The 42,731-nt window shown below is 71.8% G+C and carries 36 protein-coding genes, 2 pseudogenes and 1 riboswitch; of the genes and pseudogenes, 21 read left to right on the top strand and 17 right to left on the bottom strand.

Annotation, left to right across the window (positions count from 1 at the left end; all coding sequences use genetic code 11):
- Positions 1 to 192: 192 nt before the first annotated feature.
- From AB0L33_RS33490 to AB0L33_RS33445, 10 genes are all read left to right on the top strand, one after another.
- Positions 193 to 801 carry a CDP-alcohol phosphatidyltransferase family protein gene (locus AB0L33_RS33490; RefSeq protein WP_018105069.1) on the top strand — a complete coding sequence of 203 codons (609 nt, stop codon included), beginning with the start codon at positions 193 to 195 and terminating at the stop codon, positions 799 to 801.
- Between the two features lie 112 nt (positions 802 to 913).
- Complete coding sequence (locus tag AB0L33_RS33485; protein WP_365687356.1) at positions 914 to 3,409, top strand: mannose-1-phosphate guanyltransferase; 2,496 nt, start codon at positions 914 to 916, stop codon at positions 3,407 to 3,409.
- Positions 3,410 to 3,514: 105 nt separating this feature from the next.
- Entirely contained in the window at positions 3,515 to 4,417 is a 903-nt protein-coding gene (locus tag AB0L33_RS33480) for a DUF881 domain-containing protein (RefSeq protein WP_365687355.1), read from the top strand.
- Positions 4,414 to 4,746, top strand: a complete 333-nt coding sequence (locus AB0L33_RS33475) for a small basic family protein (RefSeq protein ID WP_003970459.1) — start codon at positions 4,414 to 4,416, stop codon at positions 4,744 to 4,746. The genes AB0L33_RS33480 and AB0L33_RS33475 overlap by 4 nt, the downstream gene beginning before the upstream one ends.
- Positions 4,747 to 4,751: 5 nt before the next feature.
- Positions 4,752 to 5,540 carry a DUF881 domain-containing protein gene (locus tag AB0L33_RS33470; RefSeq protein ID WP_365687354.1) on the top strand — a complete coding sequence of 263 codons (789 nt, stop codon included), beginning with the start codon at positions 4,752 to 4,754 and terminating at the stop codon, positions 5,538 to 5,540.
- Positions 5,541 to 5,622: 82 nt separating this feature from the next.
- Positions 5,623 to 6,486, top strand: a complete 864-nt coding sequence (locus AB0L33_RS33465) for an FHA domain-containing protein (protein ID WP_365687358.1) — start codon at positions 5,623 to 5,625, stop codon at positions 6,484 to 6,486.
- Positions 6,487 to 6,531: 45 nt separating this feature from the next.
- Complete coding sequence (locus AB0L33_RS33460; protein ID WP_365687353.1) at positions 6,532 to 7,272, top strand: MerR family transcriptional regulator; 741 nt, start codon at positions 6,532 to 6,534, stop codon at positions 7,270 to 7,272.
- Positions 7,273 to 7,325: 53 nt separating this feature from the next.
- Complete coding sequence (locus tag AB0L33_RS33455; protein WP_026171779.1) at positions 7,326 to 7,802, top strand: bifunctional nuclease family protein; 477 nt, start codon at positions 7,326 to 7,328, stop codon at positions 7,800 to 7,802.
- A 167-nt stretch (positions 7,803 to 7,969) separates the two neighbouring features.
- A complete protein-coding gene (locus tag AB0L33_RS33450) occupies positions 7,970 to 8,587 on the top strand; it encodes a MerR family transcriptional regulator (protein ID WP_365687352.1) in 618 nt (205 codons plus the stop codon).
- A gap of 93 nt (positions 8,588 to 8,680) precedes the next feature.
- Positions 8,681 to 10,144: a DNA polymerase IV gene (locus AB0L33_RS33445; RefSeq protein ID WP_365687351.1), complete on the top strand. Its 1,464-nt coding sequence runs from the start codon at positions 8,681 to 8,683 to the stop codon at positions 10,142 to 10,144.
- Here the strand turns inward: AB0L33_RS33445 and AB0L33_RS33440 are convergent.
- Positions 10,069 to 10,437, bottom strand: coding sequence for a PRC-barrel domain-containing protein (locus tag AB0L33_RS33440; protein ID WP_164401929.1), 369 nt, complete (start codon positions 10,435 to 10,437; stop codon positions 10,069 to 10,071). The two genes, AB0L33_RS33445 and AB0L33_RS33440, sit on opposite strands and share 76 nt — an antisense overlap.
- Positions 10,438 to 10,553: 116 nt before the next feature.
- Positions 10,554 to 10,651: riboswitch (glycine riboswitch) on the top strand.
- Positions 10,652 to 10,844: 193 nt separating this feature from the next.
- Here AB0L33_RS33440 and gcvP point away from each other — a divergent pair.
- Positions 10,845 to 13,730, top strand: a complete 2,886-nt coding sequence (gcvP, locus tag AB0L33_RS33435) for an aminomethyl-transferring glycine dehydrogenase (protein WP_365687350.1) — start codon at positions 10,845 to 10,847, stop codon at positions 13,728 to 13,730.
- 70 nt (positions 13,731 to 13,800) lie between these two features.
- On the opposite strand, the gene AB0L33_RS33430 is transcribed toward gcvP, so the two are convergent.
- Positions 13,801 to 14,007: a DUF5999 family protein gene (locus AB0L33_RS33430; protein ID WP_328899152.1), complete on the bottom strand. Its 207-nt coding sequence runs from the start codon at positions 14,005 to 14,007 to the stop codon at positions 13,801 to 13,803.
- A gap of 316 nt (positions 14,008 to 14,323) precedes the next feature.
- Complete coding sequence (locus AB0L33_RS33425; RefSeq protein ID WP_365687349.1) at positions 14,324 to 14,920, bottom strand: hypothetical protein; 597 nt, start codon at positions 14,918 to 14,920, stop codon at positions 14,324 to 14,326.
- 479 nt (positions 14,921 to 15,399) lie between these two features.
- Here AB0L33_RS33425 and AB0L33_RS33420 point away from each other — a divergent pair, with 479 nt between their 5' ends.
- Positions 15,400 to 16,905, top strand: coding sequence for a glutamate-cysteine ligase family protein (locus AB0L33_RS33420; protein WP_365687348.1), 1,506 nt, complete (start codon positions 15,400 to 15,402; stop codon positions 16,903 to 16,905).
- Positions 16,906 to 16,936: 31 nt separating this feature from the next.
- On the opposite strand, the gene AB0L33_RS33415 is transcribed toward AB0L33_RS33420, so the two are convergent.
- Complete coding sequence (locus AB0L33_RS33415) at positions 16,937 to 18,721, bottom strand: substrate-binding domain-containing protein (RefSeq protein ID WP_365687347.1); 1,785 nt, start codon at positions 18,719 to 18,721, stop codon at positions 16,937 to 16,939.
- A gap of 184 nt (positions 18,722 to 18,905) precedes the next feature.
- On the opposite strand from AB0L33_RS33415, the gene AB0L33_RS33410 reads away from it, so the two are divergent.
- Complete coding sequence (locus AB0L33_RS33410; RefSeq protein ID WP_365687346.1) at positions 18,906 to 19,685, top strand: type II CAAX endopeptidase family protein; 780 nt, start codon at positions 18,906 to 18,908, stop codon at positions 19,683 to 19,685.
- Positions 19,686 to 19,694: 9 nt separating this feature from the next.
- On the opposite strand, the gene AB0L33_RS33405 is transcribed toward AB0L33_RS33410, so the two are convergent.
- Positions 19,695 to 20,513, bottom strand: a complete 819-nt coding sequence (locus AB0L33_RS33405; RefSeq protein WP_365687345.1) for a PhzF family phenazine biosynthesis protein — start codon at positions 20,511 to 20,513, stop codon at positions 19,695 to 19,697.
- A gap of 142 nt (positions 20,514 to 20,655) precedes the next feature.
- On the opposite strand from AB0L33_RS33405, the gene AB0L33_RS33400 reads away from it, so the two are divergent.
- Positions 20,656 to 21,324, top strand: a complete 669-nt coding sequence (locus AB0L33_RS33400) for a HEAT repeat domain-containing protein (RefSeq protein ID WP_365687344.1) — start codon at positions 20,656 to 20,658, stop codon at positions 21,322 to 21,324.
- Between the two features lie 6 nt (positions 21,325 to 21,330).
- On the top strand, positions 21,331 to 22,332 hold the full coding sequence (locus AB0L33_RS33395; RefSeq protein WP_365687343.1) for a HEAT repeat domain-containing protein: 1,002 nt from the start codon (positions 21,331 to 21,333) through the stop codon (positions 22,330 to 22,332).
- A gap of 29 nt (positions 22,333 to 22,361) precedes the next feature.
- Here the strand turns inward: AB0L33_RS33395 and AB0L33_RS33390 are convergent, their stop codons facing one another.
- Positions 22,362 to 22,787, bottom strand: a complete 426-nt coding sequence (locus tag AB0L33_RS33390) for a nuclear transport factor 2 family protein (protein ID WP_365687342.1) — start codon at positions 22,785 to 22,787, stop codon at positions 22,362 to 22,364.
- A gap of 84 nt (positions 22,788 to 22,871) precedes the next feature.
- On the opposite strand from AB0L33_RS33390, the gene AB0L33_RS33385 reads away from it, so the two are divergent.
- Together AB0L33_RS33385 and AB0L33_RS33380 are read left to right on the top strand one after the other, a co-directional pair.
- A complete protein-coding gene (locus AB0L33_RS33385; RefSeq protein WP_365687341.1) occupies positions 22,872 to 23,441 on the top strand; it encodes a TetR family transcriptional regulator in 570 nt (189 codons plus the stop codon).
- Between the two features lie 153 nt (positions 23,442 to 23,594).
- On the top strand, positions 23,595 to 24,215 hold the full coding sequence (locus AB0L33_RS33380; protein ID WP_365687340.1) for a PadR family transcriptional regulator: 621 nt from the start codon (positions 23,595 to 23,597) through the stop codon (positions 24,213 to 24,215).
- Positions 24,216 to 24,274: 59 nt separating this feature from the next.
- Here the strand turns inward: AB0L33_RS33380 and AB0L33_RS33375 are convergent, their stop codons facing one another.
- On the bottom strand, positions 24,275 to 24,463 hold the full coding sequence (locus AB0L33_RS33375; protein ID WP_365687339.1) for a hypothetical protein: 189 nt from the start codon (positions 24,461 to 24,463) through the stop codon (positions 24,275 to 24,277).
- A gap of 146 nt (positions 24,464 to 24,609) precedes the next feature.
- Between AB0L33_RS33375 and AB0L33_RS33370 the strand changes: the two genes are divergently transcribed.
- On the top strand, positions 24,610 to 25,587 hold the full coding sequence (locus AB0L33_RS33370; RefSeq protein WP_365687338.1) for an EamA family transporter: 978 nt from the start codon (positions 24,610 to 24,612) through the stop codon (positions 25,585 to 25,587).
- Here AB0L33_RS33370 and AB0L33_RS33365 read toward each other — a convergent pair.
- Positions 25,584 to 26,273, bottom strand: coding sequence for a pyridoxamine 5'-phosphate oxidase family protein (locus AB0L33_RS33365; RefSeq protein WP_365687337.1), 690 nt, complete (start codon positions 26,271 to 26,273; stop codon positions 25,584 to 25,586). The genes AB0L33_RS33370 and AB0L33_RS33365 overlap by 4 nt on opposite strands.
- A 35-nt stretch (positions 26,274 to 26,308) precedes the next feature.
- On the opposite strand from AB0L33_RS33365, the gene AB0L33_RS33360 reads away from it, so the two are divergent.
- Positions 26,309 to 27,640, top strand: a complete 1,332-nt coding sequence (locus AB0L33_RS33360) for an aminotransferase class I/II-fold pyridoxal phosphate-dependent enzyme (protein WP_365687336.1) — start codon at positions 26,309 to 26,311, stop codon at positions 27,638 to 27,640.
- On the opposite strand, the gene AB0L33_RS33355 is transcribed toward AB0L33_RS33360, so the two are convergent.
- Entirely contained in the window at positions 27,631 to 28,650 is a 1,020-nt protein-coding gene (locus AB0L33_RS33355; RefSeq protein WP_365687335.1) for an EamA family transporter, read from the bottom strand. The two genes, AB0L33_RS33360 and AB0L33_RS33355, sit on opposite strands and share 10 nt — an antisense overlap.
- A gap of 38 nt (positions 28,651 to 28,688) precedes the next feature.
- On the opposite strand from AB0L33_RS33355, the gene AB0L33_RS33350 reads away from it, so the two are divergent.
- Positions 28,689 to 29,612 (top strand): LysR family transcriptional regulator, encoded by a 924-nt coding sequence (locus AB0L33_RS33350; RefSeq protein WP_365687334.1) that lies wholly within the window; start codon positions 28,689 to 28,691, stop codon positions 29,610 to 29,612.
- Between the two features lie 30 nt (positions 29,613 to 29,642).
- On the opposite strand, the gene AB0L33_RS33345 is transcribed toward AB0L33_RS33350, so the two are convergent.
- From AB0L33_RS33345 to chvE, 8 genes and pseudogenes are all read right to left on the bottom strand, one after another.
- A complete protein-coding gene (locus AB0L33_RS33345) occupies positions 29,643 to 31,781 on the bottom strand; it encodes a prolyl oligopeptidase family serine peptidase (protein ID WP_365687333.1) in 2,139 nt (712 codons plus the stop codon).
- Positions 31,782 to 31,850: 69 nt separating this feature from the next.
- A complete protein-coding gene (locus AB0L33_RS33340; protein ID WP_365687332.1) occupies positions 31,851 to 33,452 on the bottom strand; it encodes an MDR family MFS transporter in 1,602 nt (533 codons plus the stop codon).
- A gap of 77 nt (positions 33,453 to 33,529) precedes the next feature.
- A complete protein-coding gene (locus AB0L33_RS33335) occupies positions 33,530 to 34,132 on the bottom strand; it encodes a TetR family transcriptional regulator (protein WP_365687331.1) in 603 nt (200 codons plus the stop codon).
- Between the two features lie 112 nt (positions 34,133 to 34,244).
- The gene (locus AB0L33_RS33330; RefSeq protein WP_365687330.1) at positions 34,245 to 36,002 is read right to left on the bottom strand and encodes an ABC transporter ATP-binding protein; all 1,758 of its coding nucleotides are present in this window, start codon (positions 36,000 to 36,002) and stop codon (positions 34,245 to 34,247) included.
- Positions 35,999 to 37,750 (bottom strand): ABC transporter ATP-binding protein, encoded by a 1,752-nt coding sequence (locus AB0L33_RS33325; RefSeq protein WP_365687329.1) that lies wholly within the window; start codon positions 37,748 to 37,750, stop codon positions 35,999 to 36,001. Before AB0L33_RS33325 ends, AB0L33_RS33330 begins: the two co-directional genes overlap by 4 nt.
- 174 nt (positions 37,751 to 37,924) lie before the next feature.
- Entirely contained in the window at positions 37,925 to 39,172 is a 1,248-nt protein-coding gene (gene mmsB, locus AB0L33_RS33320) for a multiple monosaccharide ABC transporter permease (RefSeq protein ID WP_365687328.1), read from the bottom strand.
- A complete protein-coding gene (gene mmsA / locus AB0L33_RS33315) occupies positions 39,169 to 40,716 on the bottom strand; it encodes a multiple monosaccharide ABC transporter ATP-binding protein (protein ID WP_365687357.1) in 1,548 nt (515 codons plus the stop codon). Before mmsA ends, mmsB begins: the two co-directional genes overlap by 4 nt.
- 44 nt (positions 40,717 to 40,760) lie before the next feature.
- Positions 40,761 to 41,871, bottom strand: a pseudogene (chvE, locus tag AB0L33_RS33310) (multiple monosaccharide ABC transporter substrate-binding protein).
- A 317-nt stretch (positions 41,872 to 42,188) separates the two neighbouring features.
- Here chvE and AB0L33_RS33305 point away from each other — a divergent pair.
- Positions 42,189 to 42,731: pseudogene (locus tag AB0L33_RS33305) on the top strand (ribulokinase); the annotation flags it as partial.

The following is a 42,731-nucleotide window of genomic DNA, read 5'->3' as shown; positions in this document are numbered from 1 at the left end:
GGTACTGCAGGGGGGACCCTGTGGGAGAGTAGGACGCCGCCGAACTCCTTTTGGGAAGAGCCCCGTGCCCTTGTGGCACGGGGCTTTTTCGCGTTTCCGAGGCCGCTCGGCACCCCTCTGCAGCCGCCGGCCGGGGCTGAGGGTAGGGTCAGGGGGCATCATTGGCACGTTCTTGACACAGGAGGCCCCCGGGTGGAGGTCCAGGAGACCCGCGTTCAGACGGACCGGGTACTCACCATCCCCAACATCCTCAGCATGTTGCGCCTGGTCGGCGTACCTGTCTTTCTGTGGCTGATTCTCCGCCCCGAGTTCGGCGGGCCCCAGAGCGACGGCTGGGCATTGCTGGTCCTGATGTTCAGTGGTGTCAGCGACTACCTCGACGGCAAGCTCGCGCGCAGGTGGAACCAGATCAGCAGCCTCGGCCGTCTTCTCGACCCCGCCGCCGACCGGCTCTACATTCTTTCCACCCTCGTCGGACTCACCTGGCGCGAGATCCTGCCCCTCTGGCTCACCATCGCCCTGCTCGCCCGCGAGCTCATGCTCCTCGTCATGGTGGGAATCCTGCGCCGGCACGGCTATCCGCCGCCCCAGGTGAACTTCCTCGGCAAGGCGGCCACGTTCAACCTCATGTACGCATTCCCCTTGTTGCTGCTCAGCGACGGGCATGGTTGGCTGGCAGAGGTGGCCACCGTTTTCGGATGGGCGTTCGCAGGGTGGGGTACAACCCTCTATTGGTGGGCAGGAATCTTGTACGTGGTTCAGGTCCGCCGCCTGGTCAAGGCGGATGCAGTAGCCGATTGAGCTCGCTGATGTGGTGCCGTGCAGTGTCGCCGGCCCCCGGCGGATGACACAGAAGCTGCCCTGACGGGTGAAGTCGGCTCGACCGTCGTCTCTCAAGGAGGACGTTTCCGACATGAAGGCCGTCGTGATGGCTGGCGGCGAAGGCACTCGTCTTCGCCCCATGACCTCGAGCATGCCCAAACCGCTCCTGCCCGTCGCCAACAGGCCGATCATGGAGCATGTGCTCCGGCTGCTGAAACGGCACGGGCTCAACGAGACGGTCGTAACCGTCCAGTTCCTTGCCTCCCTGGTCAAGAATTACTTCGGGGACGGCGAAGAGCTCGGCATGGAGCTGAGCTATGCCAATGAGGAGAAGCCGCTCGGCACGGCGGGCAGCGTGAAGAACGCCGAAGAGGCGCTGAAGGACGACACCTTCCTCGTCATTTCCGGCGACGCGCTCACCGACTTCGACCTCACGGATCTCATCGCTTTCCACAAGGAGAAGGGTGGCCTGGTCACCGTCTGCCTCACCCGCGTTCCCAATCCCCTCGAATTCGGGATCACGATCGTGGACGAGCAGGGGCAGGTCGAACGCTTCCTGGAAAAGCCGACATGGGGCCAGGTCTTCTCGGACACCGTGAACACCGGCATTTACGTCATGGAGCCCGAGGTCTTCAACTACGTCGAGGCCGACGCCTCCGTGGACTGGTCCGGGGACGTCTTCCCGCAGCTCATGAAGGAAGGCAAGCCGATCTACGGCTACGTCGCCGAGGGCTACTGGGAGGACGTGGGCACCCACGAGAGCTACGTGAAGGCCCAGGCCGACGTGCTGGAGCGCAAGGTCGACGTCGAGATCGACGGCTTCGAGATCTCGCCCGGGGTCTGGGTGGCCGAAGGAGCCGACGTACACCCCGACGCCGTGCTGCGCGGCCCCCTCTACATCGGGGACTACGCCAAGGTCGAAGCCGGCGTCGAGATCCGCGAGCACACGGTCATCGGGTCGAACGTGGTCGTCAAGAGCGGCGCCTTCCTGCACAAGGCCGTGGTCCACGACAACGTGTACGTCGGCGACCACAGCAACCTGCGCGGCTGCGTGGTCGGCAAGAACACCGACATCATGCGGGCCTCCCGGATCGAGGACGGCGCGGTCATCGGCGACGAATGCCTCGTCGGTGAGGAATCGATCATCCAGGGGAACGTCCGCGTCTATCCCTTCAAGACCATCGAGGCCGGAGCCTTCGTCAACACCTCGGTGATCTGGGAGTCCCGCGGGCAGGCCCACCTCTTCGGGGCACGCGGCGTCTCCGGAATCCTGAACGTCGAGATCACCCCCGAGCTGGCCGTACGGCTGGCCGGGGCCTACGCCACGACGCTCAAGAAGGGCTCCACCGTCACCACCGCCCGGGACCACTCCCGAGGCGCCCGGGCGCTCAAGCGTGCCGTGATCTCGGCGCTCCAGGCCAGCGCCATCGACGTACGGGACCTGGAGAACGTACCGCTGCCCGTCGCGCGTCAGCAGACCGCGCGCGGCAGTGCGGGCGGGATCATGATCCGTACGTCGCAGGGCGTGCCCGACTCCGTCGACATCATGTTCTTCGACGAACGGGGAGCGGACCTCTCCCAGGCCCGGCAGCGGAAACTGGACCGCGTCTATGCCCGGCAGGAGTACCGGCGGGCCTTCCCCGGCGAGATCGGCGACATCTACTTCCCGTCCAGTGTGTTCGACTCGTACACAGGGTCCCTGCTGCGCAACGTGGACACCACCGGGATCGCCGACGCCCAGCTGAAGGTCGTGGTCGACGCGTCCAACGGCAGCGCGGGGCTCGTGCTGCCGAGCCTCCTCGGGCGACTGGGCGTGGACGCGCTCACCATCAACCCCGGTCTCGACGAATCCCGGCCGACCGAGACGGCCGAGGCCCGGCGCAAGGGTCTCGTGCGCCTGGGCGAGATCGTCTCCTCGGCGCGGGCGGCCTTCGGCGTCCGCTTCGACCCCGTGGGCGAGCGGCTGTCGCTGGTGGACGAACGCGGCCGGATCGTGGAGGACGACCGGGCACTGCTCGTCATGCTCGACCTCGTCGCCGCCGAGCGGCGCAGCGGGCGGGTGGCGCTCCCGGTCACCACGACCAGGGTCGCCGAACAGGTCGCCGCGTACCACGGCACGCAGGTCGAGTGGACGACCACGTCGCCGGACGACCTGACCCGGGTGGGGCGTGAGGAAGGCACCATCTTCGGAGGAGACGGGCGCGGCGGCTTCATCGTTCCCGAATTCGCCGGTGTCTTCGACGGCACGGCCGCATTCGTGCGGCTCATCGGGCTCGTCGCCAGGACCCAGCTCACGCTGAGCCAGATCGACGCCCGCATCCCGCGCGCCCACGTCCTGCGTCGCGACCTGGCGACACCGTGGGCCGTGAAGGGCCTCGTCATGCGCCGGGTCGTGGAGGCGGCCGGCGACCGGGACGTCGACACGACGGACGGCGTACGGGTCGTGGAGGCGGACGGGCGCTGGGTCATGGTGCTGCCGGACCCGGCGGAAGCCGTGACCCACCTCTGGGCGGAAGGCCCCGACGACGCCTCCGCCGAGGCACTGCTCGACGAGTGGGCGGCGGTCGTGGACAGCGCGGGCAACTGAAACGGGGCCGCCGGGACGGGGGAACGCACCGCCCCTCCCGGCGGCCGGCCGCACATCGGTGGGGCCATTCGGCGTAAGCCGCCGCGACATGCGACGATGTGCGGCATGTCGCAGCAGCCCCCCGGTCGGAGCACGGCCCCGCCGCCCAAACGCCCCGACGCGTCCATGCTGCTGCTGACCAATGTGATGGAGCACAGCCTGGACGACGGGTACGCCGAAGCGGCGGCGCGGCGTGCGGCCGAGGGGCGCGCGGGCATGCCCCGTACGCTCAAGGCGAAGCTCGGTCTCGCGGCCTGCCTGGTCCTCGCCGCCCTGGTCGTCACGCTCGGCGCGGCCCAGGCGCGGGTGACCGCGCCGGTCCTGGCCAAGGAGAAGCAGGAGCTGATCGACCGCATCGACGCCGAGACGGCGGCGGCCGACGCCCTGGAATCCCAGGTCGAGGAAGTCCGCGACGACGTCAGCAGCCGGCAGCGCAAGGCCCTCCAGGAACACGGGGGAGACCAGGCCGAGCTGGTGGCGCTGCTCTCCGGGGCGACGCCCGTGCACGGGCCGGGGCTCAAGGTCGTCGTGGACGACGCGGAGGACACCGACCAGGGCGGCGGCGGACCCCGCGAGAGCAGCGGCTTCTCCGACACCGGGCGGGTCAGGGACCGGGACATGCAGCGCGTCGTGAACGGGCTGTGGGAGTCCGGAGCCGAGGCCATCGCCATCAACGGACAGCGGCTGACGGCCCTGTCGGCGATCCGGGCCGCGGGCGACGCCATACTGGTCGACAACAAACCGCTCGTGCCCCCGTACTCGGTGCTCGCGGTGGGGAACGGCAAGAAGCTGTCTGCGGCCTTCCGGGACAGTGCCGACGGCCAGTACCTGCAGGCGCTGAAGGACACCTTCGACATCCGGACAAGCATCTCCGTCCAGGAGAAGCTGAGCCTTCCGGCCGCCCCGAGCCTGATCGTACGGACAGCAGAGCCATACAAGGCCGCAGACACAGGGAAGGGCACATCGTGATCGCCGTACTGGGCCTCGTCGTGGGAGTCGTGGTCGGACTGTTGGTCCGGCCCGAAGTTCCGGCGGTGGTCGAGCCCTATCTCCCCATCGCCGTCGTCGCCGCGCTCGACGCGGTGTTCGGCGGGCTGAGGGCCATGCTCGACGGCATCTTCGTCGACAAGGTCTTCGTGGTCTCGTTCCTCTCGAACGTGGTCGTGGCGGCCCTCATCGTCTTCCTGGGCGACAAGCTGGGCGTCGGCGCCCAGCTCTCCACCGGTGTGGTGGTCGTGCTGGGCATCCGGATCTTCTCCAACGCCGCGGCGATCCGCCGGCACGTCTTCCGGGCCTGATGCCGATGAGCACCGACGACTTCAACGACAACCCCGACAGCGGCGGGGAGCCCCGGGCCGACGCACCGCAGGAACTCACCGGACGCCGGCGGCTGGTCGCGGGTCTCTGGCCGCCCCGGGTCACCCGCGCCCAACTCATCGTCGCCGTCCTGCTGTTCGGCCTCGGGCTCGGCCTCGCCATTCAGGTGCGGTCCAACAGCGACAACAACGCCCTGCGGGGCGCGCGCCAGGAGGACCTGGTGCGCATCCTCGACGAGGTGGACGACCGCACGCAGCGGCTGGAGGACGAGAAGCAGCGCCTCGACGCCCAGCGCACGGAGCTGGAGAACAGCTCCGACCAGGCCGAGGAGGCCCGGAAGCAGACCGTCGAGAAGGAGCGGCAACTCGGCGTGCTCGCCGGGACCGTGGCGGCTCACGGCCCCGGGATCACCATGACGGTCAACGACCCCGGCGGCGCCGTGCGGCCCGACATGCTGCTCGACGCCCTGCAGGAGCTCAGGGCGGCCGGCGCCGAGGCCGTCGAGGTCAACGGGGTCCGTGTGGTGGCCAATACGTACTTCTCCGGTGACGCGGGCACGGTCAAGGTCGACGGGCGCAAGATCACGGCCCCGTACGTCTTCAAGGTCATCGGCAAGCCGCAGGACCTGGAACCGGCGCTGAACATCCCCGGAGGTGTGGTGCAGACGCTGGAGAAGGAGCAGGCCACCGTGCATGTGCTGCGGGCCGACGACATTGTCGTGGACGCCTTGCGACCGGCGGAGCGGCCTGACTACGCTCGGTCGTCGGGCCAGTGATCCCCGGGCGCCCGGGCGTCGGGGAACACGAGCGGACGGTTGCGGGGGGTCGCCGCATCGTAATCGTGGCGCGTGGTGGAAACTGTCGAGTGGATACGGACGTTGTGAAGATGTCCGGGTCGGCAGGTGTGTTCATTCAGGGTTCGTCCTGCCCCACGGGCGGGTCTGTTTCGGTCAAGGGGAATCGCCCGTGAAGTTGTTTGGGAAGTTGTTCGGCAAGAGCGCCCGCGATGAGAACGCACGTCATCGCGCGCCGCGCCATGGTCAGCCCGACGAGCAGGGCGCGGAGCGCCCGCTCTTCCGTGACCAGGTGACAGGCCAGGGGGGTGACTACCCGGGCGGTCCCGGCGCGTCGTCCGTTGACCCTGCCGGTCCCGGCCGCATAGGTTTCGGAGCCCCGAGCCAGGAGGCTTCGACCATGCCGGTGTGTACGAGGTGCGGCCACCGCAACGCCGAGGCCAGCCGTTTCTGCTCCAACTGCGGTGCGCCGCTGCGGGGCGGGGCCCCGGAGCGTGCCTCGGAGACGACGTCGACCATCTCGATCTCGGGCCTCGAGGCGTACGAGGCGGAGGCCACCGGCCAGACCGCCGTGCCGTCGCTCTCGCCCGAGGCGCAGGCCGCCGTCGACGCCCTGCCGCTCGGCTCGGCGCTCCTGGTGGTGCGCCGCGGCCCGAACAGTGGCAGCCGCTTCCTGCTGGACGGCGAGCTGACCACGGCCGGCCGTCACCCGCAGAGCGACATCTTCCTGGACGACGTGACGGTCTCCCGCCGTCATGTGGAGTTCCGCCGGGGCGCCGACGGCAGCTTCACGGTCGGGGACGTCGGCAGCCTCAACGGCACGTACGTGAATCGCGAGCGGATCGACTCCGTCGCTCTGTCCAACGGCGACGAAGTGCAGATCGGCAAGTACCGACTGGTCTTCTACGCGAGCCAGCGGGGCATCTGACCCGCCCCCGGACACCGTCCGGGGGGAAGAACCCCAGGAAGGTCCATGCTGAGAACACCGAGCGGCGGTGCCCGACACGGCACCGCCGCCGACGGCCGGCCGATGAGCATCGGCACGGTGCTCCTGCAGCTGCAGGAGGAGTTCCCCGAGGTCACCATCTCCAAGATCCGCTTCCTGGAGGCCGAAGGGCTTGTCGAACCGCAGCGGACCCCTTCCGGCTACCGGAAGTTCGTCGCCGCGGACGTCGAGCGGCTCGCCCAGGTGCTCCGGATGCAGCGGGACCACTACCTGCCGCTCAAGGTCATTCGCGAGCACCTGGACGCCGTCGCCCGCGGCGAGCAGGTCGCCCTGCCGTCCCCCGACGGGGAGCCCCGGCAGGCGGACGGCGAGACGCCCGGGGTGCCGGGCCGGGCCACGGCCGCCCGGATCGGCCGTGCCGAGCTCCTGGTGGCCGCCGAGGTCACCGAGAGCGACCTGGACGACTGGGAGTCGTACGGCCTGGTCGTCCCCGCGGCGGACGGCGGCTACGACGCCGACATGGTGACCGTCGCCAGGCTTGTGGCGGAACTGGGGCGATTCGGTCTGGAACCTCGTCACCTCAGGGCCGTACGGGCCGCCGCCGACCGCGAGGCCGGGCTCATCGAGCAGATGGTCGCCCCGCTGCGCCGGCATCGGAATCCGCAGACCAGGGCGCATGCGGAGGCGACCGCGAAGGAGCTGGCGGAGCTGTCCGTACGGCTGCACTCCGCGCTCGTGCAGACGGCTCTGCGAGTGCGGCTGCGCTGAAGGCGGACCAGCCCGACTACCCAAACCTGCCGAGCACGTCCTAGGGTTGCTGTGTGAACGAGCTCGACGTTGTGGGTGTCCGGGTGGAAATGCCCTCCAACCAGCCGATCGTGCTCCTGCGTGAAGTGGGAGGCGACCGGTACCTCCCCATTTGGATCGGTCCTGGCGAGGCGACCGCGATCGCCTTCGCCCAGCAGGGCATGGCTCCGGCCAGGCCGCTGACCCATGATCTCTTCAAGGATGTGCTCGAGGCCGTCGGCCAGGAGCTCACCGAGGTCCGGATCACGGACCTCCGCGAAGGGGTTTTCTACGCGGAGCTGGTCTTCGCCGGCGGTGTCGAGGTGAGCGCGCGGCCTTCCGACGCCATAGCCCTGGCCCTGCGCACCGGCACGCCGATCTACGGCAGTGACGGAGTGCTGGACGACGCGGGGATCGCGATCCCCGACGAGCAGGAGGACGAGGTGGAGAAGTTCCGCGAGTTCCTCGACCAGATCTCTCCGGAGGACTTCGGGACGAACAACAGCCAGTGACGTCTTTGGCGGTGGCCACCGGCGCATCCGGTGAGCCTTTCCCCGTCAACGGTCACGCGAAACCACCCTCAGGGTGATTATCACTCGGCGTGCCGAGTGTGGCGATCGTTGACGCACCCCGGGTGACTGCCTACCTTCGAGTGGGCAGGTCAAGGACGGAGGTCGGCGTGAGAAGCAGCGGCGACGGTACGGCAGCGGGTGCGCCGTATCCGCAGCAGGGGAGTACGGCCGGCCGGACCATCAGGCAGTCGGCGGCGCCGGCTGCCGTGGCGGGGGACGGCGTGGCATCGGCCGACGACATCGGATATCGCGGGCCCACGGCGTGCGCGGCGGCGGGGATCACCTACCGGCAACTGGACTACTGGGCGCGCACCGGCCTCGTGGAGCCGAGCGTCCGTCCGGCGTACGGTTCGGGCACTCAGCGGCTCTACAGCTTCCGGGACGTCGTCCTGCTGAAGATCGTGAAGCGGTTCCTCGACACCGGCGTGGCGCTCCAGAACATCCGGACCACCGTCCAGCACCTGCGGGCCCGCGGCTTCCAGGACCTGGAGCGGATGACGCTGATGAGCGACGGGGCCACGGTCTACGAGTGCTCCTCGCCCGCCGAGGTGGTCGACCTGCTCCAGGGCGGCCAGGGCGTCTTCGGGATCGCCGTCGGAGTCGTCTGGCGGGACGTGGACGCGGCGCTCTCGCAGCTGCACGGGGAGCGTGTGGACACCGGCGAGACGCTGATCGGGCACAACCCGGCCGACGAGCTCGCGCGGCGCCGCAACCGGGCCGTCTGAGCCGCTGAGACCGCCCCGGCCGCGACGGGATTCCTGGCCGCACGGGCCGTGACGACGCGGCGTTTGTCAGTGCCGTAGGGCAGCATCGGCGGTGTGAGAGCCGCGCCCACCATCCTGCATCTGGACATGGATGCCTTCTACGCCTCCGCGGAGCAGGCGGCGAAGCCCAGCCTGCGCGGCAAACCGGTCGTGGTGGGCGGACTCGGTTGGCGTGGGGTCGTCGCGACCGCCTCGTACGAGGCCCGGCGCTTCGGGGTGCACTCGGCGATGCCGATCGCCCAGGCCAGGCGCCTCGCGCCGAACGCCGCCTATCTGGTTCCGCGGTTCGCGCTGTACCGCTCGGTGAGCGACCAGGTCATGGAACTGCTGGGCCGGCTCTCGCCCCTGGTGGAACCGCTCAGCCTGGACGAGGCGTTCGTGGACCTCGAAGCGGGCGGCACCGCCGACGACGCCGCCTCGGCCCTGGAGATCGGCCGGGAACTGCGCGTGGCCATCCAGGCGGTCACCGGACTGAGCGGATCCGTCGGACTGGCCGGCTCCAAGATGCTCGCCAAGATCGCCTCCGAGGAGGCCAAGCCCGACGGGATGCGCCTGATCGAGCCCGGCACCGAGCGGGCCCATCTCGCGCCCATGCCGGTGCGCACCCTGCCCGGTGTCGGCCCCGCCACGGCGGACCATCTGCGCCGCGCGGGCATGACCACGGTCAACGACCTCGCCGAGGCGGGCGAGGCGGAGCTGGTACGGCTGCTGGGCAAGGCGCACGGCGCCGCGCTGCACCGGATGGCCTTCGGCTTCGACGACCGGCCCGTGGTCGCGGAGCGCGACGCGAAGTCCGTCTCCGTCGAGGACACCTTCGAGGTGGACCTGCACGACCGCGTCCGGGTCCGCACCGAGGTGGAGCGGCTGGCCGACCGGTGCGTCCAGCGGCTGCGGGGTGCGGGGCGCTCCGGGCGCACGGTGGTGCTCAAGGTGCGCCGGTACGACTTCTCCACGCTGACCCGCTCCGAGACGCTGCGCGGCCCCACGGACGACCCGGCGGTGGTCCGGGAGGCCGCCGCCCGGCTCCTGGAGGCCGTGGACACCACGGGCGGGGTGCGGCTGCTGGGCGTCGGCGTCACGGGGCTCGCCGACTACACCCAGGAGGACCTGTTCGCCCAGGCCGCCGGTGAGCGGGCGGCGGCCCTCCCGGACGACGGCGGGGCGCAGGCGAGGGAGGCCGCCGCCCGCGACGGGGAGGCGGACGACGGGCCCGGGCCGGAGGAGGCCGCCGAACAGCTCGCGGCGCGCCGCTGGCCCGCCGGACACGACGTGCACCACGAGGTCCACGGACACGGGTGGGTGCAGGGGAGCGGGGTCGGGCGGGTGACCGTGCGGTTCGAGGAGCCGGGGGCGACGGAGCCGGGCCGGGTGCGTACGTTCCGCGTGGACGACCCCGCGCTGCGGGCCGCCGACCCCTTGCCGCTCGTGCCGGACCCGCCGGACTACTCCTCCTGGCCCGCCAGCCGCCCGAAGTCCCGGTCCGGGGCCGGGGCGCCGGGGGCGGCGTCCAGGCCGTAGTGCCGGTAGAGCTGGAGCTCCTGCTCGGGGGAGAGGTGGCGGCCCACGCCGAAGTCGGGCGCGTCCTTGATCAGCGCGCGGTCGAAGGGGACGCGCAGGGTGTCGTCCACGAACTCGCTGGGCTCCAGGGGGACGAAGGCGTCCCGGCTGAAGAGCCCGGTGCGCACGGCCGCCCATTCCGGGACCCCGGTCGCGTCATCGAGGTACACCTCGTCGACGGTGCCGATCTTGGTGCCCTTGCGGTCGAAGGCCTTGCGGCCGATCAGGCTGCGCGGGTCGATGTCGGTCTGCACGGTCCCTCCCACACTGGTCGCGGCTGGTCCTCAGGGACTACAGAAATGCAGTTCCGTGGTCTTGGCCACTCGAGAATTCTCGTCGTGTACCCCGCTGGTAGGCTGGTCATGGCTGCTGACCCCGTGCGGGAGAGTCGTCCGGAGCCCATCCGGAGGACGCCGAAGGAGCAAATCCTCCCCGGAATCTCTCAGGCCCCCGTACCGCACGGACGAGGTCACTCTGGAAAGCAGGGCGGGTTGCGCGCGGCCGATGGGCCGTACGGAGCCTCTCCCTCACCGACGGTGAAAGCCGGCACCCGCGAGGGGCCGGTGAAGCTCTCAGGTTGAGATGACAGAGGGGGAGGCCGTCAGGGCACCCGGCGCCGCGGTGCCCTTCGCAGGTCGTGACAGACCAGGAGGCCTCCACCATGACCCCCCGTCGCACCCCGCTCACGCAGCTGGAACAGGGCATTCCGTTCGAGCAGCGCCACATCGGCCCCGACGCCGAGGCGCAGGCGAAGATGCTCGCCCAGGTCGGTTACGGCTCGCTGGACGAGCTGACCGCCGCCGCCGTGCCCGACGTGATCAAGAGCGCCGAGGCGCTGGCCCTGCCGGGGGCCCGGACCGAGGCGGAGGTGCTGGCCGAGCTCCGCCGGCTCGCCGACCGCAACCAGGTCCTCGCCCCGATGATCGGGCTCGGCTACTACGGCACGTTCACGCCGCCGGTGATCCTGCGCAACGTCATGGAGAACCCCGCCTGGTACACGGCGTACACGCCGTACCAGCCCGAGATCTCGCAGGGCCGCCTCGAAGCCCTCCTGAACTTCCAGACGATGGTCGCCGAGCTCACCGGCCTGCCCACCTCCGGCGCCTCGCTGCTGGACGAGGGCACGGCCGCGGCCGAGGCCATGGCGCTCGCCCGGCGCGTCGGCAAGGTCAAGAACGGCGTCTTCCTGGTCGACGCCGACACCCTGCCGCAGACCGTCGCCGTCATCGAGACCCGCGCCGAGCCGACCGGCGTCGAGGTCGTCGTCGCCGACCTCACCGACGGCATCCCGGCCGAGGTGGCCGAGCGCGGCGTCTTCGGCGTGCTCCTCCAGTACCCGGGTGCCTCCGGGGCCGTGCGGGACCTCAAGCCCGTGATCGACCGGGCGCACGAGCTGGGCGCGATCGTCACCGTCGCCGCCGACCTGCTGGCCCTCACGCTGCTCACCTCGCCCGGTGAGCTGGGCGCCGACATCGCCGTCGGCACCACGCAGCGCTTCGGCGTCCCGATGGGCTTCGGCGGCCCGCACGCCGGCTACATGGCGGTCCGCGACAAGTTCGCCCGCAGCCTGCCCGGCCGCCTGGTCGGTGTCTCCGTGGACGCCGACGGCAACAAGGCGTACCGCCTGGCCCTCCAGACCCGCGAGCAGCACATCCGCCGCGAGAAGGCCACCAGCAACATCTGCACCGCGCAGGTGCTGCTCGCCGTCATGGCCGGCATGTACGCCGTCTACCACGGCCCCGAGGGGCTGCGCACGATCGCCCGGCGCACCCACCGCTACGCCGCGATCCTCGCCGAGGGCCTGCGCGCCGCCGGGATCGACGTGGTGACCGGCTCCTACTTCGACACGCTCACCGTCCGCGTGCCCGGCAGGGCGGGCGAGGTCGTCGCCGACGCCCGGGAGCACGGTGTCAACCTGCGCCTGGTCGACGCCGACACCGTGTCGCTGGCCTGTGACGAGACGACGACCCGTACGCAGGTCGCCGCCGTCTGGGCCGCCTTCGGTGCCGACGGGGACGTCGAGGCGCTGGACGCCACCACCGAGGACGCGCTGCCGGAGGCGCTGCTGCGCACCGACGCGATCCTCACCCACCCGGTCTTCCACCAGCACCGGTCCGAGACCGCGATGCTGCGCTACCTGCGCAAGCTCGCCGACCGCGACTACGCGCTGGACCGCGGCATGATCCCGCTCGGCTCCTGCACGATGAAGCTGAACGCGACCGCCGAGATGGAGTCCATCACCTGGCCCGAGTTCGGCGCGCTGCACCCGTTCGCGCCCGCCGAGCAGGCGCAGGGCTTCCTGACGCTGATCCGGGAGCTGGAGGAGCGGCTGGCCGAGGTCACCGGTTACGACGCGGTGTCCATCCAGCCGAACGCCGGATCGCAGGGCGAGTTCGCGGGGCTGCTGGCCGTGCGGGCGTACCACCGCGCCAACGGCGACGAGAACCGGACCGTGTGTCTGATCCCGTCCTCCGCGCACGGCACCAACGCCGCGAGTGCCGTGATGGCCGGCATGAAGGTGGTCGTCGTCAAGACCGCCGACGACGGCGAGGTCGACATCGAGGACCTGCGCGCCAAGATCGCGCAGCACCGCGACGAGCTGGCCGTGCTGATGATCACCTACCCGTCGACGCACGGTGTCTTCGAGGAGCACGTCGCCGACATCTGCGCCGAGGTGCACGACGCCGGCGGCCAGGTCTACGTCGACGGCGCCAACCTCAACGCGCTCGTCGGCCTGGCCAAGCCCGGCCGGTTCGGCGGCGACGTCTCGCACCTCAACCTGCACAAGACCTTCTGCATCCCGCACGGCGGCGGCGGCCCGGGCGTCGGCCCGGTCGGTGTGCGCGCGCACCTGGCGCCGTACCTGCCCAACCACCCGCTCCAGCCCGCGGCGGGCCCGGAGACCGGCGTCGGTCCGATCTCAGCGGCCCCGTGGGGCTCCGCGGGCATCCTGCCCATCTCGTGGGCGTACGTACGCCTGATGGGTGGCGAGGGCCTGAAGCGCGCGACGCAGGTCGCCGTACTCGCGGCCAACTACATCGCCAAGCGTCTGGAACCGCACTACCCGATCCTGTACAACGGCCCGGCCGGTCTGGTGGCCCACGAGTGCATCGTGGACCTGCGCCCGATCTCCAAGGCGACCGGTGTGAGCATCGACGACGTCGCCAAGCGGCTCATCGACTACGGCTTCCACTCGCCGACCATGTCGTTCCCGGTCGCCGGGACGCTGATGATCGAGCCGACCGAGAGCGAGGACCTCGCGGAGCTGGACCGCTTCTGCGACACGATGATCGCGATCCGCGCCGAGATCGAGAAGGTCGCGTCGGGGGAGTGGAGCGCGGACGACAACCCGCTCGCCAACGCCCCGCACACCGCCGCGGCGCTCGGCGGGGAGTGGGAGCACGCGTACAGCCGTGAGGTGGCGGTCTTCCCGGCCGGTGTCTCGGCCGCCGACAAGTACTGGCCGCCGGTGCGTCGGATCGACGGGGCGTTCGGTGACCGCAACCTCGTCTGCTCGTGCCCGCCCCTCGACGAGTACGACAACTGACGCGGACATGCGTCGGGGCCGGTGCGGAGACTTCTCCGGGCCGGCCCCTCTTTTTTTCCGTACGGGCCGCTCAGGCGGCCTTGACCACGCGGTTGGCCGCCAGGGGCCTGTGCGGGGCGATGATCTGCCCGTCCGGAAGCAGCTCACCGGTGTCCTCGAAGAGCAGGACGCCGTTGCACAGCAGGCTCCAGCCCTGCTCCGGGTGGTGGGCCACCTGGCGGGCGGCCTCCCGGTCGGCTGAGTCGGCTGTCGGGCAGGGTGGCTGATGCTGGCACATGGAAGGGTTCTTTCGCTGCGTCGAGTTGAGTGACCTGCGGTGTGAAGAGGTGTTCATGACCGCCCCCGTATCGATCGGTCGAATCCCAGTGTTGCCCCACGGGCGACAATCCGCAGGGATTTCGCCGCAGCGCTTCATCTCCTCCCATGACGCGTCACCCGCCCGGACGGTTCAACCCAACTGCACTGTCACTTCGGGTGGTTCGGGGTGGCCGGATGGGACTAGTCCGGATGGGCCGGGGTGCCGTGCGGGCCACCGCGTGCTGTGCCCCGCCGCCGGACGGGGCGACGGGGCACAGCACGCGGTGCGGACGGGGTCAGGCCGGGGCGGGCGAGCCCAGCAGCGGACCGGGGCCGGGCGTGATGCGGGTGGTGATCACCGGCAGCAGGTCGGCGGCCCGGTGCGGCCGGTGGGCGGCGAAGCCGGGTGGCGCCGGGGAGAGCGGCACGAGCACGTCGTCAGGGCCCGGGGCGCCGCAGGAGGCGTCCGCCGTGGGGTCGCCGTGCAGCCACAGGGCCAGCATGTAGAGGTCGGGGATGGACAGCAGCCTCGGTTGGTACGGGCCGCTCATCCCCTCCGCCTGGCGCAGCGCCAGTTCCGTCGAGGCGATGTACGGTCCCTCGAAGAAGTGCGAGAAGGCCCAGCCGTCCGCGGTGAGCATGGTGTCCGCCGCCGCCACCGCCCGCTCCGTGCTGCGGATCTGGAAGCGCCAGGCGGCCAGCCTGGTGGCGGGTGCGAGCTCGCCCGGGGCGACGCCCAGCACATGGACGGGCAGCGGGTGTTCGGGGCTCAGAGGTCCCTGTGCGGACCGCAGGGCGGGCGTGCGGGCCTCGCGGACCGCGGTCGGTGAACCGAGCGCCGCGAGGACGCTGCGCAGCGCGGGCGCGGGGGCCGGGGGAACATGCAGCGGCATAGTGGGTCGCCTCTCACTTCGGAGACACGGTGGTGCGCGGGCGGGTGCGGACGGCGTTGTCGGCGTGCGGGGCCAGAGGAGGCCGGTGACTGAGCCGGTGCGTCAACTCTCTGCCTCGTCCGCGGAGTTTATACGACACGTGTTCACGCGGTGTTTCCACTAGCCGCCACGGCTATTGCCGGCAAGGCGGTATCCGGACTTTATTATGCGGAGATCATGCTGATTCGGCGCGAGCGGCGCAGCCGCCGCCTCGGGTTTTTCCCGCGCTGCGGTCGGCCGAAACCCGTCGGAGCATTACGAGCCCGCCGTACGGGAAACGGCCCGGTGCGTCATGCCGAGTGAATGTGCCCGGGGCCCCGGCGCTCAGATTAGCGTGTGTGCGCCGTCCGTGGGGCGTTACGGATCACCTCCTGCGGGCATTATCGATCGTGATGCGGGCGGCCCGGGCCGCGTGCCGGCCACTTGAGGAGGACACTTCGATGGGGGAGAAGGTCGTCGCGGGCGCCTTTGACCTGTCCGACCGGCAGAAGTACCGGAGGAAGCTGCACCAGTGCGTGGAGGCTCTGTCCGGGCTCCTGGCCGAGCGGCGGTTCGACCGGCCGCGCAACCTCATGGGCATGGAGATCGAACTGAATCTCACGGGCGCCGACGCCATGCCGAAGATGTTGAATGGGCAGGTACTGGAGCGCATCGCGAGTCACGATTTCCAGACGGAACTGGGGATGTTCAATCTTGAGGTGAACATAGTCCCCCACCATCTGTCGGGGCGTGTTCTGGATCAGTTGGCCGAAGAGCTGCGGACCGGCCTCGGATATGCCGACCGGAAGGCCGGGGAAGTCGATGCCGGGATCATGATGATCGGAATCCTTCCGACGCTGGGCCGCGACGACATGGTCCGGTCCAATCTCTCCGACGTCGACCGCTACGCCCTCCTGAACGATCAAATGCTGGCGGCGCGCGGCGAGAGTTTTTCGCTGGATATCGAAGGCGTCGAGCGGCTGGTCGCCACCGCCGGATCGATCACCCCGGAGGCGGCCTGCACCTCGCTGCAACTGCATCTCCAGGTCACTCCGGAACGCTTCGCCGACGTGTGGAACGCGGCGCAGGCCGTCGCCGCCGTCCAGGTCGCCCTGGGGGCCAACTCGCCGTTCCTCTTCGGCCGGGAGGTGTGGCGGGAGTCCCGGCCGCCGCTGTTCGAGCAGGCCACGGACACCCGGCCGCCCGAACTGCGCAACCAGGGCGTGCGGCCCAGGACCTGGTTCGGGGAGAAGTGGATCGCCTCGGTGGAGGAGCTCTTCGAGGAGAACCTGCGGTACTTCCCGCCGCTCCTGCCCATCTGCGACGAGGAGGAGCCGCTGCGGGTGCTCGCCGACGGCGGGGTCCCCCAGCTGAAGGAGCTGGTCCTCCACAACGGCACGGTCTACCGCTGGAACCGGCCGGTGTACGGGATCGCCGACGGCGTCCCGCACCTGCGCGTGGAGAACCGGGTGCTGCCCGCGGGCCCGACCGTCGCCGACGTCATCGCCAACACCGCGCTCTACTACGGCCTGGTGCGGGCGCTGGCGGAGGAGTCGCGTCCGGTGTGGACCCGGATGCCGTTCTCCGCCGCCGCGGAGAACTTCGAGACCGCGTGCCGCCACGGCATCGACGCCGAGCTGCTGTGGCCCAGGCCCGGCCGCTCCGGCGGGCTGACCCGGGTGCCCGTGACCAAGCTGGTGCGCGACGAGCTGCTGCCGCTCGCCGCCGCCGGGCTCGACGGCTGGAACATCGAGCCGACGGACCGGGAGCACTACCTCGGGATCATCGAGGAGCGCTGCAAGCGGCGGACGAACGGTGCGTCCTGGCAGGCGGACACCTATCACCGGGCGCGCGAGGCTGGCCTCGGCCGCGGTGCCGCGCTCGCCGCGATGACCAGGCGCTACGGCGAGCTGATGCAGGGCGGCGACCCCGTGCACACCTGGCCGGTGGGCATCCCGGCACCGTGAGGGAGCGGCCGGTCCGTGCCGCGGACCGGCCCTACTCCCCGGCCGCGCGAGCGCCCTGGCCCGCCGTCATCACCGCCTGGAGGATCACCGCCTGGATCTCGGCCGGGTCGGTCACCTGGTAGCCGCCGCCACCGGTGACCTCGGCGATCTCGTCCAGCTCCTCGCGGTCCGCCTCGGGCCCGACGGCGATGGCCAGCAGCGGGACCGGGCGCGTCGGGTCGGCGATGGACTTCAGCTCGTCCACGAGGGCGGAGCGGGAGATTGACCGCTCGTCCTGGTTCGACCCGTCCGTGAGGATCACCACGGCGTTGAACTTGCCCTTCACGTACGTGCGCTGCGCCTCCTTGTACGCGGCCAGGGCGGTGTCGTAGAGCCCGGTCGCGCCGTCCGGCACCGGGCGCAGCGCGGCGAACGCGGCGGCGAGCTTCTCCCGGTGGGTGCCGCCGCCCTTCGCGGGGTCGCCGAGCCTGGCGGTCGTCACCAGCTGCCGGTAGTCCTTGTCGCCGTCGAGCGTGGTCGCGAACTCCCAGAGCCCGATCTCGTCGTTCGGGGTGAACTGGTTGAGCGCCTGGATCAGCGAAGCCTTGGTGACGTCCATCCGGGACTGGTTGCGGCCCGGCACCACCGCGGCCATGGAGCCGGAGGCGTCGACCACGGTGGTGAGCCGCGCGCTCTGCACGGTGATCGTCCACATGCCGAGCGTCTCCTGAAGCGCCTCGTCCGTCGGGGCGGGCGGCTGCGTGGCGTCGTAGGGCTGCGGCGACCGGCCACCGGCCGCCGCGACCAGCTTCTCGTCCGTCTCGCCGTACGTGCTCCGGAAGCCGTGCTCCCGGAAGGTCCTCACGGAGCTCTTCTCGGAGAGCAGGATCATGAACCGCAGCGCGGCCCGGCTCTCGTCGGTGGACTGGCGGCGCTCGTCCACCATCGTCAGCGGGTAGTTGAGCAGCGGGGTGCCGTCCTCGGGATAGAACAGGTCGAGCCTGCCGCCGGCCGCCGACTCGGCGTTGTGGGCGAAGGCGGCCTGTTCGGAGAGGAGCACCGCCTGGTTGCGGGCCGGGTTGCCCTCCTCGGCGCCGGAGCCGTCCTGCGGCAGGGTCGCCGCGACCTGGGTGTCCCCGTCGGACATCCGCTGGGCGAGCAGCTTCGCGGTGGCCGCGACCCGGGTGTCGCTGTCGCCGCCCTGCTTCCCCGCGGAGGTGCCGATGCTGTTGAGGGCCAGCAGTCCGGTCGCCGAGCGCGCGGGGTCGGCGGAGCCGAGACGTACCCGGTCGGACTCCATGGCGGCGCCCGTCAACTCCGCCCAGGTGTACGTCTTCTTCGGCCAGCCGAGGTGCTCGGCGGCCGCGGGGACCGTGGCCAGCGTGACCGGTGAGGTCGCGACGGAGCCGCCGGGGGTGATGGGGGTGCCGTCGCCGGCGCCCTTGGCCCTGGTCAGCCACAGGTCCGAGTCGGGGAGCCATATCTGGTAGTCGGGGCGGACTCCGCTCGCGAGCGCGTCCGCCACCTTGTACGAGTCACGGGCCACGACGTTCACGTCGACGCAGCGGCCCTCCGAGCGCACCTCGTCCGTACGTGCCCGGTCGGCGATGGCACGTACGGCGGGGGCGATGTCCGGAGAGGCCACCATCGACAGGTGGACGGCGCTCTCCTCGCACGACTTCGAGAACGAGAGCAGGCCGCCCTGCGCCGCGACCGCCGCTCCTCCCGCGACGGTGAGGACGAGCACGGTGGCGATGGCCACGGTCCGGCGGCGGCGCGGTGGGCGGTCCCCGCCTCCGGCCGCCGCGTGGTCATCGGGCAAGCTGTGACGTCCCATGTCGGTGGTGCCCCTCCTTGAGGATGTACAAGGAAAAGGGGGACCACGCCATCGGCAATGGCGCTCGTCCCCCGGCCAGTCGCGCATGATCTTCGTACCTGCATTCGAGACCCTAGCGGGGCGTCGGGGGGCGTGGGACGCGAATGCACAACTGAGGGCAGGTGTACAGGTGGAGACGGGGCGCGTGGCTGATTCTTATCCCCAGGAGGCCGTGTCACAGCGGATTCTCCGGTCCGAGACGGTGCTGGTGCTGGCGCTCTCGCTGGGGGCGAGCGGCGTATCCGCCCTTATCAGCTTTGTCGGATCGCTGACGAAACCAGGGGGTTTGAAGGATCAGGCGGCGACCCTCAACAGCTCGGCCGCCCCGGGCCGTCCTTGGCTGGATCTCGCCTGGCAGCTCTTCGGCATCGCGAGCGCACTGGTGCCCGTCGCGCTCGTCGCGCATCTGCTCCTCCGGGAAGGAACAGGGCTGCGGGTCCTCGGCTTCGACCGCACCCGGCCGGGCCAGGACGTGGCACGGGGCGCGGTCGTCGCGGCGGGCATCGGCAGCGCCGGGCTGGCCTTCTACCTGGTGGCCAGGGCAGCCGGCTTCAACCTCACCGTCGTGCCCGAATCACTGCCCGACGTGTGGTGGAAGTTCCCCGTGCTCATCCTGTCGGCCCTCCAGAACGCCGTGCTCGAGGAGGTGATCGTCGTCGGCTATCTGCTGCGCAGACTCGGGCAGCTGGGCTGGACGCCGATGGCGGCGCTGGTGGCGAGCTCGGTGCTGCGCGGCTCGTACCACCTCTACCAGGGCATCGGCGGGTTCATCGGGAACATGGTGATGGGCGTCGTCTTCGTGCTGCTCTACCGGCGCTGGCAGCGGGTGGGGCCGCTCGTCGCGGCGCACGCGCTCCTGGACATCGGCGCATTCGTCGGTTACGCGCTGCTCGCCGGGAAGGTGGGCTGGCTGCCCACCCCCTGAACCCCACGGTCACGGGCCGACGAGCAGCTCGCCGTCCAGCACCGTGACCGCGCGGCCCGTCAGCAGGGTGCGCGCGCCGCGCAGCGACGTCCGTACGAGGCCCGAGCGCGCCGACGCCTGGAGTCCGGTCAGCTCGTCGCGGCCGAGCCGGGCCGACCAGAACGGGGCCAGGGCGGTGTGCGCGCTGCCGGTCACCGGGTCCTCGTCGATGCCCACGGCCGGGAAGAAGCCGCGCGAGACGTAGTCGTACGCACGCATCGGCTTCGCGGCAGCCGTGGCGATGACGCCGCGCCGGGAGAGGGCGGCCAGCGCCGCGAAGTCCGGGGCCAGTCCCCGTACGGCCGCCTCGTCCTTCAGCTCCACCAGCAGGTCCCCGACCTGCGCACCCGTGTCGTGCACGGACAGCGGCACCGCCCCCAGGGCGTCGGCGAGGCCCTTCGGCGCGGGCTCGGGGGTCAGCGGGGCGGTCGGGAAGTCGAGCGTGAGCGAGCCGTCCGGGTGCGCGGCCGACGTCAGCGTGCCGCACCGGGCGGCGAAGCGGACCGTGCCGGTGGCGGCGCCCGTGGTGTGCAGGACGTGGGCCGTGGCCAGGGTGGCGTGGCCGCACATGTCCACCTCGGTGACCGGGGTGAACCAGCGCAGCGCCCAGTCGGCGTCGCCGCCCGCGGGCAGCGGATGGGCGAACGCGGTCTCGGAGAGGTTGAGCTCGGCGGCGACCCGCTGGAGGAAGGCGTCCTCGGGGAAGCCCTCGGGGCCGAACAGCAGGACCCCCGCGGGGTTGCCGGAGAAGGGGCGGTCGGTGAACGCGTCCACGGTGCGAATCCTCATGCGCCGACCGTAGGCCGCCGTCCCGGCCCGGAACCAAGGCCAATCGCGGACCGGTGGCCCCTTGGGCCCTGTCCGGCGCCGCGCCGGGCTTGACCTTGTCACGGTGTCAACCGCTTCACTCGGCCGCGAGGAGGTGGTCCCGATGACCACGGCGAACGAGGACGCGGCCGTCACACGCGCGCTGCGCGGGCTGGAACACGAAGACGCGTCGGTGAGGCTGCGGACCGCGCTGGCGGTCGGTTCGGCACCGGACCCGCGGCTGGTCGAGCCGCTCGTGGAGCGGTGCGCGGCCGAGCCGGACTTCTCCGTACGGGAGATGCTGACCTGGGCGCTCACCAGGCACCCGCGGGACCTGACCGTGCCCAGGCTCGTCGGCGAGCTCGGCTCGGAGTGCTCGCAGGCCCGCAGCCAGGCCCTGCACACGCTGTCCAAGACCGGGGACCGGCGCGCCTGGCCGGCGCTCACCCGGGCCCTGCTCACCGACCCCGACGACGAGGTGGCACGCGCCGCCTGGCGGACCGCGGTCGCCCTCGTGCCCGAGGACGGTGCGCCCGCGCTCGCCGAGGTGCTGGCCGGGCAGCTCGGGCGCGGGGGCCGCGAGACGCGGCTGAGCCTCAGCCGGGCGCTGATCGCGCTCGGCGCGGCGGCCGCACCGGTGCTCGCCGCCGCCGCCGCGCATCCGGAGCCCCGGGTCCGCGAGCACGCCCTCGCCACGGAGGAGCTGCGGCGCGACCCGGACGCCGGGTTCGATTTCGCGATCGAGGAGGCGAAGCGGAGGGTGGCCCTCGGGGCGTACGGTCAGGAGGGGTGAGACACGGTGTTGATCGGTGAGGTGGCGCGGCGGTCCGGGGTCAGCGCGCGCATGCTCCGGCACTACGAGTCGCTGGGCCTGGTGCGGCCCACGGGGCGCAACGACGTCGGATACCGGGAGTACTCCGGCGAGGACGTCCGGCGCATCTTCCACATCGAGAGCCTGCGGTCCCTCGGCCTCTCGCTGCGCGAGGTGGGGCGCGCCCTGGACGATCCCGGCTTCAGCCCGGCCGGTCTGGTGGACGACCTCGCCCGGCGGACCCGGGAACGGATCGCGAGCGAGACGGAGCTGCTGACCCGGCTGAGCAGGATCGGGGCCGCCGGGCCGGGGGACTGGGAGGACGTCCTGCGCACCGTCGCCCTCCTCCAGGCCCTGGGCTCCGCCAGCCCGGGCACCCGGCAGCGGGCGGCGCTGTCCTCCGCGGGCGACGCGCCCGTGCCGGTGGAGGCCCTGGTCGAGGCGGTGCTCAGCGAGCCGGACCCGAGCGTGGCCGGTGCGCTGCGGTGGGCCCTGGCGCGGGCGGGCGGCGGGCTGCCCCTGCTGGCGGAGGGCCTGGAATCACCCCTCGCGGCGGTGCGCGCCCGGGCGGTCCGGGCGGTCGCCGGGATTCCGGGCGAGGCCGCGAACGCGCTGCTGCGGGACGCCCTCGGTCATCCCGATGCGGCGGTGCACCAGTACGCGGCGCCGGCGCTCGGTGCGCGCGGGGTGGCCGAGGCGGTCCCGACGCTCATCGGCATGGTCGCGGAGGCGGTGCGGGACGTGGACGCGGCCGACGCCCTGGGTGTGCTGGCCGCGGATCCGGAGACGGCCGAGCGGATCGCCTCCGCGCTCGTCGGCCGCCTCGCCGACCCGGCCCTGGACGCGCCCGCCCGCCGCCGCCTCACCCAGGCGCTGGCGGACATCCCGGGCCCGACGGCGACGCGGGCGCTCGGGGAGCTGGCGGAGGACGGGGACCGGGGCGTGGCGGGGACGGCGGTGTATCTGCTGGGGCTGCGCGGGGAGGGGTGAGCCCGGCCGGCGGGTGAGGGCGCCGGGGCTCAGCGCCTCGCTGAGGCGAGGGCCGCGGTGTCCATGTAGTCGCGGACGTGGGTGATCAGGCCGTCGCGGACCCGGAGCACGAGCAGGCCGGGAATGGTGAAGGCGGTGCCCGTGGCCGGCAGCGTCCCCGCCACCACGTGCTCGGCGACGATCACCTCCGGGTCGTCCGTCTCGTACGCGGACACCGTCCTGACCTCGTCGATCCGTACGGGGCTCGCACCCCAGACCGCCCGGTAGCCCGTGCGTACGGCCTCGCGGCCCTCGTAGCACGGCGGAAAGCCGGGAGCGGTGAACGGGAACTCGTGCACCGCGTCGGCCGCGTACAGATCCGCGAGGGCGTCCGCGGCCTTGTCGAGCATGGCCCGGTAATAGGAGGCCAGGGCCTCGCGGGGGGTCCGGGCACGGGTGGTTTCCTGCTGCGGCACGGGACGACTCCATTCGCTCAACGCTTGTTGAGTGTGACCGTAGGGCGACGGGACGGGTTCGGTCAACGGCTGTAGAGTCACGGAGTGACCACGCCCCCGGAGTCCCGAGCCGACCGCCGCCGCGCCACCGAGGCGCGCATCCTCGACTGCGCCCGGGAGGAGTTCGCCGCCAAGGGGTTCGACCGGACGACCATCCGCGCGGTGGCCGCCGCGGCCGGTGTGGACCCGGCCCTGGTCATGCAGTACTTCGGCTCGAAGCGTGAGCTGTTCGGCCGGGCGGTGCAGACGTTCACCGCGCCACCGCCCAAGGACGCGGACGCGGGAGCGTTCGCCGACCGGATGCTGGCCACGCTGGGGCTGAAGCTGGGCGGTCTGCCCGAGGGGACGCTCGCGGTGATGCGGTCCATGCTCACCGATCCGGCGGCGGCCGATCATGTGCGCGGCATGCTCGACGGTCAGATCGCCGGCGCCGGTGCCGCCGTCCCGGCACCGGACGACCGGGAACTCCGCGCCGCCCTGGCGGTGACCGCCCTGCTCGGTGTGACCATCGGTCATCAGCTCCTGGGGCTGCCCGTCCTGCGCGAGGCGTCGCCCGAGCGCATCGCCGCGTTGCTCCGGCCCGCGCTCAACGCGCTGGCCGAGCCCACGCAGTGAGCGCGGGCGTCATCGGCAGGGTGCGCGTTCCCCTCTCGTAGCAAGCAGCTCGCCTCCGATAGGGATTGTCATGCGATCGGTTCCGATATATCGTTGAAGCATCGCGACAGTACAGCGATAGGTGAAGTATCAACCTGATCGGAGGAGGACGTCATGCGTTCACACGGATACGAACATGGACATGGGCATGCGCATGGTCACGGGCGCGGCCCGTTCGGGCCCGAGGGGCGGCACGGTGGTTTCGAGGGGCAGCGGGCGGCGTTCGGGCCGTTCGGGCCGCCGTTCGGCGGTGGGCCGTTCGGTGGCGGACGGGGCCGGGGCGGCGGCCGGGGGAGGGCGCGGCGCGGTGATGTGCGCGCTTCGATCCTGGCGCTGCTCAAGGACCGGCCCATGCACGGGTACGAGATGATCCAGGAGATCGGCGAGCGCAGCGGCGGGGCCTGGCGGCCCAGCCCCGGCTCGGTGTACCCGACCCTTCAGCTGCTGGAGGACGAGGGGCTGATCATCAGCGCGAGCGAGGGCGGCAAGAAGCTGTTCACGCTCACCGAGACCGGCCGCACCGAGGCCGAGACCGGGCCCGAAGCGCCCTGGGAAGAGGCCGGGCGCGGGGTCGACTGGGAGAGCATGAACGAGGTCCGGCAGGCCGGGTTCGGTCTGATGGAGGCGTTCGGCCAGGTCTGGAAGACCGGCTCGGCCGACCAGCGCGACAAGGCGGTGGCCGTCATCAACGAGGCCCGCAAGAAGCTGTACCTCATCCTCGCCGACGAGCACTGAGCCCCGCCGTGGGCCGGTGCGACGGAGCCCGGCGGTCCAGGCCGCCGGGCTCCTCCCTTTCACGTGTCCGTCGTGACCGGCCAGATCCGCGCCGCGTCGAAGCGGTCGGACGCGCGGGGGTGCGGGCCGTCGTCGTGACAGTGGAAGGCGCACCAGAACAGGTCGGCCGGCAGGGCGTCGAGGGGTGCGTGGACCCGGTAGACGTACTCGCGCCCGTCGAGCGCCGGCAGGGACACCAGCCAGCTCACCCCGGTCCCCTCCCGCCGTGCCGCGAACAACCGCTCCGCCCTGTGGGACGTACGAGGACGGGGCGTCGGTTGCCCCGGTCCTCAGCACGGTGTGCGTCAGGTGTCACTGGGGTGACGGTGCTGACCGCAGCTGTCATGATGTGCCGATGCACGCGTCTCAGGGGAGAAGCGCCGGCCTGGGACTCGCCCTCGCCTCGGCCTTCGCATTCGGTGGTTCGGGAGTGGCGGCCAAGCCGCTGATCGAGGCGGGGCTCGATCCGCTCCACGTGGTCTGGCTGCGGGTGGCGGGCGCCGCGCTCGTCATGCTGCCGGTGGCCTGGCGCCACCGGGCGCTGGTGCGCAGCCGCCCCGTGCTCCTGCTCGGTTTCGGGCTGCTCGCCGTCGCGGGCGTGCAAGCCTGCTACTTCGCCGCCATTTCCCGCATTCCGGTGGGCGTCGCGCTGCTCGTGGAATACCTCGCCCCGGCGCTCGTACTCGGCTGGGTGCGCTTCGTGCAGCGGCGCCCGGTCACGCGGGCGGCGGCCCTCGGGGTCGTCCTCGCGGTCGGCGGGCTCGCCTGCGTGGTCGAGGTATGGGCCGGGCTGAGCTTCGACGCGGTCGGACTGGTCCTCGCGCTGGGCGCGGCCTGCTGCCAGGTCGGCTACTTCGTCCTCTCCGACCAGGGCGGCGGCGACGAACCCCCGCACCCGGTCGGCGTCATCGCGTACGGGCTGCTGATCGGCGCCCTCGTGCTCACCGCGGTCGCCCGGCCCTGGGGCATGGACTGGCCGGTGCTCGGCGGCGACACGGTCATGGACGGTGCCACGGTGCCGGCCTGGCTGCTGCTCGTCTGGATCGTGCTGCTGGCCACCGTCATCGCGTACGTCACCGGGGTGATCTCCGTACGCCTGCTCTCGCCGGCGGTCGCGGGCGTCGTCGCCTGCCTGGAAGCGGTCATCGCGACCGTGCTCGCCTGGGTCCTCCTCGGGGAGCACCTGGCCGCTCCGCAGCTCATCGGCGGCGCGCTCGTGCTGGCCGGCGCCCTCATCGCGCAGTCGGCCACGCCCCGGCCGCCCTCCGGGCCGGTGGCCTCGGGGGCCGGGGCCCCGGAGGGCGCCGCGGATCGCGCAGACGCCCGGCTCTAGGGGAGGTAGGCCGGTACGCCGACGGACGGGTCCAGGTCGTCCGCCGGGACCGGGGCGCCGTAGGCCGGGGCGACGGGGACGACGCCGGACCAGTACGGCAGGGCGAGGTCCCGGGGGTCGTCGTTCGGGCCGCCCGTGCGGATCTTGGCGGAGACCTCCCGCAGATCCAGCCGGATGACGGCGGTCGCGGCCAGCTCCTTTCCGTCGGCGGGCCGCGAGTCCTTCGAGCGCCCCGGCACCACCTGGTCCACGAGCGCGTCCAGCGCGACGCGCCGCTCCTCCGGGTCGGTCACCGTGTGCGCGGTTCCGTGAACGACCACCGAGCGGTAGTTGAGCGAGTGGTGGAAGGCGGAACGGGCCAGCACCAGGCCGTCGACATGGGTCACCGTCAGGCACACGGGCAGCCCCTCGTCGCTGTCCCCGGCCGCCCGCAGCGGCCGTGAGCCCGTCGAGCCGTGCACGTACAGCCGCTCGCCGACCCGGCCGAAGAGCGTCGGCAGCACGACCGGCGCGCCGTCGCGCACGAAGCCGAGGTGGCAGAGGTAGGCGGTGTCGAGTATCGAGTGGACCGTCTCCCGGTCGTACGCGGCGCGGTCCCGCGACCGGGTGGGTGTGGTGCGGTCGGTCGGCTCGTAGCCGGATGAGGTGTCCGGGGGTGTGGTCTGCTGGGGAGCGGTCTCCGGCATTGCGGACTCCATTGCACTAGTGCATACTTTGGTTTGTGCTAGGAGAGTATCGGATCAGTGGACGGCGCGCACAGGAAATTGCCGCCAGCGTCGAGCGCGGGGTCGCTTCGGGCGAGCTGCCGCCGGGTCATGTGCTGCCCCCCATGCGGGAGTTGGCAGCCCGGCTGGAGGTGAATCCGAACACCGTGGCGGCCGCTTACCGCACCCTGCGCGAGCGCGGGGTGATCGAGACCGCCGGTCGCCGGGGCAGCCGGATCAGACCGCGTCCGGCGAGCACCGCGCGCGGTTCGATGCGGGTCGAGGCCCCGCCCGGGGTCCGGGATCTGGGCGACGGCAGCCCCGACCCGGCGCTGCTCCCGCGGCTGGGCGAGGCGTTCGCGTCGGTCGCCGAGGCGTACGCGCGCGAGCCCGGGCTGTACGGTCGGGCGGCCGTGGACCCGGAGTTCGCCGCCCTCGCGCGTGCCGCGATGGACGCGGACGGGGTGCCGGCCGGACCGGTGGCCGCCGCCTCCGGCTCGCTGGACGCGATCGAGCGGGTGCTCAACGCCCACCTCAGGCCCGGTGACCCGGTCGCGGTCGAGGACCCCGGCTGGGGCGGGCTCCTGGACCTGGTGCCCGCCCTCGGCATGCGGCCCGTGCCGATGGCGCTGGACGAGGGCGGGCCGTTGCCGGACGCGCTCGAAGCAGCGCTCCAGGAGGGCGCGCGGGCCGTCGTGATCACGGACCGGGCGCAGAACCCGACCGGGGCCACGGTCTCCGAGGACCGGGCGGAGCGGCTGCGGGCGGTCCTCGCCCGGCATCCGGACGTTCTGCTCATCGAGGACGACCACGGCCACGCCATCGTGGACCAGCCGCTGCACCCGCTGGCCGGGGCCACGGGCCGGTGGGCGTTCGTCCGCTCGGTGGCCAAGGCGTACGGGCCGGACCTGCGGGTCGCGGTGCTGACCGGGGACGCGGTCACGGTGGACCGGGTGGCCGGCCGCCAGCGGCTCGGCCCCGGCTGGGTCAGCCGGCTGCTGCAACGGACCGTGGTGCACCTGTGGAACACCGGCGCCGTGGACTCGCGCGAGGTGGCCCGGTCCTACGCCCGCCGCCGGGACGCCCTCGTCCTGGCGCTGGCGGAGCGCGGTGTGGCGGCGTACGGCCGCAGCGGGATGAACGTGTGGGTGCCGGTGAGCGACGAGACGGGTGCGGTGGCCCGGTTGTTGCAGGCGGGCTGGGCGGTGGCGCCCGGGGCCCGGTTCCGCATCGCCGCGCCCCAGGCGGTCCGGATCACCGTCTCCCCGCTCACCGACGCCGACATCGGGCCGCTGGCCGACGCGGTGGCGGGGGCGGCGGGCCCGGCGAGGCCGCTGAGCTACGGCTGAGGCCGGGCGCGCCGCCTGCTCTGGGTGAGCGCCGCCCCGGCCAGGACGACGAGCGCGCCGACGGGGGTGTTCCAGCTCAGCCGCTCGCCGAGCACGGCCACTCCGGCCGCCGTGGCGATGACCGGGATGAAGTAGGTGACCATCTGCGCGGTCGTCGGCCCGACCTCGTTGACCAGGCCGTACTGGAGCAGCACCGCCAGCCCGGTGCCCAGCGCCCCGAGCGCGACGACGGCCAGGGTGGGCAGGACCGGGAAGCCGCCCGGGACGGTGGTGAACAGCGGGGTGACGATGGCCAGTTGCACGGTGCCCAGGAAGAGCTGGCTGCCGGTGAGCGCGAGGGTCGACGCACCGCTGCCGGCCAGCGTGCGGCGTACGTAGATCCAGCCGACCGGGTAGCTCAGCGAGGCGAGGAGCGCCATGGCGGTGCCGCCGAAGTCCAGCCCGGAGAAGCCCTGCCAGGCGCCGAGCACCGTCAGCACACCGAGGAAACCGAGACCGAGACCGGCAACGCGGCGGCGGGTCGGCCGGTCCTCCGAGAGGGCGACGAGCGAGAGCGCCATGCCCCACAGCGGCGAGGTCGCGTTGCAGATGCCCGCCAGCGTCGACGGGATGGACAGCTCTGCGTAGGCGAACAGGGAGAACGGCAGCGCGTTCAGGAAGAACGCCGCCACCGCCAGATGGCCCCAGGTCCGGACGGAACGCGGCAGCCGCTCCCGCTTCACCGCCATGACCACCGCGAGGACCGCCGTGCCCGACAGGAGCCGCCCCAGGGTCACCTGGAACGGGGCGTACGCGTCGGTGCCCACCTTGATCAGGAGGAAGCTGAAGCCCCAGATCAGCGAGAGCGCCGCGAAGCGCAGCCGCCAGTCCACGGCCGGCCGCCGGGCGGGGGTGGCGGTGCTGACGGAGGTCTGCGGCGCGGACGGGGCCGGGCGCGGCTCGGGGGTGGCTCTCGGGGCGGTCGGGGCGCTCATGGTGACAACGATCGCCGCCCGGACCTCGTAGCACAAGTGAGATTTTGTGCGCTGTTTCACGTAGCATCGCTTACATGTTGAATCTGGAGCGCCTGCGCACCCTCGACGCCCTGGCCAGGCTCGGTTCGGTCAGCGGCGCCGCGGAAGGGCTGCACGTGACGACTTCGGCCGTCTCGCAGCAGATGGCGAAGCTGGAGCGCGAGGTCGGTCAGCAGCTCCTCGCCAGGAACGGGCGCGGGGTGCGGCTCACCGACGCGGGCCGGCTGCTCGCCGACCACGCCGCCCGCATCCTCTCGCAGGTCGAACTGGCCCAGTCCGACATCGAAGCCCAGCGCGGCGAGGTCGTCGGGGAGATCCGGCTCGGCGCGTTCCCCACCGCCGCGCGCGGCCTCTTCCCCGCCACGCTGCTCGCCCTGCGCTCGGGCCACCCCGAACTGCGGGTGCGCACCCTGGAACTGGAGCCGGAGGCCGGCATCCGGGCGGTGCTCCGGGGCGACATCGATCTCGCCGTGGTCCTGGACTGGAGCAACAAGCGGCTCCCGGTGCCCGGCGGCCTGACCCGGGCGGAACTGCTGGACGACGCCCCGGACATCGCCATGCCGGCGGACCACCGGCTCGCCGGTCGCTCCGAGGTGGACCTGGAGGACTTCGCGGACGACGACTGGGTGTCCTGGCCCGAGGGCGAATTCTGTTACGACTGGCTGATGTTCACGCTCCGCTCCAAGGGCATCGAACCGCGCATCGCCCACCTCGCGGGCGAGCACCACACGCAACTCGCCCTGATCGCCGCCGGAATGGGCGTCTGCGTGGCACCCCGGCTGGGGCGGGGGCCGGTGCCCGACGGGGTGCGGCTGGTGCCGGTGCGCCAGCGGATGCGCCGTCATGTCCACGCGGTGTGGCGGACGGACGCGGACCGGCGGCCCTCGGTCCGGGCGGCGGTCGCGGCGCTGCGCGAGGCGGGGCGGGGGCTGGACGACCCCATGGGGCCGGAGAGCTGACGGGCTCGGCCCGCCCGGCCCGTACGACCGTCAGGTCCCCAGCGACCTCCGCAGGAAGTCCCGCTCGAACCGCAGCAGTTCGCCCGCCGTGTGGTCCCGGCCCACCAGGTGACCGGTCCCGGACAACGGCAGGACCGTGTGCGGCCGGCCCGCGGCGAGCAGGGCCGAGGAGAGGCGCAGGGTGTGCGCCACGGTGACGTTGTCGTCGCCGAGCCCGTGCACCAGCATCAGCGGGCGGGTCAGCGACGCGGCCTCCGCCAGCAGCGAATTGCGGTCGTAGTTCTCCGGCAGCACGTCCGGGTGGCCCAGGAAGCGCTCCTCCCAGTGGGTGTCGTACAGCCGCCGGTCCGCCGGGGCCGCGCCCGCCACCGCCGCGTGGAAGACCTCCGGATGCCGGAGCACCGCCGCGGCCGCGAGATACCCGCTGAACGACCAGCCGCGCATCGCCACCCGCGTCAGGTCCAGCTCGGGACGGTCGGCGGCCACCGCGTGCAGGGCGTCGATCTGGTCCTCCAGCACCGCCGTCAGCCGGTCGCCGTGCACCGACTTCTCCCACGCCTCGCCGCGCCCCGGCGTCCCCCGCCCGTCCGTGACGAGGACCGCGAACCCCTGCTCCGCGAACCACTGGGCCACCGCCGTCCACCACGCCCGCACCTTCAGCACGACCTGCATGCCGTGGCCCGCGTACGGACTCAGCAGCACCGGCAGCGGTCCGGCGCCCGGCGCGTGCCAGGACGGCAGGTAGAGGCGGCTGCGCAGCTCGCGCGCGCCGAGACTGAGGGCGAGGGGACGCGGGGTGACGAGCGGTTCCTCGGCCAGTACGGCGATCCGGCCCGCCTCCACGCCGTCCCGCAGCACGGTCACCGCGTGGCCGTCCGGCGTCCGGCTGTCGAGGACCACCACCGGGCCGCCGACCGCGGCGGTGTGCACCCCGGGCGCGCCGGAGACCTGGGCCAGGCGGCCCCCGGCCTCGTCGCAGGACCAGACGTGCACCTCGGTGGGCTCGTCGCCGCCGGTGAAGTACACCCGCCCGCCCGCCGTGCCGAGCACCTCGCGCACCTCCAGGCCCGCGGGCGTCCGGCTGCCGCCGATGTCCAGGCCCTGGGTGTCGCCGCCGGGGCACGCGGGCACGACGAGCGCGCCGGACGGCAGGCGCAGCGGGGTGCCCGGGCGCAGGGCCACCCAGGCGGGGTCGTGAGCGCGGTGCACGGTCCTGGTCTCCCCGGTCGCGCCGTGCACCGCCAGGACGTGCACGGAGCGCTGGTCCCGGGTCTGTACGGAGACCAGGGGCCCCCGGTCGTCCCAGCCCGCCGCCACCACGTACTCGAACGCGCGGTCCGTCCAGGCGGCTTCGGGGTGCCCGGCGCCCGCCGCTTCGGGGAGCCGGACGGCGGTGCGCTCCCCGGAGAGCCGTACGAGGTGCAGCGAGACCTTCGCGTTGGGGGTCCCGGCGGCCGGGTACGCCAGCTCGCGGGGCGGGCGCCCGGGGTGCGCGGGGTCGGTGAGGTAGCGGCGACGGACGCCGGAGGTGTCGGTGCGGGCGACCAGGAGGGCGTCGCCGCGCGGGGACCACCAGTAGCCGCGCGTACGGCCGATGGACTCCTGCGACACGTAGTCGGACAGGCCGTACGTGATGTGGTCGCCGTCGGGGCCGGCGAGCGCGCGGTCGCCGGTGCCGTCCGCCCGCACCGTACGCAGGGCGCCGCCGGAGACGTACGCGATCAGCGAGCCGTCGGGGGAGGGGCGGGGGTCCACGGCGGGCCCGGCGGTCGGCAGGCGGCGGGGCGCGGAGCCGTCCACGGGGACGAGCCAGAGGGTGCCCGCGAGGGCGAAGGCAGCCAGACGCACCGAGGCGTCGGTGGCGTAGGAGACGACGCCGGACGAGGTCTCGTGGGCGCGTTCGCGCCGGGCCCGTTCCTCCGGCGGGATCTCGCCGGAGGCCGCTTCCGCGAAGCCCGGCCCCAGCGGGTCGGCGAGCAGCCGCTCCGCGCCGTTCTCGAACACCCAGAGCCGGCTGACCGGGTCGGTGCCCGACGTGCCCCGGAGGAAGAGGACCCGTTCGCCGTCGGGGGAGACGGTGAACTGCCGGGGCACGCCCAGCGAGAAGCGGCGGGTACGGGCGAACTGGCCGGGGAACGGATCGGCGGGCGAGGCGGCGGGGTCTGTCACCCCGACACCATGACAGGTGCTGCGGTGGGAAAGCCGTCCGGGGCCCGCGGGGGCCCCGGACGGTCGTGATCAGTGCGCCGAGGTCGCGGCGGGCTGGGCCGCCGCCGCCTCCTCCGCCAGGCGCTCCATGCCGCTCTGGGTGCGCAGCGGCTTCTCCTTGATGAAGAGCACCGCGACGAGCGCCAGGAACGCGAAGGGGGCGCCGATCAGGAAGACGTCGGCGGTGGCGACGCCGTACGCGTTCTCCACGATGACGCGCGCCGGCTCCGGCAGCTTGCTGAGTTCCGGGACACCGCCGCCGGTGCCGCCTCCGGCCGCCCCGCCGAAGCCCTTCTTCAGCTCCTCGGCCACCCGGTGACCGAGGACCGCACCCAGGGCGCTCGTACCGATGGCGCCGCCGAGGCTGCGGAAGAACGACAGGACCGAGGTGGCCGCGCCGAGTTCGGAGGCGGGCACGTCGTTCTGGGCGGCCAGCACGAGGTTCTGCATCAGCATGCCGACGCCGACGCCGAGGACCACCATGTAGACGCTGAGCAGGCCGAACGAGGAGTCGGCGCCGATCGTGGAGAGCAGCCCCATGCCCGCGGTCATGATGACGCCGCCCGCGATGAGGAAGCCCTTCCACTTGCCCCGGGCGGAGATGATCTGGCCGGCGACGGTGGTCGAGATCATCAGACCGAGGATCATCGGCAGGCTCATCAGACCCGCGATCGTCGGGGACTTGCCCAGCGAGATCTGGAAGTACTGGGAGAGGAACACGGTGCCGCCGAACATGGCGACCCCGACCAGCAGGCTCGCCACGGTCGTCAGCGCGACGGTCCGGTTGCGGAAGATGCCCAGCGGGATGATCGGCTCCGCCACCCGGGACTCGACCCAGACCGCGGCGGCCAGCAGGACCACACCGGCGGAGACGAGCGCGGCAGTCTGCCAGGACGCCCAGTCGAAGCGGTTGCCCGCGAGGGTCACCCACAGGAGCAGCGAGCTGACGCCGCTCATGATGAGGACGGCACCCACGTAGTCGATCTTCACCTCACGGCGGATCGTGGGCAGCTTCAGGGTCAGCTGGAGCAGCACGATCGCGAGCAGCGCGAACGGCACGCCGATGAAGAAGCACCAGCGCCAGCCCAGCCAGGAGGTGTCGACGAGCACCCCGCCGATCAGCGGGCCTGCGACCGTGCCGACGGCGAAGACGGCACCGAAGATGCCGGAGTAGCGGCCGAGTTCGCGCGGCGGGATGATCGCCGCCATCACGACCTGGGCGAGGGCGGTGAGACCGCCCGCGCCGATGCCCTGCACGACCCGGCTGACGATGAGCAGCCCGACGCTGTGCGAGAAGCCCGCGACCAGCGAGCCGACGACGAACATCGACAGCGAGAGCTGGATGAGCAGCTTCTTGTCGTACAGGTCGGAGAGCTTGCCCCAGATCGGCACGGTCGCCGTCATGGCGAGCAGCTCGGCCGTGACGACCCAGGTGTACGACGACTGGGTGCCGTGCAGGTCGGCGATGATCCGGGGCAGGGCGTTGGAGACGACCGTGGAGGCCAGGATGGCGACGAACATGCCGGCCATCAGGCCCGACATGGCCTGGAGTATCTGGCGCCGCGTCATGCCTGACGCGGACCCCTCGGTCGGACCGGCGGCGCCGGTTTCGGGTGTGACGGCAGCGGTCATCGGCTGACGTTCCTCATTCTCTGGTGACTGGCTCCGCGCCCAGTGGTGCGGCGCGGAGGGTGGTGCGGTGGTGCGGCTCAGCCCTTCAGACCGGCGGCCAGCGAGGCGAACGCCTCGCGGTACAGGCTCTGGAAGGTACGGGTGCGGCCCGTGGCCACCCAGACCTCGACGGCGGCCCGCACGGCGGCGAGGGCCACGTGTGACAGGAGCCGGGGATACAGGTCGGTCTCGGGGTCCTGGCCGAGGCGTTCGGCGACGACGGCGACCATGGCGCTCTCCTCGGCACCCCGGGCGGCCAAGAAGTTGGGGAGCAGGGCCGGGCTCTTCTTCAGCACCTCGAGCTGGAGCTCCCAGCGCTCGTGGTCCTCCTCGATGGAGGCGAGCTCCTGGGCGATGGCCTCGCTGAGGGCGTCGAGCGCGGTCAGTTGCTCAGGGGCGTTGAGCACGGCCCGCCGGGTCCGTTCCGCGTTCTCCTGGACGGGGCGCGTGATCGCGTCCTCCAGGCACGGGAAGTAGTTGAAGAACGTGCGCACGGACACCCCGACGGCGTCGGTGACCGCTTCCACGGTCACGTGCTCGAAGCCGCGGTCGGCGGCCATGCGCAGGGCCGCGTCCGCCAGGGCGTCACGCGTGGCGCGCTTCTTGCGTTCACGCAGCCCGAGGGGCGGGTCGTCGCTCATGAAGGTGCATGCTATGCAATTTTGCAGGCCGGGCAAAATTACGCCCGGACGGCCCCGGAGAAGGCCGTGGCATGGAGCCCCTCTGCTCCCGAGGACGTAGGCAGGGGCCGTCTCACCGGGTGGCAGGCCGCTCGCCGTGCCAGGAGCGCCAGAGGGCGGCATAGGCGCCGTCGGCCTCGACCAGGTCGTCGTGGGTGCCGAGCTCGGTGAGGCGGCCGGCCTCCATCACGGCGACCCGGTCGGCGTCGTGGGCCGTCTGCAGCCGGTGGGCGATGGCGATGACGGTCCGGCCCCGCAGGACGGCGGCCAGGGCCCGTTCCGTGTGGCGGGCGGTCTGCGGATCGAGGAGGGCGGTGGCCTCGTCGAGTATCAGGGTGTGAGGGTCGGCCAGCACCACGCGTGCCAGGGCGAGTTGCTGGGCCTGCGCGCCGTCCGGGCGGTGGCCGCCCGGCCCCAGGCCGGTGTCGAGGCCGTCGGGGAGTTCACGCGCCCAGTCGGCGCCGACGGCGGCGAGCGCCGCGTGCAGTTCGGCGTCGGTGGCGTGGGCGGAGGCGATCCGCAGGTTGTCGCGGACCGTGCCCAGGAAGACGTGGTGCTCCTGAGTGACGAGGACGACGTGCTTGCGCAGCTGGTCGGGGTCGAGGTCGGCGACCGGTACGCCGCCCACCGTCACCGAGCCCGAGCGGGGCGCTTCCACACCCGCCAGCAACCTGCCCAGGGTGGTCTTGCCCGCACCGGACGGTCCCACGACCACCAGGCGTTCGCCGGGCCGGACGGTCAGGTCGACGCCGTGCAGTACGTCGCTCCCGCCGTCGTACGCGTAGTGCGCCCCGGTCACCTCGATCCGGTCGTCGGACGGCTCGCGGGAAGAGGCGGCCGGTGTCCGCGGGGCCAGGCCGAGGCCCTCGACCCTGGCGAAGGAGGCACTGCTGCTCTGTAGCTGCTCCATCTGCTGGAGGATGACGTCCAGGGGCTGGGCGAGCTGACGCAGGTACAGGGCCGAGGCGACCACGGCGCCCAGGCTCATCGCGCCGTGGCTGTGCAGCAGGCCGCCGATGAGCAGGACACCGGCGACGGGAACGACGTAGGAGATGTCGATCGCCGGGAAGAGCACACTGCGCAGGAACAGGGTCCGCTTCCGGGTGGCCCGGCACGCCTCGATCTGTTCCTGGCACGCGGTGATGCGCTGCTCCTGGAGGCCGAGGGCTTCGACGGTGCGAGCGCCGGTCGCGGTCGCCGCGAGCTGTTCCGCGAGCGCCGAGTGGGCGGCCCCTTCGGCGAGGTACGCGGTGAGCGCCCGGCGCAGGTACCAGCGGGAGGCGAGCCAGATGCCGAACAGGCCCACCACCCCGCACGCGCCGAGCAGCGGGTCCACCAGGAAGACCGCGCCGAGGATGAACAGCGCCTGGACCCCGGCGACCAGGATCTCCGGCCCGGCGCTGCGCAGCGTGTGGCCGACCGCGGCGACGTCGGTGGTGCCGCGGGTCATCAGGTCGCCGGTGCCGGCCCGTTCGATCACAGCGGCGGGCAGGGCGAGCGCCCGGTCGGTGAACTGTTCGCGGATGCGGGCCAGGGCCCGCTCGCCGAAGCGGTGGCCGACGTAACTCGCGTGACGCACCAGGACGAGCTGGACCAGCGCGAAGACGAGGATGGCGAGTGCCAGGCGGTCCACGGAGGCCACGGGGGCTCCGGCCCCGACTTCGTCGATGATGCGGCCGAGCAGCCAGGGGCCGACGAGCCCGGCAGCGGCGGCGAGGGCGTTGAGACCGAGCATGACGGCGAACGTCCGCCCGTCGAGCCGCACCAGCCGGAGGGCTGCGCGTCGTATCCGGGACGGCTCGGCGACGGGGAGGGACGACGACGCGGTCATGGTGCGGCCTCCTGGCGGGTGTCGGCGTTCGTACGGCCGGGGTCCTCGTCCCCCGAGCCCCGGGACACCAGGCGGCGGTAGTCGGGCCGGCGGTCCAGGAGTTCGCGATGGGTGCCGACGGCGGCGACCGCTCCGTCGGCCAGGTAGTGCACGGTGTCCGCCTGGTCCAGCAGGAGCGGCGAGGTACCGGTGACGACCGTGGTGCGGCCGGAGCGCGCGGTGCGCAGACGGGCGGCGACGGCCGCCTCGGTGTGCGCGTCGAGGGCCGATGTCGGCTCGACCGCCAGGAGCACCTCGGGGTCGGCCAGCAACGCCCGGACCAGCCGGACGCGCTGCCGCTGGCCTCCGGAGAGGTTGCGGCCCTGCGCCTCGACGGGCGAGTCCAGTCCGCGCGGCAGACCGCGGACGATGTCCTGCGCCACGGCCGCGTGGACGCCCCGGGCGATGGTGTCCTCGTCCACCTCGCGGCCGCCGCAGATCACCTCGCGCAGCGGACCGGCGAACAGGTCCGCCGCGTTGTCCGCGACCAGAATCCGCCGGCGCACCCGCGTCAGGTCGATCTCGTCCAGCCGAATCCCGCCCCAGGTGGCGGCCGACCCGGCGAACCGGCCGAGCCGGTCGACGACCGCCGCGCTCTCCGCGGGACGGGCACTGACCAGCGCGGTCAGCCTGCCGGGCACCACCTCGACCCCGCTCTCCGCATCACGGAGCACGGCCGGGACCTCGGGCCCCTCGGAGGTGGGCTCCTTGTCCGCGGCGTCGGGTCGCAGGGCCAGGAACCGTACGACCCGACGTGCGGCGACCAGCCCGCGCGTGAGGTCGTAGCCACCCTCGATGAAGAACGAGACCGGCACCACCAGCACCGCGGCGTACCCGTACACGGCAACCAACTCGCCGACGGTGATGTCACCCTGGGCGGCCATCCGGGCCGCCGGCCAGGTCACCGCCCCGAGGAACAGGGTGGGCAGGCCGACGCCCAGGGCCTGGATCCAGCTGGTCACCGTACCGACGCGGTACCCCTCCGCCCGCAGCGCCTGCGAGCCGCGCCGGTACCGGTCGGCGTACACCTCCTTGCCACCGATGCCGTTGAGCACGCGCAGCCCGCCCACGATGTCCCCGAAGCGCGCGGCAAGCGAGCCCTGCTGCTCCCGGTAGGCCGCTTCGACGCCCTGCAACCGGCCCAGCAGCGGGCCGACCAGCACCGCGAGCAGCGGAACGCCGAGCAGCACCACCGCGGCGAGCAACGGGGAAACGGTCAGCAGCAACGCGGCCACGGCGGCATAGACGAGGACCGCCCCGACGCCCGGGCCCGTGATGGTCAGCGTCTGGGCGATCACACCGACGTCGCCGAACCCGATCGTCACGACCTCCCCGGCGGTGACCTTGCGCGGCAGCGCTCCGCCCAGCCCGGTCGCGTGCCTGACCACCACCTGTACGGACCGGAACGAGGCGTCGATCCGCACCCTGGTCATCGTCCGGTGCCGCATGATGGCCAGCCACGCGTTCAGCACCCCGGCGCCCACCAGCGCGGCGACCCAGCCGAACAGCGCGGTCCCGTGCCCCGGTTCGAGCCCGTCGTCGATGGCGCGCGACAGGAGGTAGGGCGGCAGCGCCAGGCAGAGCATCCAGGCACTGCCGAAGAACGCACCGGCGGCGATCCGGCGGCGCTGACTGGTGACCAGCCACCACAGGTACCGAAGGGCGCTGCGGTGGTCCGGGGTCCCCGGGTCCGGGCTCGCGTCGCTCATCCGCCTCACAGTAGCGATCGCTGTTCGAATCTTTCGAGTGGGCTGATTCGTCCGCAAAGCCGTAGAACGCGTCGCCGCGCATGCGGTGATCTCAGCAGGGCCTGATCATCCGCGCGATGGAGCTCCGCGAACGGCCGGTGCCACCGGTCGGGCGACACCAGCCGTTCCGCCCGGTCAGGCGCCCGCCCTCCGCTTGTTCCACACGTCGAAACCGACCGCCGCGAGCAGCACCAGGCCCTTGATCACCTGCTGCCAGTCGGTGCCGACCCCGACCAGGTTCATGCCGTTGTTCAGCACCCCGAGGACCAGGCCGCCGATGATGGCTCCCAGGACGGTGCCCACGCCGCCGCTCATCGACGCCCCGCCGATGAACGCGGCGGCGATGGCCTCCAGTTCGAAGTTCACCCCGGCCTTCGGCGAGGCCGCGTTGAAGCGCGCCGCGAAGACGAGACCGGCCAGCGCCGCGAGCATCCCCATGTTGAGGAAGACCGCGAAGGTCACCTTGCGGTCCTTGACCCCGGACAGCTTCGCCGCGGGCAGGTTGCCACCGATCGCGTACACGTGGCGGCCGATGACCGCGTTCCGCATGACGTACCCGAAGCCGACCAACAGCGCGGCCAGGATCAGCAGCACCACCGGCGCGCCCTTGTAGCTCGCCAGCAGCAGGGTGGTGACCAGCACGGCGGCGACCAGCGCCGTCACCTTCAGCGCGAACAGGCTGGTCGGCAGGGTCTCCAGCGTGAACTCGCGCTGCCGCCGGCGGTCCCGCAGCTCCTGGAACACCACGTACGCGGCGAGCCCCAGGCCCAGCAGCAGGGTGATGTTGTGGTAGTTGGTCTCCGGCCCCACCTCGGGCAGGAAGCCGTTGGCGACCCGCTGCATGCCCTCCGGGAAGGGGCCGAGCGTCTGGCCCTTGAGGAAGATCTCCGTCAGCCCCCGGAACAGCAGCATGCCGGCGAGCGTCACGATGAACGAGGGGATGCCGACGTAGGCGATGAAGAAGCCCTGGAGCGCTCCCGCCACGGCCCCGAGGAGCAGGGTGAGGATCACGGCGACCGGCCACGCGACATGGTGCTCGACCATGAGCACCGCCCCGACGCCTCCGACCAGTGCCATCAGGGAGCCCACCGACAGGTCGATGTGCCCCGAGATGATGACGATCATCATGCCGATGGCCAGGATCAGGATGTAGCTGTTCTGGAGCACCAGATTGGAGACGTTGCGCGGCAGCAGCAGGTCGCCCCCCGTCCAGACCTGGAACAGGAGCACGATCAGGCCGAGCGCGAAGAGCATGCCGTACTGGCGCATGTTCCGCCGTACGCCGTCCAGGAGCACCCGGACGACCGGGACTCCCGCTGGGGGCGAACCGCCCTCGTCCGAGGGCGGGTTGACCTTCGTATGGGTGCTGACGTCGGTGCTCATGCCTGGTGTCCTTCGGGTGGTACGGGGGTGGTGTCCTGGGTCATGTGCCGCATCAGCACTTCCTGGGTGGCGTCCTCGCGCCCGACCTCGCCGGTCAGCCGGCCGGCGGCCATGGTGTACACGCGGTCGCACATGCCGAGCAGTTCGGGCAGCTCGGAGGAGATGAAGAGGATCGCCTTGCCCTCGGCGGCGAGCCGGTCGATCACGGTGTAGATCTCGAACTTGGCGCCCACGTCCACACCGCGCGTGGGCTCGTCCAGGACGAGGACGTCCGGACCGGTGAGGATCCACTTGCTGAGGACGACCTTCTGCTGGTTGCCGCCGGAGAGCCGGCCGACCGGTTCGAGGACGTTCGGCGTCTTGATGTTCATGGTCCGCCGGTACCGCTCGGCCACCCTGCGCTCCTCGTGGCCGTCCACCACACCGCGCCGGGCGAGGGAGCCCAGCGAGGCGAGCGAGATGTTGCGGCCCACCGAGTCCCCGAGGTCGAGACCGTAGTGCTTGCGGTCCTCAGTGACGTACGCGATGCCGTGGGCGACCGCCTCGGGCACCGTGCGGGTGCGCACCTCGCGGCCGTCCCTTAGCACGGTGCCCCGCTCGTAATGCCCGTACGAGCGCCCGAAGACGCTCATCGCGAGCTCGGTCCGGCCGGCGCCCATGAGCCCGGCGATGCCCACGATCTCGCCGCGGCGGACCTGGAGCGAGACCCCGTCGACCACCTTGCGGGTGCGGTCGAGCGGATGGCGCACCGTCCAGTCCCTGACCTCCAGGGCGGGCCGGGCGTCGGTCTCGCCGGTGTACGGGGTGCGGTCGGGGAAGCGGCTGTCGAGGTCCCGGCCCACCATGCCGCGGATGATGCGTTCCTCGGTGGTGGCCGGGTCGTTGACGTCCAGGGTCTCGATGGACCGCCCGTCGCGGAGGATGGTGACGGAGTCCGCGATCCGGGCGATCTCGTTCAGCTTGTGCGAGATGATGATCGAGGTGATGCCCTGGTCCTTCAGCTCCCGCATCAGCCGCAGCAGCTTCGCGCTGTCCTCGTCGTTGAGCGCGGCCGTCGGCTCGTCCAGGATCAGCAGCCGGACGTCCTTCGCCAGCGCCTTCGCGATCTCCACCAACTGCTGCTTGCCGACACCGATGTCGGCGACCCTGGTCTCCGGATGGTCGTCCAGGCCGACCCGCTTGAGCAGCGCGGACGCCCGGCGCAGCGACTCGCGCCAGTCGATGATCCCGCGCCGGGCCGGCTCGTTGCCCAGGAAGACGTTCTCGGCGATCGACAGATGGGGGACCAGCGCGAGTTCCTGGTGGATGATGACGATCCCGCGCTGCTCGCTGGCCCGGATGTCCTTGAAGCGGCACGGTTCGCCGTCGAAGAGGATCTCGCCCTCGTAGGAGCCGTGCGGGTGGACGCCGGAGAGCACCTTCATGAGCGTCGACTTGCCGGCCCCGTTCTCCCCGCACAGGGCGTGCACCTCGCCGCGCCGCACGGACAGGGTCACCTCGGAGAGCGCCCTGACGCCGGGGAACGTCTTGACGATGGACCGCATTTCGAGGACCGGGCCGGGCGTGGCGGGGGATTCGGGTGCGGAGGTCACCCGAGCTCCTTGGCGTCGATGTAGCCGGAGTCGACCAGGACCTTGCGGTAGTTCGTCTTGTCGACGCTGACCGGGTCGAGCAGGAACGCGGGCACGACCTTCTTGCCGTTGTTGTACGTCGATTCGTCGTTGACCTCGGGCTTCTTGCCGTCCAGGACCGCCGTCACCATGTCCGCCGCGACCTGGGCCAGGGCGCGGGTGTCCTTGTAGACGGTCTGGGTCTGCTGGCCCGCGATGATCGACTTCACCGAGGCGACCTCCGCGTCCTGACCGGTGACGACCGGGAGCGGCTTGGCCTTGCTCCCGTAGTCGTCGGACTTCAGGGCGGACAGGATGCCGATGGAGATGCCGTCGTACGGGGAGAGCACCGCGTCGACGTGTGCGGTCGTGTACGCGGAGGTCAGCAGGTCGTCCATGCGCTTCTGCGCGGTGCCGCCGTCCCAGCGCAGCGTGGTGACCTGGTTGAGCCGGGTCTGCTTGGAGCGCACGACCAATTGCTTCTTGTCGAAGTAGGGCTTCAGCACCTTCATGGCGCCGTTGAAGAAGTACTTGGTGTTGTTGTCGTCGTTGGACCCGGCGAACAGCTCGATGTTGAACGGGCCCTTCTTCGCGCCGCTCTTCAGCCCCAGCTTGTCGACGATGTACGTGCCCTGCAGCTCCCCGACCTTTTCGTTGTCGAAGGAGGCGTAGTAGTCGACGTGCGGGGAGCCCAGGATGAGCCGGTCGTACGAGATCACGGGGATGTCGGCGTCCGCGGCCTGCTGGAGGACGTTGGACAGGGCCTCGCCGTTGATGGCGGCGATGACCAGCGCGTCCACGCCCTGCGTGATCATGTTCTCGATCTGGGCGACCTGCTGGTCGGGGTCGTCCTCGCCGTACTGGAGTGTGGTCGCGAATCCGGCCTTCTTCAGGCTCGCGGTCATGTTCTTGCCGTCGGCGATCCACCTCTCGGAGGACTTGGTGGGCATGGCGATGCCGATGGTGAGGTCCTTCTTGTCCTTCTCCTCCTGGCTGCCCCCCCTCGCTGTTCTGTCCGCAGGCGGTCAGGAGCAGGGCACAGCCGGTGGTCACCGCCACGAGGGCGGACGCGGCTCGGAAGTTCTTCATGGGCATTACCTGACATTCCCGTAGTGGCGGCGGCCTTGGTGGTGCTCGATTGTTAGCGCTCGCATACGGGGGGTGCAAGGGGCCCTCACGTCATTTCTTGTGCCGACGCGCGGCCGTAACCGGAGGAATGGGAGATAAACGTGTCGCATCCCGTAGGTTCGACCAGTTGAACGCGGTACGCGCGTTCGTGGGTGTCGCCGCCGGGTGGGCCGGGAACGACAAAAGTGCACGCAGCCCTTGCCTCGACTGTTTGTGAGCGCTAACAATCATCGGGGGCTGTTGGTGCCCCGTCCACCCCAGACGAGAGAGACCGCATCGTGACGCCACACGCCTCTTCCGGCCCCGTCGAACGTCATCATCCCGACGCCTGCACGGTCGGGGTGGACTTCGGCACCCTTTCCGGGCGTGCCGTGGTGGTGAGGGTCCGTGACGGTGCCGAGCTCGGCTCGGCGGTGCATGACTATCGGCATGCCGTGATCGAGGAGTGTCTCCCGCTCAGTGGTGTGGTGTTGCCTCCTGACTGGGCGTTGCAGCATCCGGAGGACTGGCGCGATGTCCTGCGTGTTGCTGTTCCGGCGGCGGTGGAGGCTGCTGGGGTGGATCCGGCTTGTGTTGTCGGTATCGCGACGGACTTCACCGCTTGTACGGTTTTGCCGGTCACCGCGGACGGTGTCCCGCTGGCTCTGCTGCCCCAGTGGTGCGAGCGCCCGCATGCCTGGCCGAAGTTGTGGAAGCACCATGCCGCGCAGGGGCAGGCCGATCGCGTCAATGCCCTCGCGCATGAGCGGGGTGAGAAGTGGATCAGCCGGTACGGGGGCAGGATCTCCTCCGAGTGGCAGTTCGCCAAGGCGTTGCAGGTG

Origin of the sequence: Streptomyces sp. NPDC052299, assembly GCF_040679335.1 — a bacterium.
GTDB lineage: Bacteria > Actinomycetota > Actinomycetes > Streptomycetales > Streptomycetaceae > Streptomyces.
Note: the sequence above shows the minus strand (reverse complement) of the source record. Positions and strands in the feature narration are given on the sequence as shown.

Coding starts and splice junctions, on each gene's coding strand:
- AB0L33_RS33485 (WP_365687356.1), top strand. CDS start 914: ATGAAGGCCGTCGTGATGGCTGGCGGCGAAGGCACTCGTCTTCGCCCC.
- AB0L33_RS33480 (WP_365687355.1), top strand. CDS start 3,515: ATGTCGCAGCAGCCCCCCGGTCGGAGCACGGCCCCGCCGCCCAAACGC.
- AB0L33_RS33470 (WP_365687354.1), top strand. CDS start 4,752: ATGAGCACCGACGACTTCAACGACAACCCCGACAGCGGCGGGGAGCCC.
- AB0L33_RS33460 (WP_365687353.1), top strand. CDS start 6,532: ATGCTGAGAACACCGAGCGGCGGTGCCCGACACGGCACCGCCGCCGAC.
- gcvP (WP_365687350.1), top strand. CDS start 10,845: ATGACCCCCCGTCGCACCCCGCTCACGCAGCTGGAACAGGGCATTCCG.
- AB0L33_RS33430 (WP_328899152.1), bottom strand. CDS start 14,007: ATGTGCCAGCATCAGCCACCCTGCCCGACAGCCGACTCAGCCGACCGG.
- AB0L33_RS33425 (WP_365687349.1), bottom strand. CDS start 14,920: ATGCCGCTGCATGTTCCCCCGGCCCCCGCGCCCGCGCTGCGCAGCGTC.
- AB0L33_RS33420 (WP_365687348.1), top strand. CDS start 15,400: ATGGGGGAGAAGGTCGTCGCGGGCGCCTTTGACCTGTCCGACCGGCAG.
- AB0L33_RS33415 (WP_365687347.1), bottom strand. CDS start 18,721: ATGGGACGTCACAGCTTGCCCGATGACCACGCGGCGGCCGGAGGCGGG.
- AB0L33_RS33405 (WP_365687345.1), bottom strand. CDS start 20,513: ATGAGGATTCGCACCGTGGACGCGTTCACCGACCGCCCCTTCTCCGGC.
- AB0L33_RS33400 (WP_365687344.1), top strand. CDS start 20,656: ATGACCACGGCGAACGAGGACGCGGCCGTCACACGCGCGCTGCGCGGG.
- AB0L33_RS33380 (WP_365687340.1), top strand. CDS start 23,595: ATGCGTTCACACGGATACGAACATGGACATGGGCATGCGCATGGTCAC.
- AB0L33_RS33370 (WP_365687338.1), top strand. CDS start 24,610: ATGCACGCGTCTCAGGGGAGAAGCGCCGGCCTGGGACTCGCCCTCGCC.
- AB0L33_RS33365 (WP_365687337.1), bottom strand. CDS start 26,273: ATGCCGGAGACCGCTCCCCAGCAGACCACACCCCCGGACACCTCATCC.
- AB0L33_RS33350 (WP_365687334.1), top strand. CDS start 28,689: ATGTTGAATCTGGAGCGCCTGCGCACCCTCGACGCCCTGGCCAGGCTC.
- AB0L33_RS33340 (WP_365687332.1), bottom strand. CDS start 33,452: ATGACCGCTGCCGTCACACCCGAAACCGGCGCCGCCGGTCCGACCGAG.
- AB0L33_RS33335 (WP_365687331.1), bottom strand. CDS start 34,132: ATGAGCGACGACCCGCCCCTCGGGCTGCGTGAACGCAAGAAGCGCGCC.
- AB0L33_RS33330 (WP_365687330.1), bottom strand. CDS start 36,002: ATGACCGCGTCGTCGTCCCTCCCCGTCGCCGAGCCGTCCCGGATACGA.
- AB0L33_RS33325 (WP_365687329.1), bottom strand. CDS start 37,750: ATGAGCGACGCGAGCCCGGACCCGGGGACCCCGGACCACCGCAGCGCC.
- mmsB (WP_365687328.1), bottom strand. CDS start 39,172: ATGAGCACCGACGTCAGCACCCATACGAAGGTCAACCCGCCCTCGGAC.
- mmsA (WP_365687357.1), bottom strand. CDS start 40,716: ATGCGGTCCATCGTCAAGACGTTCCCCGGCGTCAGGGCGCTCTCCGAG.